This is a genomic window from Rhodococcus sp. 66b, assembly GCF_002076325.1.
Classification (GTDB): Bacteria; Actinomycetota; Actinomycetes; order Mycobacteriales; family Mycobacteriaceae; genus Rhodococcus_F; species Rhodococcus_F erythropolis.
Map to the genome: position 1 here is coordinate 1 of NZ_MUZB01000005.1, position 55,279 is coordinate 55,279.

General features: G+C 61.8%; 65 protein-coding genes (1 of these 65 cut by a window edge). 48 read left to right on the plus strand and 17 right to left on the minus strand.

Annotation, left to right across the window (positions count from 1 at the left end):
- Positions 1-1,121, plus strand: a 1,121-nt coding sequence (locus B0E55_RS10195) for a thioesterase domain-containing protein (protein ID WP_241896045.1), incomplete at its 5' end; no start/stop codon positions are given.
- A 172-nt stretch (positions 1,122-1,293) separates the two neighbouring features.
- Here B0E55_RS10195 and B0E55_RS10200 read toward each other — a convergent pair.
- The 5 genes from B0E55_RS10200 to B0E55_RS10220 all read right to left on the minus strand — a co-directional run bounded on the left by B0E55_RS10200 (position 1,294) and on the right by B0E55_RS10220 (position 6,128).
- Positions 1,294-2,196, minus strand: a complete 903-nt coding sequence (locus B0E55_RS10200; RefSeq protein WP_029254907.1) for an esterase/lipase family protein — start codon at positions 2,194-2,196, stop codon at positions 1,294-1,296.
- An 87-nt stretch (positions 2,197-2,283) separates the two neighbouring features.
- Entirely contained in the window at positions 2,284-3,321 is a 1,038-nt protein-coding gene (locus B0E55_RS10205) for an alpha/beta hydrolase (protein ID WP_020906886.1), read from the minus strand.
- 118 nt (positions 3,322-3,439) lie between these two features.
- Entirely contained in the window at positions 3,440-4,300 is an 861-nt protein-coding gene (locus B0E55_RS10210; protein WP_029254908.1) for an ABC transporter permease, read from the minus strand.
- Entirely contained in the window at positions 4,297-5,160 is an 864-nt protein-coding gene (locus tag B0E55_RS10215; protein ID WP_020906888.1) for an ABC transporter permease, read from the minus strand. Before B0E55_RS10215 ends, B0E55_RS10210 begins: the two co-directional genes overlap by 4 nt.
- Positions 5,157-6,128, minus strand: a complete 972-nt coding sequence (locus B0E55_RS10220; RefSeq protein WP_029254910.1) for an ATP-binding cassette domain-containing protein — start codon at positions 6,126-6,128, stop codon at positions 5,157-5,159. Before B0E55_RS10220 ends, B0E55_RS10215 begins: the two co-directional genes overlap by 4 nt.
- Positions 6,129-6,532: 404 nt before the next feature.
- On the opposite strand from B0E55_RS10220, the gene B0E55_RS10225 reads away from it, so the two are divergent.
- Positions 6,533-7,390 (plus strand): glycosyltransferase, encoded by an 858-nt coding sequence (locus B0E55_RS10225; protein ID WP_020906890.1) that lies wholly within the window; start codon positions 6,533-6,535, stop codon positions 7,388-7,390.
- 121 nt (positions 7,391-7,511) lie between these two features.
- Here B0E55_RS10225 and B0E55_RS10230 read toward each other — a convergent pair whose 3' ends face one another.
- From B0E55_RS10230 to B0E55_RS10250, 5 genes are all read right to left on the minus strand, one after another.
- Complete coding sequence (locus B0E55_RS10230; RefSeq protein WP_080909663.1) at positions 7,512-8,489, minus strand: diiron oxygenase; 978 nt, start codon at positions 8,487-8,489, stop codon at positions 7,512-7,514.
- Positions 8,490-8,495: 6 nt separating this feature from the next.
- Entirely contained in the window at positions 8,496-9,374 is an 879-nt protein-coding gene (locus tag B0E55_RS10235; RefSeq protein WP_080909664.1) for a prephenate dehydrogenase dimerization domain-containing protein, read from the minus strand.
- An 8-nt stretch (positions 9,375-9,382) separates the two neighbouring features.
- Positions 9,383-11,467, minus strand: a complete 2,085-nt coding sequence (pabB, locus tag B0E55_RS10240) for an aminodeoxychorismate synthase component I (RefSeq protein WP_080909665.1) — start codon at positions 11,465-11,467, stop codon at positions 9,383-9,385.
- The gene (locus B0E55_RS10245) at positions 11,464-11,988 is read right to left on the minus strand and encodes a chorismate mutase family protein (RefSeq protein WP_019747551.1); all 525 of its coding nucleotides are present in this window, start codon (positions 11,986-11,988) and stop codon (positions 11,464-11,466) included. The genes pabB and B0E55_RS10245 overlap by 4 nt, the downstream gene beginning before the upstream one ends.
- Before the next feature lie 85 nt (positions 11,989-12,073).
- Complete coding sequence (locus B0E55_RS10250; RefSeq protein ID WP_003940943.1) at positions 12,074-12,550, minus strand: hotdog fold domain-containing protein; 477 nt, start codon at positions 12,548-12,550, stop codon at positions 12,074-12,076.
- 575 nt (positions 12,551-13,125) lie between these two features.
- Between B0E55_RS10250 and rpsJ the strand changes: the two genes are divergently transcribed.
- The 32 genes from rpsJ (at position 13,126) to truA (ending at position 31,303) form a co-directional block, all read left to right on the plus strand.
- Entirely contained in the window at positions 13,126-13,431 is a 306-nt protein-coding gene (gene rpsJ / locus B0E55_RS10255; protein ID WP_003938093.1) for a 30S ribosomal protein S10, read from the plus strand.
- 17 nt (positions 13,432-13,448) lie between these two features.
- Positions 13,449-14,105, plus strand: a complete 657-nt coding sequence (gene rplC / locus B0E55_RS10260; RefSeq protein WP_003940826.1) for a 50S ribosomal protein L3 — start codon at positions 13,449-13,451, stop codon at positions 14,103-14,105.
- Positions 14,102-14,776 carry a 50S ribosomal protein L4 gene (gene rplD, locus B0E55_RS10265; RefSeq protein ID WP_003940723.1) on the plus strand — a complete coding sequence of 225 codons (675 nt, stop codon included), beginning with the start codon at positions 14,102-14,104 and terminating at the stop codon, positions 14,774-14,776. The genes rplC and rplD overlap by 4 nt, the downstream gene beginning before the upstream one ends.
- Positions 14,773-15,078 carry a 50S ribosomal protein L23 gene (gene rplW / locus B0E55_RS10270; protein ID WP_003940990.1) on the plus strand — a complete coding sequence of 102 codons (306 nt, stop codon included), beginning with the start codon at positions 14,773-14,775 and terminating at the stop codon, positions 15,076-15,078. Before rplD ends, rplW begins: the two co-directional genes overlap by 4 nt.
- 39 nt (positions 15,079-15,117) lie before the next feature.
- Positions 15,118-15,954, plus strand: coding sequence for a 50S ribosomal protein L2 (rplB, locus tag B0E55_RS10275; protein ID WP_003940895.1), 837 nt, complete (start codon positions 15,118-15,120; stop codon positions 15,952-15,954).
- Between the two features lie 13 nt (positions 15,955-15,967).
- Positions 15,968-16,249, plus strand: a complete 282-nt coding sequence (gene rpsS, locus B0E55_RS10280; RefSeq protein WP_003940820.1) for a 30S ribosomal protein S19 — start codon at positions 15,968-15,970, stop codon at positions 16,247-16,249.
- Positions 16,246-16,650, plus strand: a complete 405-nt coding sequence (gene rplV / locus B0E55_RS10285) for a 50S ribosomal protein L22 (RefSeq protein WP_003940717.1) — start codon at positions 16,246-16,248, stop codon at positions 16,648-16,650. Before rpsS ends, rplV begins: the two co-directional genes overlap by 4 nt.
- On the plus strand, positions 16,650-17,456 hold the full coding sequence (rpsC, locus tag B0E55_RS10290) for a 30S ribosomal protein S3 (protein WP_003941003.1): 807 nt from the start codon (positions 16,650-16,652) through the stop codon (positions 17,454-17,456). Before rplV ends, rpsC begins: the two co-directional genes overlap by 1 nt.
- A 3-nt stretch (positions 17,457-17,459) precedes the next feature.
- Positions 17,460-17,876: a 50S ribosomal protein L16 gene (rplP, locus tag B0E55_RS10295; RefSeq protein ID WP_003940899.1), complete on the plus strand. Its 417-nt coding sequence runs from the start codon at positions 17,460-17,462 to the stop codon at positions 17,874-17,876.
- On the plus strand, positions 17,876-18,112 hold the full coding sequence (gene rpmC, locus B0E55_RS10300; RefSeq protein WP_003940734.1) for a 50S ribosomal protein L29: 237 nt from the start codon (positions 17,876-17,878) through the stop codon (positions 18,110-18,112). The genes rplP and rpmC overlap by 1 nt, the downstream gene beginning before the upstream one ends.
- The gene (gene rpsQ / locus B0E55_RS10305) at positions 18,109-18,390 is read left to right on the plus strand and encodes a 30S ribosomal protein S17 (protein ID WP_003941020.1); all 282 of its coding nucleotides are present in this window, start codon (positions 18,109-18,111) and stop codon (positions 18,388-18,390) included. The genes rpmC and rpsQ overlap by 4 nt, the downstream gene beginning before the upstream one ends.
- 346 nt (positions 18,391-18,736) lie before the next feature.
- A complete protein-coding gene (gene rplN, locus B0E55_RS10310; protein WP_003940951.1) occupies positions 18,737-19,105 on the plus strand; it encodes a 50S ribosomal protein L14 in 369 nt (122 codons plus the stop codon).
- Positions 19,105-19,422: a 50S ribosomal protein L24 gene (gene rplX, locus B0E55_RS10315; protein ID WP_003941019.1), complete on the plus strand. Its 318-nt coding sequence runs from the start codon at positions 19,105-19,107 to the stop codon at positions 19,420-19,422. Before rplN ends, rplX begins: the two co-directional genes overlap by 1 nt.
- Position 19,423: 1 nt before the next feature.
- Complete coding sequence (gene rplE, locus B0E55_RS10320; protein ID WP_003940924.1) at positions 19,424-19,990, plus strand: 50S ribosomal protein L5; 567 nt, start codon at positions 19,424-19,426, stop codon at positions 19,988-19,990.
- Between the two features lie 4 nt (positions 19,991-19,994).
- Positions 19,995-20,180, plus strand: coding sequence for a type Z 30S ribosomal protein S14 (locus tag B0E55_RS10325; protein WP_003940698.1), 186 nt, complete (start codon positions 19,995-19,997; stop codon positions 20,178-20,180).
- 452 nt (positions 20,181-20,632) lie between these two features.
- On the plus strand, positions 20,633-21,031 hold the full coding sequence (rpsH, locus tag B0E55_RS10335) for a 30S ribosomal protein S8 (protein ID WP_003940873.1): 399 nt from the start codon (positions 20,633-20,635) through the stop codon (positions 21,029-21,031).
- 14 nt (positions 21,032-21,045) lie between these two features.
- The gene (gene rplF / locus B0E55_RS10340; protein ID WP_003940970.1) at positions 21,046-21,585 is read left to right on the plus strand and encodes a 50S ribosomal protein L6; all 540 of its coding nucleotides are present in this window, start codon (positions 21,046-21,048) and stop codon (positions 21,583-21,585) included.
- 1 nt (position 21,586) lies between these two features.
- Positions 21,587-21,994 (plus strand): 50S ribosomal protein L18, encoded by a 408-nt coding sequence (rplR, locus tag B0E55_RS10345; protein ID WP_003940996.1) that lies wholly within the window; start codon positions 21,587-21,589, stop codon positions 21,992-21,994.
- 31 nt (positions 21,995-22,025) lie between these two features.
- A complete protein-coding gene (gene rpsE / locus B0E55_RS10350; protein WP_003940718.1) occupies positions 22,026-22,697 on the plus strand; it encodes a 30S ribosomal protein S5 in 672 nt (223 codons plus the stop codon).
- Entirely contained in the window at positions 22,697-22,876 is a 180-nt protein-coding gene (gene rpmD / locus B0E55_RS10355) for a 50S ribosomal protein L30 (RefSeq protein ID WP_003940751.1), read from the plus strand. Before rpsE ends, rpmD begins: the two co-directional genes overlap by 1 nt.
- Before the next feature lie 2 nt (positions 22,877-22,878).
- Positions 22,879-23,322: a 50S ribosomal protein L15 gene (gene rplO, locus B0E55_RS10360; protein ID WP_019747555.1), complete on the plus strand. Its 444-nt coding sequence runs from the start codon at positions 22,879-22,881 to the stop codon at positions 23,320-23,322.
- Positions 23,323-23,579: 257 nt separating this feature from the next.
- On the plus strand, positions 23,580-24,899 hold the full coding sequence (secY, locus tag B0E55_RS10365) for a preprotein translocase subunit SecY (RefSeq protein ID WP_020906895.1): 1,320 nt from the start codon (positions 23,580-23,582) through the stop codon (positions 24,897-24,899).
- Positions 24,896-25,441, plus strand: coding sequence for an adenylate kinase (locus tag B0E55_RS10370; RefSeq protein ID WP_003940868.1), 546 nt, complete (start codon positions 24,896-24,898; stop codon positions 25,439-25,441). The genes secY and B0E55_RS10370 overlap by 4 nt, the downstream gene beginning before the upstream one ends.
- Complete coding sequence (map, locus tag B0E55_RS10375) at positions 25,441-26,238, plus strand: type I methionyl aminopeptidase (protein ID WP_003940806.1); 798 nt, start codon at positions 25,441-25,443, stop codon at positions 26,236-26,238. The genes B0E55_RS10370 and map overlap by 1 nt, the downstream gene beginning before the upstream one ends.
- A gap of 313 nt (positions 26,239-26,551) precedes the next feature.
- On the plus strand, positions 26,552-26,773 hold the full coding sequence (gene infA / locus B0E55_RS10380; protein WP_003418601.1) for a translation initiation factor IF-1: 222 nt from the start codon (positions 26,552-26,554) through the stop codon (positions 26,771-26,773).
- A 90-nt stretch (positions 26,774-26,863) separates the two neighbouring features.
- Positions 26,864-26,977: a 50S ribosomal protein L36 gene (gene rpmJ / locus B0E55_RS10385; protein WP_003938068.1), complete on the plus strand. Its 114-nt coding sequence runs from the start codon at positions 26,864-26,866 to the stop codon at positions 26,975-26,977.
- A gap of 250 nt (positions 26,978-27,227) precedes the next feature.
- Entirely contained in the window at positions 27,228-27,602 is a 375-nt protein-coding gene (rpsM, locus tag B0E55_RS10390) for a 30S ribosomal protein S13 (protein WP_003940834.1), read from the plus strand.
- Positions 27,602-28,015: a 30S ribosomal protein S11 gene (gene rpsK / locus B0E55_RS10395; protein ID WP_003940683.1), complete on the plus strand. Its 414-nt coding sequence runs from the start codon at positions 27,602-27,604 to the stop codon at positions 28,013-28,015. The genes rpsM and rpsK overlap by 1 nt, the downstream gene beginning before the upstream one ends.
- A 22-nt stretch (positions 28,016-28,037) precedes the next feature.
- Positions 28,038-28,643 (plus strand): 30S ribosomal protein S4, encoded by a 606-nt coding sequence (rpsD, locus tag B0E55_RS10400; protein WP_003940769.1) that lies wholly within the window; start codon positions 28,038-28,040, stop codon positions 28,641-28,643.
- A 120-nt stretch (positions 28,644-28,763) separates the two neighbouring features.
- Entirely contained in the window at positions 28,764-29,825 is a 1,062-nt protein-coding gene (locus B0E55_RS10405) for a DNA-directed RNA polymerase subunit alpha (RefSeq protein WP_003941016.1), read from the plus strand.
- A 29-nt stretch (positions 29,826-29,854) separates the two neighbouring features.
- The gene (rplQ, locus tag B0E55_RS10410; RefSeq protein ID WP_020906897.1) at positions 29,855-30,412 is read left to right on the plus strand and encodes a 50S ribosomal protein L17; all 558 of its coding nucleotides are present in this window, start codon (positions 29,855-29,857) and stop codon (positions 30,410-30,412) included.
- A gap of 6 nt (positions 30,413-30,418) precedes the next feature.
- The gene (gene truA / locus B0E55_RS10415; RefSeq protein ID WP_060938795.1) at positions 30,419-31,303 is read left to right on the plus strand and encodes a tRNA pseudouridine(38-40) synthase TruA; all 885 of its coding nucleotides are present in this window, start codon (positions 30,419-30,421) and stop codon (positions 31,301-31,303) included.
- Between the two features lie 57 nt (positions 31,304-31,360).
- On the opposite strand, the gene B0E55_RS10420 is transcribed toward truA, so the two are convergent.
- A complete protein-coding gene (locus B0E55_RS10420; protein ID WP_020906899.1) occupies positions 31,361-32,503 on the minus strand; it encodes an acyl-CoA dehydrogenase family protein in 1,143 nt (380 codons plus the stop codon).
- Positions 32,504-32,560: 57 nt separating this feature from the next.
- Between B0E55_RS10420 and B0E55_RS10425 the strand changes: the two genes are divergently transcribed.
- Together B0E55_RS10425 and B0E55_RS10430 are read left to right on the plus strand one after the other, a co-directional pair.
- Positions 32,561-33,139, plus strand: a complete 579-nt coding sequence (locus B0E55_RS10425; RefSeq protein WP_020969046.1) for a TetR/AcrR family transcriptional regulator — start codon at positions 32,561-32,563, stop codon at positions 33,137-33,139.
- A 22-nt stretch (positions 33,140-33,161) separates the two neighbouring features.
- A complete protein-coding gene (locus tag B0E55_RS10430; RefSeq protein WP_020906901.1) occupies positions 33,162-33,719 on the plus strand; it encodes an NADPH-dependent FMN reductase in 558 nt (185 codons plus the stop codon).
- A 16-nt stretch (positions 33,720-33,735) separates the two neighbouring features.
- Here B0E55_RS10430 and eccE read toward each other — a convergent pair whose 3' ends face one another.
- Positions 33,736-35,376, minus strand: a complete 1,641-nt coding sequence (gene eccE, locus B0E55_RS10435; RefSeq protein ID WP_060938796.1) for a type VII secretion protein EccE — start codon at positions 35,374-35,376, stop codon at positions 33,736-33,738.
- A 97-nt stretch (positions 35,377-35,473) separates the two neighbouring features.
- On the opposite strand from eccE, the gene eccB reads away from it, so the two are divergent.
- Positions 35,474-36,940, plus strand: coding sequence for a type VII secretion protein EccB (gene eccB, locus B0E55_RS10440; protein WP_080909666.1), 1,467 nt, complete (start codon positions 35,474-35,476; stop codon positions 36,938-36,940).
- 14 nt (positions 36,941-36,954) lie between these two features.
- Here eccB and mycP read toward each other — a convergent pair whose 3' ends face one another.
- The gene (mycP, locus tag B0E55_RS10445; protein WP_080909667.1) at positions 36,955-38,367 is read right to left on the minus strand and encodes a type VII secretion-associated serine protease mycosin; all 1,413 of its coding nucleotides are present in this window, start codon (positions 38,365-38,367) and stop codon (positions 36,955-36,957) included.
- Between the two features lie 14 nt (positions 38,368-38,381).
- Positions 38,382-39,848 carry a type VII secretion integral membrane protein EccD gene (gene eccD / locus B0E55_RS10450; protein WP_080909668.1) on the minus strand — a complete coding sequence of 489 codons (1,467 nt, stop codon included), beginning with the start codon at positions 39,846-39,848 and terminating at the stop codon, positions 38,382-38,384.
- A gap of 224 nt (positions 39,849-40,072) precedes the next feature.
- Between eccD and eccCa the strand changes: the two genes are divergently transcribed.
- The 9 genes from eccCa to B0E55_RS10495 all read left to right on the plus strand — a co-directional run bounded on the left by eccCa (position 40,073) and on the right by B0E55_RS10495 (position 50,752).
- Positions 40,073-44,092 (plus strand): type VII secretion protein EccCa, encoded by a 4,020-nt coding sequence (gene eccCa, locus B0E55_RS10455; RefSeq protein ID WP_241896054.1) that lies wholly within the window; start codon positions 40,073-40,075, stop codon positions 44,090-44,092.
- A complete protein-coding gene (locus B0E55_RS10460; RefSeq protein ID WP_080909776.1) occupies positions 44,089-45,591 on the plus strand; it encodes a type VII secretion-associated protein in 1,503 nt (500 codons plus the stop codon). Before eccCa ends, B0E55_RS10460 begins: the two co-directional genes overlap by 4 nt.
- 70 nt (positions 45,592-45,661) lie before the next feature.
- Positions 45,662-46,075, plus strand: a complete 414-nt coding sequence (locus B0E55_RS10465) for a WXG100 family type VII secretion target (protein ID WP_223257856.1) — start codon at positions 45,662-45,664, stop codon at positions 46,073-46,075.
- 87 nt (positions 46,076-46,162) lie between these two features.
- The gene (locus B0E55_RS10470; RefSeq protein WP_003940975.1) at positions 46,163-46,456 is read left to right on the plus strand and encodes a WXG100 family type VII secretion target; all 294 of its coding nucleotides are present in this window, start codon (positions 46,163-46,165) and stop codon (positions 46,454-46,456) included.
- Between the two features lie 289 nt (positions 46,457-46,745).
- Positions 46,746-47,189, plus strand: a complete 444-nt coding sequence (rplM, locus tag B0E55_RS10475; protein ID WP_019747566.1) for a 50S ribosomal protein L13 — start codon at positions 46,746-46,748, stop codon at positions 47,187-47,189.
- Positions 47,186-47,698: a 30S ribosomal protein S9 gene (gene rpsI, locus B0E55_RS10480; RefSeq protein ID WP_019747567.1), complete on the plus strand. Its 513-nt coding sequence runs from the start codon at positions 47,186-47,188 to the stop codon at positions 47,696-47,698. Before rplM ends, rpsI begins: the two co-directional genes overlap by 4 nt.
- 154 nt (positions 47,699-47,852) lie before the next feature.
- Entirely contained in the window at positions 47,853-49,190 is a 1,338-nt protein-coding gene (gene glmM / locus B0E55_RS10485) for a phosphoglucosamine mutase (RefSeq protein ID WP_080909670.1), read from the plus strand.
- Positions 49,191-49,301: 111 nt separating this feature from the next.
- Complete coding sequence (locus B0E55_RS10490) at positions 49,302-49,607, plus strand: hypothetical protein (RefSeq protein WP_080909671.1); 306 nt, start codon at positions 49,302-49,304, stop codon at positions 49,605-49,607.
- Between the two features lie 176 nt (positions 49,608-49,783).
- The gene (locus B0E55_RS10495; protein WP_241896046.1) at positions 49,784-50,752 is read left to right on the plus strand and encodes a hypothetical protein; all 969 of its coding nucleotides are present in this window, start codon (positions 49,784-49,786) and stop codon (positions 50,750-50,752) included.
- Between the two features lie 46 nt (positions 50,753-50,798).
- On the opposite strand, the gene B0E55_RS31670 is transcribed toward B0E55_RS10495, so the two are convergent.
- Both B0E55_RS31670 and B0E55_RS10505 read right to left on the minus strand, forming a co-directional pair.
- Positions 50,799-51,014, minus strand: coding sequence for a hypothetical protein (locus B0E55_RS31670; RefSeq protein ID WP_060938801.1), 216 nt, complete (start codon positions 51,012-51,014; stop codon positions 50,799-50,801).
- Between the two features lie 6 nt (positions 51,015-51,020).
- Positions 51,021-51,860, minus strand: a complete 840-nt coding sequence (locus B0E55_RS10505; protein WP_080909674.1) for a poly(ethylene terephthalate) hydrolase family protein — start codon at positions 51,858-51,860, stop codon at positions 51,021-51,023.
- 122 nt (positions 51,861-51,982) lie between these two features.
- Here B0E55_RS10505 and glmS point away from each other — a divergent pair, with 122 nt between their 5' ends.
- Positions 51,983-53,845, plus strand: a complete 1,863-nt coding sequence (gene glmS / locus B0E55_RS10510) for a glutamine--fructose-6-phosphate transaminase (isomerizing) (RefSeq protein ID WP_080909675.1) — start codon at positions 51,983-51,985, stop codon at positions 53,843-53,845.
- 54 nt (positions 53,846-53,899) lie between these two features.
- Here glmS and B0E55_RS10515 read toward each other — a convergent pair whose 3' ends face one another.
- On the minus strand, positions 53,900-54,271 hold the full coding sequence (locus tag B0E55_RS10515) for a cupredoxin domain-containing protein (protein ID WP_019747573.1): 372 nt from the start codon (positions 54,269-54,271) through the stop codon (positions 53,900-53,902).
- A 38-nt stretch (positions 54,272-54,309) separates the two neighbouring features.
- On the opposite strand from B0E55_RS10515, the gene B0E55_RS10520 reads away from it, so the two are divergent.
- A protein-coding gene (locus tag B0E55_RS10520; protein WP_080909676.1) for an NAD(P)H-hydrate dehydratase crosses the window boundary here: on the plus strand, positions 54,310-55,279 show its 5' portion. Its footprint extends 464 nt past the window's final position; the window shows 970 of its 1,434 coding nt (coding positions 1-970); it begins with the start codon at positions 54,310-54,312; the stop codon falls past the right edge of the window.

Here is a 55,279-nt window from a genome sequence, read left to right on the forward strand (position 1 = left end):
ATGCGTTGCCGTTGAATGCTTCGGGGAAGTTGGATCGGAAGTTGTTGCCGGAGCCGGTGTTCGAGGCCGCGGTGTTCAGGGCTCCCTCTACCGAAGCTGAACTACTTGTCGCAAGCGTCTTTTCGGAGATTCTCGGTGTCGAGGAAATCGGGGCGGACGATAGCTTCTTCGAGTTGGGTGGCAACTCATTGGTCGCAGCGAGGGTTGCAGCTCGGCTGAGCGCAGCAGTTTCCGTGGAGGTCCCACTGCGACTCATCTTCGCGACTTCGACGGTCAGCGAACTTGCAGAACGGATTGCGCTCGGAATTCGGGTGGGCTTCGATGCGAAAACCGATGATGCACTACGAACGCTTCTGCCGCTGAGAACGACAGGGAGCGATGTGCCGTTGTTCTGTGTTCATCCACTCGTTGGACTGGCGTGGCCTTTTGCACCGTTGGCGGCAGTTGTGGACCGTTCGATTCCGCTCTATGGGTTGCAGAGCCCAGTTCTGACTGATGAGGCATTCCAGGGACGATCCCTTGACGATTACGCAGATCGCTACGTGGACGAGATCACCCGGGTTCAGCAGTCAGGCCCGTACCGAATTCTCGGTTGGTCGCTCGGCGCGATCATCGCTCAAGCGGTTGCGGCGAAGATGGAGGAGCGAGGCGAGATCGTTGAGGCGTTGATCTTGCTGGACGGTTCGCCGGAGACACGCGACGAATCAGAGCATGCTGTCCAGGTGCGCGCTGAGTTGGCTGCAATAGGGATTGTCTTCGGCGAGAACGAAAGTCTCGATGAATTGTCGGTCGAGAGGTCAGCAGAGATCTTGGCGGCTGTCGACGGAGAGAGAATCGGACTCGATGCGTCTGCGATCAAACGGTTGCTCACAAGCATTGCGATTTCGGCGAAGCTGATCAACGCCCATCGGCCGCAGTCGTTCGGGGGGCCGATCACTTTCGTGAGTTCGTTGGATCGTTCGGGCGCAAAGCAAGCCGACAAGGTTTGGGGTCCGTACGCGCACGGAGGACTGACGGATGAATTGGTCGACGTTCACCACCTGGAAATGATGTCTCCTGAAGGCGTTCGCGCTATCGGGCTGATTATTGAGCGTGTGTTGCGCGGTGGCGCCGCTGATTGATCAGTCGGCGCATACGAGCCTGGTCGGGCGATGGCCAGGCTCGTATGTTTCGCTCTTCCCGACTGGCCGTGTAGGAGGTCATGTTCGCCCGTGACAGCACACGCTTGTCGATCGGAGGTTGTCGAGTGTGCGATTTCAACTTCTGCGGCGACCGTCGCGACGTCTGAGTCAGCTATGCGCAGGGGATCGGCGTGAATTCCGGATCGAGCGCGGATTTTACGAGGTCCAACGAATGCGCATCACGGACCAGACCCGCATGCGAGGCAGTGTTGCCTGGGCAGCCATCCTGGACCCAGATGTTGTTGACAACAGAATTGGGGCCTGCGGTAAGGAACGAAGCTTCCGGAGGGGTTGAAATCTGGTCGTGAGCGGTCGCGATCACGGTATACGTAACTCCCGGTTGGGTTTCCGAGCCCGCATTGAGCTCAGCCAACAGTGGTGTCCCTTGAAGTTGTTGAACACCGGCTGGTCCCCAGATCGCCTGAACCAAGAGGTCTCCGGGAAGTCCCATATCTGACAGTTGTTTAGCGTTCGCTTGCAAGCCGCCGAAGGTCGTGCCGTGGTTGGTAGCGCCGAGGGTGACCAGAGAATGGACGGCGTTTTTCGACGGATCTTCCGGAGTCGAACCACCGTCGAACTTCAGGTACTGGCGAGCGACGACTCCCCCTTGGGAGTGGCCTACGAGATCCACCTGGCTTGCACCCGTAGAACGGCGAACTGAATCAACGAAGGTTGCAAGCTCTTTCGCTGAAGTCGCAATGTCCCTGATACCCCATTGGAGAGCATTGGGATTGAAGATTTCCCGTGCGCCTCCATAATTGAGTGCAAATACGCAATAGCCGAGATCAGCAAGTTGCGGGGAAAGTTCAGCCCATGTATCAACCATGTTCGCGGTTGTTCCGTGGATGAGAACTACCGGACGAGGATGCTCGGCGCTCGGAATGCAATTCCAGTTGTTCGAACCGGCCGGCGATGGACCCATAGTGGCGAAACCGGGGCTGGGCTCATGATCATCCGCTAGGGCGCTGACGGAGGTGCCTGACAGCAGGAAGCAAGTTCCGAGTACGACCAGCATGATCCGAATGAACCGCACCGCTACATTCCTCCCATGATGCTAAACGGTGCCTCGCGCTGGAGTTGAAGCCAGCACGAGGCACTTGAATCAGACGCCCAGAGACTGTGCGATGAATGGCCAGGACTTGTGTAGATCGTCCTGCCAGTAGCCCCATGAATGGGTACCTGTTGGACGGAAATCCACTACTGCCGGAATATTCAGTTCGAAGAGCCGCTTCGCCATGTTGGAGGTACACAGATTGGTTGCAAGCTCGATCGGGCTGCCGACAACGATCTGGTCGAACATCGCAGCGCGACCGTCCTGGATGCGCGGATTTGCAGGGGTGTCATTGGGGAAACCGGGGAGCCCGCTGCCGGTGCTCATGTAAATCTGTGTGCCACGCAGCTTCTCAGCGTTCACAAGCGGGTCGTGCTCCCGCCAACCGGGGCCGTCGAACGGACCCCACATGTTCTGTACGTCGTCAACGCCGCCGATCCACTCCGTGGTGGTCTTGACGAACTGCTGGCCAAGCGGATCGCTGGTCTGGGCACATCCGCTGAATGCGGCAACGGAGTTGTAAAAGCCTGGGTACTCGATCGCCAGGTTGAGCACAGAAGTGCCCGACATCGAGATTGCGGCAATGGACTGTTCGCCATTGCTGCCAAGTTGCTTGTTCAGCAACGGAGGGAGCTCCTTACCCAGAAAAGTGCTCCACATGTTCTTACCAAGTTTCGGGTCTTCCTTCTCCCAGTCGGTGTAGTACGACAGGCGGCCACCAACTGGCGTCGCGACGTTGACGTTCTTGTCCTGGAAGAAGTCGACGACGTCGGTCTGGTACTCCCAAGTAGCCGAATCTTGTCCACCACCGGCGCCGTTGAGCAGGTACAGGATGGGACGGGGTGCGGAGTCATCGGCAGGAGTGATGACCTGAATTGGAACAACGCGGTCCATCGACGCGGCGTATACATTCACGATCTTTTGGCGATCGTTCACTTGCTCGACTGAGACGACGTAAGAACCACTCGTGACGGACTCCACCGAATCTCCGCCGCCCTGGTGAGCGACAGGTGACGCAGTTGCGATACCGGCCGGAACCAGAGCGCACACCATCGTCACCGCGGCGACACCGGTAGCGCGCCTCCACATGGACTGCCTTGTACGCGTCAAGTTAGATACCTCTCGTTGCGTGGCACGGGTACATCGATGCTCATCCCTGGTGCCACTTGTTTCTCGAATTGTGAAGTCGGTTTGCGGTCTGTATTCGTTACGACATCGCCGCGGCGCGTCGGTATCCCCGAATCGCTGGGTAGACGAAGACGAGAATCATGCCGAAGGACCAGAGCAGCGTCTTGACGAGGGGTTCCGCCACAGGACCCCCTAGCGACAGCCCTCTCATCGTGTCGATCGCGACGGACATCGGTTGCTCTGCCACCACCGGTTGAAGCCACTTCGGGTAGGCCATCACAGGGACGAAGCCGGAATTGAAGAACATCAACAGTGTGCACGAGATGGATACGATTTCGACGAGCGGCAAGTTGTCGGAAACCGTGGCCAGGGCCGTCACCATCATGGCAAAACCGACGCCGAAAATGACGGGCAACGCCAAGATCGCAAAGGCCGCGAGCGGGCCCTGATTGAATCGGAACCCCAACAGGTAGCCGACGCCGAGAATCACGATTGACGTGAGGAGAACTCGGACTGCTTCTGCGATCATGCGTCCGACGAGGCCAGAGGCGCGGTGCGCAGGCAACGTCCAGAATCGACTCAGTAGTCCGGACGCGCGTTCACCTTTGAGACCGACCGCACTTGCAATCGACCCGAACATTGCGCCGACGAGGATGATCAGTGGAACGGTCCCGAAAATACTCGACTGGCCGGTTGCTGCCGTAATCGAATTGCCCAATACGACCCGGAACATCAGCAGCATGAATGCTGGGTAAATGAGGGCCTGAATAGCGGTCGATGGATCGCGCAGCCAGGTGAGCAACAGGCGTTTGGCCTGAATTCCACTGTGAACGACCAGCGCCTTGAACGAGTTCTCGGGGAGCGCATTGTCTGGGTAAGGGAAGTTGAACCCCTCGACCGGGCGGACTACAGCCATGAATCGATCTGTCGGCTCGCTCATGACCGCCTCATACTTGCCCAGAACGCGAGTGGCGCGAACACGACGATCAAGCCGATAGTCCAGGCAACGACGGGAAAGAGGACGCTCCAGGTGACCCCGCCTTGCGCAAGATCACGCATGGCGAATGAAAACTGCGATACCGGTTGATTGCGTACAAACGGCCGAATCCATTCGGGAAAGCCAGTCTCGGGCGCAAAACCGCAGGACAACATCCCCAGAATCAACTGTGGCAATGTCAGCGCTTGACTGGTGGCCTGCGGGCTCTTCGACAGTGAGCCGATCGCATCACCGGCGAAGGACAAGCAGGTGCTGAACGCCAAGGCGACCGCGCAAAACAGGATGGCCTGTCCGATTCCTGCTGAGAATCGAAAACCGATCAAGTGGCCGAACGCCAATGCGGCAGCAAGCGAGACTGTTGATCTGACGAACCCACTGGATTGACGGGACAGCAGCGGAATCGGGCCGACGACGGGCATGGTTTTCATCCGGTTGCTGAATCCGGTGATTGATTCGGTTGACGACATCTGAGCAGCCGAGATCGATGTGAATGCCATGGCTTGCAGCACGATGATCGGCATCAGGAACTGCGCGTAGTTGATCCCTTGAAGTTGCATGACGAACTTCAGAGGAAGGTAGAACCCGATCGTGAAAATCAGCGGTGCGATGACTGCAACGAGCAGTTCATAGCGCTTCACCATCGATTTGACGGTGCGTGCCGTCAACACCCACCACTGATTGATCGCTGACGGATGTGGTCGGCGGTGCTTGCCAACGCTCAAGGCGTCAGGGACTGCAATCTTGCTGCGCGTGTCTCCACGGACAGCCACCTGATCGACCCCGAATTTGGTTGTTGTCGTCACTTTGTCCCACTTACATGCTGCTCGCCAGTGAGTGCGAGGAAGACATCATCGAGTGACGGGCGGCGAAGTGCGATGTCGGCAAGCGGTATCCGAGCATGATCGAGACGGCGCAGTGCTTCAGAGAGCGTTCCGGCGCCGACGGGCGCGGGGATAGCGATTCGGCCGCTCTCTTGTGCCAGGTCGAAGCGGAAGTCTCGGGGCACCAGATTTCCTAGAGCGTGGACCGCGTGGGCCAACTGCTTGAGGTCTGAAGGCACGATCTCGCAAAAGCTCGCGCCAGTCCGAGCCTTCAGTTGATCAGCAGTCCCCTCAGCGATAACCGCGCCTTTGTCGATGACGATGATGTTGTCGCTCAGGAGATCCGCTTCCTCGAGATACTGGGTGGTCAGGAGCACCGTGATGCCCTGCTCCTTCAAAGATTGAACCAGTGACCAGACACTCTGACGGCTTCGCGGATCGAGGCCGGTCGTCGGTTCATCGAGGAAAACCACCTCGGGGCGAACGACGAGCCCACAGGCGATGTCGATCCGTCGACGCATACCTCCCGAATAGTTCCGGACAACGCGAGATCCTGCCTCGACGAGGTCGAACTGCGAGAGTAAATCGGCGGCGCGTACCTTGGCCGACATCCTGTCGAGTCCCATCAAGCGGCCGAACAGTTCGATGTTCTCGCGGCCGGTGAGAGAATCGTCCAGGGCGGCGAACTGCCCGGTCATCATGATGGAGCGTCGAACCTCTGGAGCGTTGCGCACGACGTCGTAGCCGGCCACCATCGCGCGTCCACTGGTGGGACGAATGAGCGTGGAGAGGACCTTCACCGTCGTTGTCTTGCCTGCGCCGTTGGGACCTAAGATGCCGAGCACTGTCCCACGTGGGGCGGTGAAGTTGATCCCTCGCAGCGCGTGCACGTTCTTGAAGGACTTGTGTACGTCCTCCACTAGTACCGCTGCGTCCGTGGAAAAGGGCATCAACACTCCGCTGTCTGCATTGTCGGAACGGGCACGCGCTCCCGACGGGCGCACAGATGCCTTCTGTCTTCTATCCGTGATCTCCGCTCAGATGTTACCGGAGGGTCAAACCGACACTCGGGCAATCGGACGCGTGAGAGGGGGTATTTGGCTCCTGCCAGCAACTCTCACCTTCGATTTCACCTTGTGGCAAGAATCACAAATATTCTTTGTAACGTAAAGATCTCCTCTAATTGAACGAATGACCAAATGGATTTTCAACGCATCTGCGCAGGTGGGTATTCGGTTGCGCGGACCGGAGGTCTTTGATTTGACCGGTGACGAAAGTCCCCCGATTCCTTCCGGTTGGTCCTCTGGGCCCGCTGCTCAATGTCTTGTGGGGAGATTCGCGATACCGTTGGGAAATGGCGAACGCGACGTTGTCGGTGGTTGTTCCGGCTTTTAATGAATCTGAATACATCGAAACGTGCATCGAAGCGCTCATTGCTCAAGGTGAATATGTCGACGAAATCATCGTCGTTGACAATAATTCCTCGGACAACACTTCCGAGTTGATCAAGAAGTATCAAAGTAGTTGTCCCAAGGTTCGGCTTCTCAAAGAATCCCGACCCGGGGTGGTGCATGCGAGAAACAAAGGGTTTGACGCGGCTAGTGGAGAAATTATCGGACGTATCGACGCGGATACGATCGTGGGGGAAAACTGGGCCGTTGCGGTTCACGAATTCTTCGAGCGTCGCGACGATTTCTCGGGCGTAACTGGCCTGACTTACCTTTATGAATCTCCGATCGCCGGCCTTCAGCGCCGATGGACGAATTGGCGACTCGGTCGCGGGGCCCAGGGGGCAGTTCGGCCCGTTGTTGCAGTTCCAGGCAGTAACATGGCGATGCGTCGGTCGGCTTGGTTGGCCGTTAGGGATGCGGTCAGCGATCGAACCGACATTCACGAGGATATCGACCTATCCCTCTGCATGGCGCATGTTCGTTGCGCAGTGGGACAGATCTCGAGCATGGCCGCAAAGGTTTCGGGTAGGCGTGGAGTTAGTTCGCCGCGCGTGTATGCACGATATAATCGAGCATCGAAGAAAACCCTCGAGCATCATGGTGTATCGAATTGGAAGTTAACATTCTTGATCGCAGCGGACAGTATTCTGCATGCAATCTTGTGGCCTCTTTATCGAATGTATGACAAGAATTCCGGACAACTCTCTTCTCGGGTCTTGGGTCGGAGGCAGCGGGCGCGGGATCTTCCCGTCTTTTCTTGATAAATCCGTCCGGTATTTATTCGAGAATGCTCGTGTTTAGCTGAATAATCGGGAGTGCCCGATAATTGCGGACAATTACTGGTTCGGGTTCGTTGCGAACTATTTCTTTTATTGCACGGGATTAACTGGCGGAATATTTTTCCGCTGCGATTGTTACTTCCGGTGCAACTTGTAGCTTTTGGACCAGGGACGTTATTCCACTGTAGTCCTGCACGAACAGTTCGTTGCGCGGTTCCAATGCGACATCATCGAGCATCTTCCGTCCTCCAGGTATGGCTTCAATTTCCATGATTGCTCGCCACGCGCCGAAGTCGGTCCCGCTGAACGCACGCATCGCGTCCTCGAAACCTTCCAATAAATAGCTGCGATCTCCACGATCCAGGGAATCCCAGACCAACACGGCTAGTTCCCCGGCAATCGAGGCATGGCAGTACTCGTCGCGAGCGTGCAACCGGATCGTCGCGCGGTTGATCGACTGCACGCCCGGGTCATCCGAGATCAGGTCGAGGTATGCGGTGATCGACACCTCGGCGACGGTCATGAACGCCAACTGTGTCAGGGCGATCTTGCGAGGCCCCTCGGCTGCGTCGAGGGCTTGCGCCCGCGTGCGGACCGTCAGGACGTCTGGCAGTGCCTTCGACGGAAGCGCCCAGCCCCTGCCTCGACGGGTCGCTGAACTGGCATTGAAGTGCATGAGCGTGTGATATTGCTCGTCGACCATCGCCTGATTGACGGCCACTGCAGCCCAATCTCCGAGTCCGACGCCGAGTCGGTCTTCGGCGAGAACGTCGAAGCCGGGATTGACGACGTACTTCTCGATGTCCATGACGTTCTTGTTGAACGCGATCCATGCCCAGGCTTGCAGGCGTTGCTTCTGCTCGGGACTCAATGCCAGGTAGGTCGGATGCTCCGCGCACGGGAGAAGTGTTTCGGGGTAGTCGGACAACGACGAATCGAAGAGATCGTCCAGTTCCGGCTCCGCCTTCTTCACGGTTGCCCGGCGCGCCCAATTGCTCGCAAGCCGACTGACGATTGCACTCTCGACCGGATCCGAGGCGTCGTACTCCGGGAGGCTGGGCGGACTCACTCCAGGTCTCATCGTTCCCTACTCTCTGTGCCCTTCGGCAATGCGATCGAACAAGCTCTGGCACTCCGCGTTCAATTCGCCGGAGTGATCGTCGAGCGCTGCCTCGGCGGATTTCATCAGCGTCATGAAGTCGCCGAGCGTCTCGGCCGCCGTGTCCACCTGTGAGGTGGCATCGAACAGTGCTTTTCGTGTCGCACCTGCATACGGATTGCCCGCTTGTACGTCCCAGTACACCTCCGGTTCGCCGCCGGCTATCCGCGCCAGGAGCGCGAGCAAGGTCCGATGCGGGGGAGGGGCGACCGAGAGGAGTTCGTCCGCAGAAACTCCGAGTTCGGCCAGGGCAACGCCGAAAGCCAGCACCGACGCGTGTGTCAGAACCTGGGTAGCCGCGGCCAACCGGTCGTGACGATCGGCGTCCATCACCGCGACCGACGCTCCCCACGAGCGCACGACGTCGAGGAATCTGGCGGACTGCGGACCGTCGACGTACGGCACTGCGATGACGGCCCGACCGCGTGGGCCGAGCGACGGACGGAACATGGGGTTGAGTCCGAGGAACTCCCCTACTCGGCCGGCGTCGGCGATTGCTGCGTCCATCCGCGATTTGACCGACAGCGTGTCCACAACGAGAGCGCCGGATGTTCGAAGGCTCGGTAGTGCGGCTAGAGCGACCTGTTCGGGAACGGCGAGCACGATGACGCTCGAGGACTCCACGTGTGCGAGGACCCGGTCACTGGGTTTCGTTATGTCTCCGACGACTACATCTCCGTCAGGATCGCTGCCTGCTGGGTCGACGACGGTGACCGTCGACCCCCCGCCGCGAAGCAGTTCGACGAACATGGATCCGACGGCACCCAGCCCGCCGACAACCGTCGCTGTGCCTGATGCCGCCGTCATGGCTGGATCTACCCGCCGTACTCGAGGACCCGCGAGGACACCGCATCGAGTGCACGGAGCAGAGTGGACGCCTTGACCGTGGTCTCGTCGAATTCTTCTTCCGGGTCGGACAACGCTGTAATGGCACCACCGATTCCGAAGGTCACGCCGCTCTCGGTGCAGACCAGCGACCGGATCACGATCGAGAGGTCTGCGGCGCCACCGAGGGCGAAGTACCCGATCGATCCCGAGTAGACCCCACGTGGGCCGGATTCGAGGCGGTCGATGATCTCCATCGTTCGTACCTTCGGAGCACCTGTCATCGATCCGCCGGGGAACGCGGCGCGGACACAGTCCACCGCCGACGACCCCGGGCTCAGATGTCCACGCACCGTCGACACCATTTGGTGAACGGACGAGTACGACTCGATCGCGAACAGCCTCGGAACGTGGACACTTCCCGGAACGCAGACCTTGGTGAGGTCGTTGCGAGTGAGGTCCACGATCATCAGGTTCTCGGCGCGGTCCTTCTCGCTGTCGAGCAGGTCCTGCCGTAGCGCAGCATCACGCGCTCGGGTGACGCCGCGCGGACGGGTCCCTTTGATCGGCTTGGACTCGACGTTGCCGTCCGAGTCGACACGAAGGAACCGCTCAGGCGAGGCCGAGACCACCGAGATGCCGGTGAAGTCGAGAAGTGCGCTGTACGGCGTCGGATTGATCGAGCGCAGATACTCGAACGCCTGCTGTGCATCGATCGTCTCGTCGACGCTCGCCATGTTGGTCAGACACACCTCGTAGGACTCACCTGCCCGGATCTCCGAGAGGGCCGTTCCGATCAACGACAGGTACTGATCGCGATCATGCCGAAGGCGAGCCTGCGTCCAGACGGTGTCGCTGATCAGCGGAACCGGGGTGCGTTCCGGAAGGTCCGCGCCGATCCGCGCCAAGGTGTCGACGGTCGATTCGAGCCAATCGTCATAGCCGGCGTCCCGGACTTTCTCGCGCAACCTCAAAACGTGAGTGCGGCCGACGGTGTGATCGATGACGACGGCGCGATCGGCAAACACCAGAGCGGCATCAGGAGTGGGTGCCGGATGGACTGCCCTTCCTCCGGTCTGTGCTTTCAGTTCGTAGCCGAGGTAGCCCACGTAGCCGAGGTTGAAGTCGAGTTCCGGATGCGAGGGCACGAAGCGCGTCGCGAGTTGTGCGTCCAAGTAATCGAAGAACGGAACTCGAATGTGCTCGTCGGACAAGCCTTTTCGGCTGACAGTCAGTGCCTCGGCTTGCACGTCGTACGTGACGAACTCGGCCAGCGGCCCCGACGAATCGCCGAGAATCGAAAAGCGCGCACTCGGCTCTGCGGTTGCCGCGCGGTCCAGCCAGAACGCGTTCGGACCGTCGGCGAACAGTGCTGCATAGGCCGCAGACGGGTCCACTGCAAAATCGAGAATCACGTCGTCGACGTCGTAGTTGATCGCCGGCCGCAGGTCGGGTGTTTGCGAAGTCGGTTCGGGTCGGATCACCGAATCCAGAGTGCGTCCGACGGACAGATCGCGGAAGTTCGCGAGCAAATCTATGCCGAACTCGGTACTGATGGACTCCGGATGGAACTGAACGCCCCACATCGGCTTGGTCCGGTGCCGGACACCCATGAGCAGTCCGTCGGACGTCCACGCGGTACGAACGAAGGCGTTCGGCAGATTCTCGACGGTCAACGAGTGGTAGCGAACAGCTCGGAACGGCGACGGAAGTCCGGCAAAGATGCCCGAGCCGTCGTGATCGATCAGCGAAATTCGGCCGTGCATCGGTACGGGCGCAACGACCACGTCCGCGCCGAACAACTCGCACAGGCCCTGGTGGCCGAGACAGACACCGAGAAGTGGGAGAGGCGCTTCTTCGATGAAACGGCGGCTGATTCCGAAATCACGGTCGCGATCCGGCCGGCCGGGACCTGGGGAGATGACCACGTTGTCGTATGACGCGAGATCGATGGAATCCCAATCCGCGTCGTTGCGGACCACGGTCGGCACAACCCCGTTGACCTCGGTCAACAGGGTGAACAGGTTGTAGGTGAACGAGTCGTAATTGTCCACCAGAAGGGTGCGGGAACTCATGTCGATGATCCTGATCTCGGTCCGACGGATTCCCGAACAGTGTCCTCCTCCTCAACAGGTGCGTTGATCACCAGGTCTTCGAGTCGACAGGTCTCGGCAATCATCAGCTCGTACAGGGCGTTGAAGAAGTCGGGGGAGAGGTCGTGTCTACGGGCGAATTCACGCGCCCGCTCCTGCACGAGGCGGACGCGGCCGGGTTGCATCATCGGAACCTCGCGGGAGCGCTTCCACTCGCCGATGCGTAGGCAGAGTTCCAGCCGCTGCCGCACCGTCTCGAGAAGTAGAGCGTCGATGGCGTCGAGGTCGCGCCGGAAGCTGTCCAATCCCTCGGCCTCGTCCGGATACGACGAGGTCTGCGTGCCTGCTTCGGAACTCGTTGTGGTCAAGAACTCTTCCACGAGGCCTCCCGGTGCTCGGCGTGACGCGAGGTCGACAATGTGGTGCCCGGAACGCAACCCACCTCCGGACACCGGCACCCCGACCGACCATCGCCGTTCGGGGAGGTGTTCCACGATCGTCATTCGCCGAAACCTGCGGTGGTGCCTAATTCTGCGAAACCTGCTTGGCGGGCGAATCAGGTTGCGATGCAGGCGGGTTCGTGAGTGCCTACTTGGGGGAGACCCAGGTGGTGATTTCGGCGTGGACTACTTCCTTGCCGCCCCGGTCGAAGATCGAGATGGGAACGAGAAGTTCCGTGCCACTCTCGATCGCCGCGAAGTCCGGCAAAGTCTCGAGTCGGGCGACCGCCCGCAGGCCGGTCTCGGCCTTGGCGAGGTAGTCGACCTTCATGGACTTGGGGATCCAGCGGTGCGAGTTCGGAACCGTCGCTTCGCTCAGCATGCCCATTGCGACCTCCGCGAGATTGCATGCTGCGATCGCGTGAAAGGTGCCGAGATGGTTGTGGACGCCCCACCATTTGGGGGAGCGGACCTCGCACAGGCCCGGTTCCAACTTGGTCACCCGGGGGAGAACGGAGGCGAAGTAGGGCACGCGAATGGACATCGCCGCCGAGAAAACTGCATGTCCGAGGGCGTTGTCCGGCAATTTCTGCCATCCGCGATAGGTGGGGCTGGAAGTAGTCATCGGACTATCTTACTTCTGAGTAAGGTTGTTGTCGCGCAGCTCACTCGGAAAGGCTGGTTCGGGGGAGTTGAGGAATCGGGCCAGGTACGGCATACTGGTCGGGTTGCCTTGTCCGGGACGCGGTCGTTTGCGGCCGTGATCGGGTAAGGGTAAGACGTCACAGACGATCGATCGCAGATCCCGTCAGGGTAATCGGGTCAACGACTGTGACCATGCAAGACATGCAAGACGAGAAGTAATGCAGGACGGAAGCAGTACCTACTTTGTGTTCGACATCGAACACGTCCGGTACGCATCACGCGCCAGATGATCGAAAGATTGTCCGGCGCAGGATGAGTGAGAAGGCGACACGCCCGACCGCGTGTACCGGAGAACAATGACAAACGAACAGCGGCAGCAGATCCTGATCTGATCCGATGCTCGGTTTACCGCTAACACGGTCTTCCGAACTTTCGGACTTGGTCCCGATCGCTTCAGTGTTCGTCGTGTCATCGTCCAGGCAAGGACTGTGCAGACGAGGTAGCTCGAGCCTGACCAGGCGGGCTACGAAACGCGGCAAGAAAAGGACACTAAGCGTGGCGGGACAAAAGATCCGCATCAGGCTCAAGGCCTACGACCACGAGGCGATCGACGCGTCAGCGCGCAAGATCGTCGAGACGGTAACCCGTACGGGTGCCCGCGTCGTTGGACCTGTGCCGTTGCCGACCGAGAAGAACGTATATTGCGTCATCCGCTCGCCGCACAAGTACAAGGACTCGCGCGAGCACTTCGAGATGCGTACTCACAAGCGGCTGATCGACATTCTCGACCCGACGCCGAAGACGGTTGACGCGCTCATGCGCATCGACCTTCCGGCCAGTGTCGACGTGAACATTCAGTGACGGCGGAGACAAAAACAATGACTGATACCAAGATCAAGGGAATCCTGGGCACCAAGCTCGGCATGACCCAGGTCTTCGACGAGAACAACCGGGTTGTCCCGGTCACCGTCGTGAAGGCTGGGCCGAACGTCGTAACCCAGATCCGTACCGAAGAGCGTGACGGCTACAGCGCCGTTCAGCTCGCGTTCGGCGCCATCGACCCGCGCAAGGTGAACAAGCCGACTTCCGGCCAGTTCACCAAGGCTGGTGTGACCCCGCGTCGCCACGTAGTGGAGCTCCGCGTTGCGGACACCTCCGACTACGAGGTCGGCCAGGAGCTCACCGCCGAGGTCTTCGAGGACGGCGCATACGTCGACGTCACCGGAACCAGCAAGGGCAAGGGCTTCGCCGGAACCATGAAGCGTCACGGCTTCAAGGGACAGGGCGCGTCGCACGGTACCCAGGCTGTTCACCGCCGCCCGGGCTCCATCGGTGGCTGTGCAACTCCCGGCCGCGTGTTCAAGGGCATGCGCATGTCCGGACGCATGGGTAGCGACCGCATCACGACGCAGAACCTCTCGGTCCACAAGGTGGATGCCGAGAACGGCCTGCTGCTGATCAAGGGTGCGATCCCCGGCCGCAAGGGCGGCCTCGTGATCGTCAAGAGTGCAGTGAAGGGTGGTGCACGGGCATGACCAGCACCGAGACCAAGTTGACCCTGGACGTCAAGGTCGCCGGCGGCAAGACCAACGGCACCGTCGATCTCCCCGCTGAGATCTTCGACGCTCCGGCCAACATCGCGCTTCTCCATCAGGTTGTCGTCGCGCAGCTCGCAGCTGCTCGTCAGGGAACCCACTCCACCAAGACCCGCGGCGACGTCCGCGGCGGTGGCAAGAAGCCGTACCGCCAGAAGGGCACCGGCCGCGCACGCCAGGGCTCGACTCGCGCACCGCAGTTCGTCGGCGGCGGAACCGTTCACGGCCCGCAGCCGCGTGACTACAGCCAGCGCACCCCCAAGAAGATGAAGGCAGCCGCTCTTCGCGGAGCCCTCTCTGACCGCGCACGCAACGAGCGCATCCACGTCATCACCGAACTGGTTGCAGGGCAGACGCCTTCGACCAAGGGCGCAATCGCGTTCCTCGGCGAGATTTCGGATCGCAAGAAGCTGCTGCTCGTCGTGGGTCGCCAGGATGTAGCCGCTTGGAAGAGCGTGCAGAACCTGGAAGGCGTGCATCCCATTGCACCCGACCAGCTCAACACCTACGACGTGCTCAATGCAGACGATGTCGTGTTCAGCGTCGAGGCACTCAACGCGTTCATCCACGGGCCCGCAGAGAGCGCTCAGAACAAGGAGGACGCCAAGTGAGCACCATCGCTGACCCCCGCGACATCCTGCTCGCTCCGGTCATCTCCGAGAAGTCCTACGGACTGATCGAGGAAGGCACCTACACCTTCCTGGTGCACCCGGACTCGAACAAGACGCAGATCAAGATTGCCGTCGAGAAGGTCTTCGGCGTCAAGGTGACCAGCGTCAACACCGCCAACCGTCAGGGCAAGCGTAAGCGGACCCGATTCGGTTACGGCAAGCGCAAGGACACCAAGCGCGCGCTCGTGACCCTGTCCGCTGACAGCAAGCCCATCGAGATCTTCGGAGGACCGGTCGCGTAAGCGCCGGGACTTGACGAGACATAGAGGACGAGAAGACTCATGGCAATCCGTAAGTACAAGCCGACAACACCGGGCCGTCGTGGCTCGAGCGTCTCGGACTTCGCCGAGATCACTCGGTCAACCCCCGAGAAGTCGCTGGTTCGCCCGCTGCACGGTCGCGGTGGACGTAACGCACACGGTCGTATCACCACCCGTCACAAGGGTGGCGGACACAAGCGTGCATACCGACTGATCGATTTCCGTCGCAACGACAAGGACGGCATCCCGGCAAAGGTCGCTCACATCGAGTACGACCCCAACCGCACAGCAAACATCGCACTCCTGCATTACGCAGACGGTGAGAAGCGCTACATCATCGCCCCCAAGGGCCTGGTGCAGGGTTCACCGGTCGAGTCCGGTGCAGGCGCCGACATCAAGCCGGGCAACAACCTGCCGCTGCGCAACATCCCGACTGGTACCACCATCCACGGTGTGGAACTGCGTCCCGGCGGCGGAGCCAAGATGGCTCGTTCCGCAGGCGCCAGCATCCAGCTCCTCGGTAAGGAAGGCAGCTACGCCACGCTGCGTATGCCTTCCGGTGAAATCCGTCGCGTCGACGTGCGCTGCCGCGCATCCGTCGGCGAGGTCGGCAACGCCGAGCAGTCGAACATCAACTGGGGCAAGGCCGGCCGTATGCGTTGGAAGGGCAAGCGCCCGACCGTTCGTGGTGTCGTGATGAACCCGGTCGACCACCCGCACGGTGGCGGCGAGGGCAAGACCTCAGGTGGACGCCACCCGGTCAGCCCGTGGGGTAAGCCTGAAGGCCGTACCCGCAAGAACAAGGCAAGCGACAAGATGATCGTCCGTCGCCGCCGCACCGGCAAGAACAAGCGCTAGGAGGGAGTGAAGGATGCCACGCAGCCTTAAGAAGGGCCCGTTCGTCGATGACCACCTCCTCGCGAAGGTGGATGTACAGAACGAAAAGGGAACCAAGCAGGTCATCAAGACCTGGTCCCGTCGTTCGACAATCATCCCGGACTTCATCGGCCACACGTTTGCAGTTCACGACGGCCGCAAGCACGTCCCCGTGTTCGTTTCCGACTCCATGGTCGGACACAAGCTCGGAGAGTTTGCACCGACCCGCACGTTCAAGGGTCACATCAAGGATGATCGGAAGGCGAAGAGGCGATGAGCAACACCGAAACCGCCAACCCGACTGCCAAGGCTGTAGCGAAGCACGTTCGCGTTACGCCGATGAAGGCACGTCGAGTTGTGGACCTGGTCCGCGGGCGCTCGGTTGAAGACGCCCTGAACATCCTGAAGTTCGCGCCGCAGGCAGCGAGCGAGCCGGTCGCCAAGGTGATCGCCTCCGCAGCAGCCAACGCCGAGAACAACCTCGACCTCGACCCCAGCACGCTTGTCGTTGCTACGGCGTTCGTGGACGAGGGCGCGACCCTCAAGCGGTTCCAGCCGCGTGCACAGGGACGTGCGTTCCGTATTCGCAAGCGCACCAGTCACATCACCGTGATCGTGGAGAGCCTGCCGAAGACCGGAACATCGACCCGTAATCGCCGGAAGGGAAGTGCTCAGTAGTGGGCCAGAAAATCAACCCGCACGGCTTCCGTCTCGGCATCACCACCGACTGGAAGTCTCGCTGGTACGCAGACAAGCAGTACGCGGAGTACGTCAAGGAAGACGTCGCGATCCGTAAGCTCCTCGCCACCGGCATGGAGCGCGCAGGAATCGCGAAGGTCGAAATCGAGCGCACCCGTGACCGTGTTCGCGTGGACATCCACACTGCACGTCCGGGCATCGTCATCGGCCGCCGCGGCGCCGAAGCCGATCGCATCCGCTCCGAGCTCGAGAAGCTGACCGGCAAGCAGGTTCAGCTGAACATCCTCGAGGTCAAGAACGCAGAAGCTGAAGCACAGCTCGTCGCACAGGGTGTGGCCGAGCAGCTCTCGAACCGCGTTGCCTTCCGTCGTGCAATGCGCAAGGCCATCCAGTCGGCCATGCGTCAGCCCAACGTCAAGGGAATCCGCGTTCAGTGCTCCGGTCGTCTCGGCGGCGCCGAGATGTCCCGGTCGGAGTTCTACCGCGAAGGCCGTGTGCCGCTGCACACGCTTCGTGCGGACATCGACTACGGCCTCTACGAGGCCAAGACCACCTTCGGTCGCATCGGCGTCAAGGTCTGGATCTACAAGGGCGACATCGTCGGTGGCAAGCGTGAGCTCGCCGCCAACACGGCCGCACCGGCCGGGGATCGCCCGCGTCGTGAGCGTCCGAGCCGTCCGCGTCGTTCCGGTGCCACCGGTACCACTGCGACCAGCACCGAGGCCGGCCGCGCAGCGACCGCAACCGCCGATGCTCCCGCAACTGAACAGAATCAGGAGGGCTGACGCATGTTGATCCCACGGCGGGTCAAGCACCGCAAGCAGCACCACCCGAGCCGTTCGGGTGCCGCCAAGGGCGGTACCCAGGTGACCTTCGGTGACTACGGCATCCAGGCTCTCGAGCCTGCCTACATCACCAACCGGCAGATCGAGTCCGCTCGTATCGCCATGACTCGGCACATCAAGCGTGGCGGCAAGATCTGGATCAACATCTTCCCGGATCGCCCCCTCACGAAGAAGCCGGCCGAAACCCGAATGGGTTCCGGTAAGGGTTCGCCCGAGTGGTGGATTGCCAACGTCAAGCCCGGACGCGTTCTGTTCGAGATGACATACCCCAACGAGGAGATTGCTCGTGAGGCCCTGCGCCGCGCGATGCACAAGCTCCCGTGCAAGTGCCGGATCGTGACCAGAGAGGAGCAGTTCTGATGGCTACTGGAACCCCAGCAGCAGAGCTCCGCGAGCTCAGTGAAGACGAGCTGGTCACCCGGCTCCGTGAGTCGAAGGAAGAGCTTTTCAACCTTCGTTTCCAGATGGCTACCGGCCAGATGGACAACAACCGACGACTGCGCACCGTTCGTCACGAGATCGCGCGCATCTACACCGTCCTGCGTGAGCGTGAGCTCGGACTCGCTGTGGGTCCGGATGCAGGTGACGCGGCATGAGTGAGGAAAAAGCAGTGAGCACAGAAGAGCGCGCGAGCCGTAAGGTCCGTGTCGGATACGTCGTGTCCGACAAGATGGAAAAGACGATCGTGGTCGAGCTCGAAGACCGCGTCAAGCACAAGCTCTACGGCAAGATCATCCGCCGTACGACCAAGGTGAAGGCGCACGACGAGAACGGCGTTGCCGGCGTCGGCGACCGCGTTCAGCTGATGGAAACCCGTCCGCTGTCCGCGACGAAGCACTGGCGTCTGGTCGAGGTCCTCGAAAAGGCCAAGTAAGCCTGATCGAATCCTCGAGCTGATCGAGTATCACCGAATGGCCCGCTTCCCCTTGGGGGAGTGGGCCATTCGGCTTTCCGGGGGCTTTCGGGGCTTTCCGGGCGAAGGGTTCGAGTTGCGTCGAGTACGGCTGATTTGGTATTCGGTGAACCCTTCCCTACAATAGAACGGTTGCCTGTGGCAGAGGTGTGTCTTCACGTGCGCAGCTCGAACGGTGCTTGCAGTGATCGTCTCCCGACGTCAGTCGGTGGGACTGCAGCTCAGACACGACGCAGGTGGCAACAATGACCGCGCGCACCGGGTCGGTAATCCGTTGCGCACGAAATTCCAGGTCTAGGGAGATCAAGTGATTCAGCAGGAGTCGCGAGTTCGCGTCGCTGATAACACGGGTGCCAAGGAAATCCTTTGCATCCGCGTTCTCGGCGGTTCGTCACGTCGCTACGCCGGGATCGGTGACGTCATCGTCGCCACCGTCAAGGACGCAATCCCCGGTGGAAACATCAAGAAGGGTGAGGTCGTCAAGGCCGTCATCGTTCGCACGACCAAGGAGCGCCGTCGTCCGGACGGTTCCTACATCAAGTTCGACGAGAACGCTGCAGTGCTCATCAAGGCTGACAGTGATCCCCGTGGAACCCGCATCTTCGGACCCGTCGGCCGTGAGCTGCGCGAGAAGAAGTTCATGAAGATCGTTTCGCTTGCCCCGGAGGTGCTGTGATGAAGGTGCACAAGGGTGACACCGTTCTGGTCATCGCCGGCAAGGACAAGGGCGCGAAGGGCAAGGTCATTCAGGCCTACCCCGCGACCGACAAGGTCCTCGTCGAAGGCGTGAACCGAATCAAGAAGCACACCGCGGTTTCCGCGAACGAGCGCGGAGCATCCTCCGGCGGCATCGTCACGCAGGAAGCCCCGATCCACGTTTCCAACGTTGCAGTCGTCGACTCGGACGGAAACCCCACCCGCGTGGGCTACCGCACCGACGAAGAGTCCGGCAAGCGCGTTCGGATTTCCCGGAAGAACGGGAAGGACATCTGACATGACCTCCACCGAAAACAAGGTCCAGCCGCGCCTCAAGGCACGCTACCGCGCTGAGATCAAGGACGCGCTCAACAGCGAGTTCGACTACTCGAACGTCATGCAGATCCCCGGCGTCGTCAAGGTTGTCGTCAACATGGGCGTCGGCGACGCTGCCCGTGACGCCAAGCTGATCAACGGCGCTGTCCATGACCTGTCGCTGATCACGGGCCAGAAGCCCGAGATCCGCAAGGCACGTAAGTCCATCGCGCAGTTCAAGCTCCGCGAAGGTATGCCCATCGGCGCACGCGTCACCCTCCGTGGTGACCGCATGTGGGAGTTCCTGGACCGCCTCGTGTCTGTCGCTCTGCCCCGTATCCGCGACTTCCGCGGTCTCTCGGGCAACCAGTTCGACGGCAACGGCAACTACACGTTCGGCCTCAACGAGCAGTCGATGTTCCACGAGATCGACGTGGACAAGATCGATCGCCCCCGCGGTATGGACATCACCGTCGTGACCACCGCAACCAACAACGAAGAAGGCCGTGCACTGCTCAAGCACCTCGGCTTCCCGTTCAAGGAGAACTGAGCGCATGGCTAAGAAGGCATTGGTCAACAAGGCCAACAAGAAGCCCAAGTTCGCGGTTCGCGCCTACACCCGCTGCCAGCGGTGCGGTCGCCCGCACTCGGTGTTCCGCAAGTTCGGCTTGTGCCGTATCTGCGTTCGCGAGATGGCTCACGCCGGCGAGCTTCCCGGAGTTCGCAAGAGCTCTTGGTGATCTGAGGCCCTCGGGCTTCGTCACACCACGCATGTGAATGGACGTGGGTTCCTTTGGAACCCACGTCCATTCGTGGTTTCCATCGAGTTGTGTATCGCGCCGATCCTGAAAAGAACTGTCCCGCTGCGACTCTGGTTGAAAGCGATCATCGTTCGTCGATGTCGTTCTTCGGTGCCGAACGAGCAGTTCAGATTTCGGGGTGCGTCGATACCTTCCCGATCAGCGACCTTCGGGTGGCGGTGGGGGAGCCGACGTGGCATCCCGGTGGACACTTGCGGCAAAGTTCCCTACACTAGAGCGGTTGCCGTGGCTGACGCATGCGTTCAGCTCGGTGCGGTAACTTACGCCGTCTGACACAAGTCGGACGGCCCAGCCGAATTGCTGGAGGCCCACGATCGGATTCGTCCGGTGTTGCATGGGAACCACAGCGAGAAAGGTGTCGAGGTCGACCTATGACCATGACTGACCCCATCGCAGACTTCTTGACGCGTCTGCGCAACGCCAACACGGCGTACCACGATGAGGTGAAGCTTCCCCACTCGAAGATCAAGGCGAACATCGCCGAGATCCTCAAGCGCGAGGGCTACATCTCCGATTTCCGTACCGAAGACGCAGAGGTCGGCAAGACCCTCATCGTCGATCTGAAGTACGGTCCCAGCCGCGAGCGTAGCCTCGCCGGCGTGCGTCGCGTTTCCAAGCCCGGTCTCCGGGTTTACGCGAAGTCCACCAACCTGCCCAAGGTCCTCGGAGGCCTCGGCGTGGCCATCATCTCCACGTCGTCCGGTCTGCTCACCGATCGCCAGGCGGCCAATCAAGGAGTAGGCGGGGAAGTCCTCGCCTACGTCTGGTAAGGGAGGCCACCACAATGTCGCGTATTGGAAAGATTCCGGTCACCGTCCCCGCGGGCGTTGACGTCACGATCAGCGGCCAGGATGTCACCGTCAAGGGTCCCAAGGGCACCCTCGCGCTGACCATCTCCGAGCCCATCGCAATCGAAAAGGCAGAGGACGGCTCGCTGAGCGTCACGCGCCCCGACGACGAGCGTCGTAGCCGCGCGCTGCACGGTCTGTCGCGGACCCTGGTTGCGAACATCATCACCGGTGTCACCGAGGGTTACACGAAGAAGATGGAGATCCACGGTGTTGGTTACCGTGTGGCACTGAAGGGCAAGGACCTCGAGTTCGCGCTCGGCTTCAGCCACCCGGTGCCGATCGAGGCTCCTGAAGGCATCACCTTCGTCGTCGAGTCGCCCACCCGGTTCTCGGTGTCCGGCATCGACAAGCAGAAGGTCGGGCAGATCTCGGCCAACATCCGTCGTCTCCGTCGTCCGGACCCGTACAAGGGTAAGGGCGTGCGTTACGAGGGTGAGCAGATCCGCCGCAAGGTCGGAAAGACGGGTAAGTGATATGAGCCAGACTGCAAACCAGAAAGCCAAGCGGATTCCGCTGGGCAAGGATGCGTCCACCAAGCGTCGTCTCTCGAAGACGCGTCGTCACTTCCGTCTCCGCAAGAAGGTCTCCGGCACGCCCGAGCGTCCCCGCTTGGTCGTCAACCGGTCCTCGCGCCACATCCACGTCCAGCTCGTGGACGACCTGGCCGGCCACACCCTGGCCTCCGCGTCGACCATCGAAGCAGACGTGCGCGTGGCAGAAGGCGACAAGAAGGCTGCGAGCGCGAAGGTCGGTCAGCTGATCGCCGAGCGCGCCAAGGCTGCCGGCGTGGAAGCAGTTGTCTTCGACCACGGCGGACACGGCTACCACGGTCGCATCGCGGCCCTGGCAGACGCGGCTCGCGAAGGCGGGTTGAAGTTCTGATGACCAACATTTTCAACGGAAGGACAGCCTGATGCCGGGACGTCAAAGGCGTGACGGCGGAAGCGGACCCGCCGGACAGAATGGCCCCAACAGCGGTGACAACAGCAACGCTCGTGGGGACAACCGTGGTGGCGGCCGTGACCGTCGCGACGGTGGCCGTGGCGGAAACGCTGCGGAGAAGTCACAGTTCATCGAGCGCGTTGTCACGATCAACCGCGTTTCCAAGGTCGTCAAGGGTGGTCGTCGCTTCAGCTTCACCGCTCTGGTGATCGTCGGAGACGGCAACGGACTGGTCGGCGTCGGCTACGGAAAGGCCAAGGAAGTTCCCGCGGCCATCCAGAAGGGTGTCGAGGAGGCTCGCAAGAGCTTCTTCCGCGTCCCGATGATCGCCAACACCATCACTCACCCCGTTCAGGGTGAGGCTGCTGCTGGCATCGTCATGCTTCGCCCGGCAAGCCCCGGTACCGGTGTTATCGCCGGTGGCGCTGTGCGCGCCGTGCTGGAGTGCGCTGGTATCGCGGACATCCTGTCGAAGTCGCTCGGTAGCGACAACGCCATCAACGTCGTGCATGCGACCGTTGCTGCGCTCAAGGGTCTGCAGCGTCCCGAGGAAGTTGCGGCTCGCCGCGGCCTCACCCTCGAAGAGGTTGCACCCGCCGGCATGCTTCGCGCTCGCGCACAGGCTGCTGGGAGTGTGAAGTAATGGCAGATCTCAAGGTCACTCAGATCAAGAGCATCATCGGGACCAAGCAGAACCAGAAGGATTCTCTGCGCACGCTCGGTCTCAAGGGCATCCGTCAGACCGTTGTTCGTGAGGACAACGCACAGAACCGCGGTCTGATCAACGTGGTGCGCCACCTCGTAACAGTTGAGGAGGTCTAACCATGACCATCAAACTGCACCACCTGCGCCCCGCTCCGGGATCCAAGTCCAACAAGATTCGTGTTGGACGCGGTGAGGGCGGCAAGCGTGGTAAGACCGCAGGTCGCGGTACCAAGGGCACCAAGGCACGTAACACCGTGCGCGTGGGCTTCGAGGGTGGACAGATGCCGCTTCACATGCGTCTGCCCAAGCTCAAGGGCTTCACGAACCCGTTCCGCACCGAGTACCAGGTCGTCAATGTCGGCGACATCGCCCGTCTGTTCCCCGAAGGTGGAGCAATCACGGTCGAGGATCTCGTTGCCAAGGGCGCAGTCCGCAAGAACCAGCTCGTCAAGGTTCTGGGCGACGGCGAACTGACAGTTGCCGTTCAGGTGACCGTCGACAAGTTCACCGGTTCCGCCAAGGAAAAGATTGCTGCTGCCGGTGGTTCCGCCACCGAGCTGTGAGTAATCACGCGTAGCTAGTCCGATGGCCGCAGCGCAGCGTTTGCTGCGCTGCGGCCATCGGCGTCTACCAGGTCTTGTCACAGATTGGTCGTGCATGCCTCGGATGGGCCAGTATTCTGGTCACCGAGTGGCAAATGTATCTTCGGCTTACCCGGTTTTCGTGGTCTGCCCGCTTAGTTCCCAAATGCTCACTGTTAGAGTTCAAAAGTTCGACAGGTCAAACGATCTGTCTCCCTACCGTCGTGCCAGGAGGATCTTTGCTTTCCGCCTTCGTCTCGGCCCTCAGGACCCCAGACCTGAGGCGGAAGATCCTCTTCACCCTCGGCTTGGTGGCTCTGTATCGGGTCGGCGCTCTCATTCCGTCCCCAGGTGTCGACTACGGCCGCGTGCGTCAGTGCATCGATATCGCCAACTCCGGTGACTCAGCAGGTATCTACTCGCTGATCAACCTGTTCTCCGGTGGCGCTCTGCTGCAGATGTCGATCTTTGCGATCGGCATCATGCCGTACATCACGGCAAGCATCATCGTGCAGCTGCTGACCGTGGTGATCCCGAAGTTCGAGGAACTTCGAAAAGAAGGCCAGTCCGGTCAGGCCAAGATGACGCAGTACACGCGTTACCTGTCCATCGCTCTGGCAATCCTGCAGTCGACCGGCATCGTCGCTCTTGCGGCACGCGGACAGTTGCTCCAGGGCTGTGACGACATCATCGCCGACAAGTCGATCTTCGGTCTTGCCATCATCGTGCTGGTCATGACTGCCGGTGCTGCCATGGTGATGTGGTTCGGCGAGGTCATCACCGAACGCGGCGTCGGCAACGGTATGTCGCTCCTCATCTTCGCCGGTATCGCATCGCGTATCCCGAGCGAGGGCAAGTCGATTCTCGACAGTCGCGGTCCGCTGGTCTTCGCCTTCGTCTGCCTCGCAGCGCTGTTGATCATCGCCGGTGTCGTCTTCGTCGAGCAGGGTCAGCGCCGGATCCCGGTTCAGTACGCAAAGCGGATGGTCGGACGCAAGATGTACGGCGGATCCTCGACGTACCTGCCTCTGAAGGTGAACCAGGCCGGCGTCATCCCGGTGATCTTCGCGTCTTCACTGCTGTACCTCCCGAACTTGATCGCACAGCTGACTTCGGCCAGTACAGCGGTCGACCCCAGTTGGTGGCAGCGCCTCATCAACACCTACCTGGTGAACCCGGCCAACCCGGTGTACATCGCGATCTACTTCGGCCTGATCGTCTTCTTCACGTACTTCTACGTCGCCATCACCTTCAATCCCGAAGAGCGCGCCGACGAGATGAAGAAGTTCGGCGGCTTCATCCCCGGTATCCGACCAGGTCAGCCGACCGCGGACTACCTCAACTACGTGCTGAGTCGCATCACCCTTCCGGGTGCGATTTACCTCGGCACCATTGCTGTTCTGCCCAACCTGTTCCTCGACATCGGGAATGGCGGCGGCGCGCAGAACCTGCCGTTCGGTGGCACCGCGGTGCTGATCATGGTCAGCGTCGGCCTGGACACCGTGAAGCAGATCGAGAGTCAGCTAATGCAGCGTAACTATGAAGGGTTCCTCAAGTGAGACTTGTCCTCCTTGGTCCTCCCGGTGCCGGCAAGGGCACCCAGGCCGCTATCTTGTCCGAGAAGTTCGGCGTTCCCCATATCTCCACGGGTGATCTCTTCCGCGCGAACATCGGTCAGGCCACCGCTCTCGGTGTGGAAGCAAAGAAGTACATCGACGCCGGCGAACTCGTACCGAGTTCGATCACCAACGACATGGTGAAGGCTCGCGTCGCAGAACCGGACGCAGCAAACGGTTTCCTTCTCGACGGATTTCCGCGCTCGGTCGAACAGGCTCAGGCACTCGAGGGAATCTTGAAGGATCTCGACACCAAGCTCGACGGTGTCCTCTCTTTTGTCGTCGACGAGGACATCGTGGTCGAGCGCATGCTCGCCCGCGGTCGCGCAGACGACACCGAGGACGTCATTCGCAACCGACTCCGGGTCTACCGCGACGAGACGTCACCGCTGTTCGATTACTACAAGGACAGCATCGTCTCCGTCGACGCGATCGGCGAGGTCGAAGAGGTCAACGCACGCGCACTGGCAGCGTTGGGTAAGTAATGGTCTTCGGGCGTAAACGCAAGGTTGTTCCGTTCCGCTCCGCGGGCGAACTCGACGCGATGGCTGCCGCCGGTGCGATCGTGGGTTCGGCGCTGGTGGCGGTGCGTGCTGCGGCAAAGCCCGGTGTCAGCACTTTGGAATTGAACGCGGTCGCAGAATCGGTCATTCGTGACGCCGGCGCCGTGCCCTCGTTCCTCGGGTACCACGGCTTCACCGGTTCGATCTGCTCTTCGGTCAACGATCGCGTCGTTCACGGGATCCCTTCAGCTCAGGACATCCTGGCTGAAGGCGACCTCGTTTCCATCGACTGTGGCGCGATCCTCGACGGTTGGCACGGTGACTCTGCCTGGACGTTCGGTGTCGGTGAGATCAGCGTCGCCGATCAGGAACTCAGCGAAGCCACTCGGCTTTCGATGGAAGCCGGGATCGCGGCGATGATCGCCGGTAACCGTCTGACGGATGTTTCGCACGCGATCGAGGTCGGTACTCATGCCGCCGAGAAGTTGCACGGTCGTTCCTACGGCATCGTCGACGGATACGGTGGACACGGAATCGGTCGGGAAATGCACATGGATCCGTTCCTCGCCAATGAAGGTGCCCCGGGTAAGGGTCCTGAACTGGTTGTCGGATCGTGCCTCGCGATCGAGCCGATGCTCACGCTCGGCACCACCGACACGGTGATTCTCGACGACGACTGGACTGTTGTGACGACCGACGGGTCCCGTGCGGCGCACTGGGAACACACTGTCGCTGTGACCGAGGACGGTCCGCGGATTCTGACACTCCGGCCGGAGTAGTTGACGCCGTTGCTGACAAGTGTTGGCAGCGAGCATGATTCACGTTCGAGAAGTCCCAGCCTCATGTCGAGGCTGGGACTTTTTCGATGGGGGAGCGGTGTGCGTCGTCACCCTGACCGGAGGCGCATTTGGCCTGGTCGTTTACATCGCGTAACATGGCTAGGCGGTGCGCTATGCGCGTCGATAGTTCGTGTGCCTACGCCCGGATCGCTCCGGGATCGGGCCCCCGAAGTGCCGACGATCTTTCCATTGCGTGCCAATGTAACGGAAGCCGATGCACGAAGCATGCCAAACCAAACGGATCGCGGAGGATATGGCTAAGAAAGACGGGGCCATCGAGGTCGAAGGACGAGTAGTCGAGCCGCTGCCCAATGCGATGTTCCGCATTGAGCTCGAGAATGGCCACAAGGTCCTCGCCCACATCAGCGGAAAGATGCGTCAGCACTACATTCGCATCCTCCCGGAAGATCGCGTTGTCGTGGAGCTCTCGCCCTACGATTTGTCGCGCGGACGCATCGTTTACCGCTACAAGTAACGAACTTCCCGGACCTGACCTGGGTCAGGGAGAAGTATGTCTGCCGCGGTTCATCGCGGCGGGCTGCGACAAAACAGGAGATCAGAAGACGTGAAGGTTCAGCCGAGCGTCAAGAAGATCTGCGAGAAGTGCAAAGTGATTCGCCGTAACGGTCGAGTCATGGTGATCTGCGAGAACCTGCGTCACAAGCAGCGTCAGGGCTAGATCTAGCTTTTCGAAGATCTGCTTGGCAACAAGCAAAGAAGACCTCCCAGTACCAGCCATTGTTGACGAGACCCCACGCGATCGTTCACCGATCGCCAAGGTCGGACAATGGTTCACCCCCGGCACGGAGGCCGGGGCCCCACTGAGTTAGTTGATGAGATCATCTGCGCCTTCGGGCGTCGGTACTCGGCAAGAGGCACAGGGGAAGGGCTGGGAGCAGACCTCCGCACACCGATAAGGAAATGCCACCATGGCACGTCTCTCTGGTGTTGATCTTCCTCGCGAAAAGCGTATGGAGATCGCACTGACATACATCTACGGCATCGGCCGTACCCGCTCCAAGGAAATCCTTGACGCCACCGGCGTCAGCCCGGATCTCCGGAGCAAGGACCTCTCGGACGAGGACCTGGCAAAGCTCCGCGAGTACATCGAGGAGTCGCTCAAGGTCGAGGGTGACCTTCGCCGCGAGGTTCAGGCCGACATCCGTCGCAAGATCGAGATCGGCTGCTACCAGGGCCTGCGCCACCGTCGTGGTCTGCCCGTGCGTGGTCAGCGCACCAAGACCAACGCCCGTACCCGTAAGGGTCCGAAGCGCACCATTGCCGGCAAGAAGAAGGCGAAGTAATGCCCCCGAAGTCACGTAGCACCGGTCCGAAGAAGACCCAGAAGACGCGTCGCAGGGATAAGAAGAACATCCCGCACGGCGCCGCTCACATCAAGAGCACCTTCAACAACACCATCGTGTCCATCACGGACCCCGCCGGAAATGTCATTTCCTGGGCGTCTTCGGGACACGTCGGCTTCAAGGGTTCGCGTAAGTCGACTCCCTTCGCCGCTCAGCTTGCTGCTGAGAGCGCTGCCCGTAAGGCGCAGGAGCACGGTGTCAAGAAGGTTGACGTCTTCGTCAAGGGACCGGGATCCGGTCGCGAGACCGCAATCCGTTCCCTCCAGGCTGCTGGCCTCGAGGTCGGCACCATTTCCGATGTAACCCCCCAGCCGCACAACGGCTGCCGTCCGCCCAAGCGGCGTCGGGTATAGCGGGAAGGATAGGTAGAAGAAAATGGCACGTTATACCGGACCCATCACCCGCAAGTCGCGTCGTCTGCGCGTCGACCTCGTTGGAGGCGACCAGGCATTCGAGCGCCGCCCGTACCCGCCCGGACAGCACGGCCGCGCGCGTATCAAGGAGAGCGAGTACCTGCTCCAGCTGCAGGAGAAGCAGAAGGCTCGCTTCACCTACGGCGTCATGGAGAAGCAGTTCCGCCTGTACTACAAGGAGGCGAACAACCGCCCCGGCAAGACCGGCGAGAACCTGCTTCGCATCCTCGAGTCGCGTCTCGACAACGTCGTGTACCGCGCAGGCCTCGCTCGCACGCGCCGTCAGGCACGTCAGCTGGTCACGCACGGTCACCTTCTCGTGAACAACAAGAAGGTCGACATCCCGAGCTACCGCGTCTCGCAGTACGACATCATCGATGTCAAGGAGAAGTCGCTCTCCACGCTTCCGTTCCAGGTTGCGCGTGAGACCGTCGGCGATCGCCCGGTTCCCGGGTGGCTGCAGGTTGTCGGCTCGCGTCTGCGGATCCTGGTTCACCAGCTTCCCGAGCGCGCGCAGATCGACATCGCTCTGCAGGAACAGCTCATCGTCGAGTACTACTCGAAGTAAGGCGCTTCGCACCCCGTGAGTGGTTGAGGAGTCTCCGGACTCCTCAACCACTCACAGGGCCGCAGGCCCTTTCCCATCGTGGGCGTCAAATAGTGGACGTCCGTACAGGAGGAAATACCAATGCTCATTTCTCAGCGACCCACGCTGACCGAAGAGGTCATCGCTGATAACCGCTCGAAGTTCGTCATCGAGCCCCTGGAGCCAGGTTTCGGGTACACGCTCGGCAATTCGCTGCGCCGCACGCTGCTCTCGTCGATCCCCGGCGCTGCTGTCACCAGCATCCGTATCGACGGCGTTCTCCACGAGTTCACCACCGTCCCGGGAGTGAAGGAAGATGTCACCGACATCATCCTGAACCTCAAGGGCCTCGTCGTGAACTCCGAAGAGGACGAGCCGGTCACCATGTACGTCCGCAAGCAGGGCCCCGGCGCTGTTACTGCAGGCGACATCGTGCCCCCGGCAGGCGTCACCGTGAACAACCCTGATCTGCACATCGCCACCCTGAACGACAAGGGAAAGCTGGAGATCGAGCTCGTTGTCGAGCGCGGTCGTGGCTACGTCCCCGCCGTCCAGAACAAGGCGTCCGGCGCAGAGATCGGCCGTATCCCGGTCGACTCGATCTACTCGCCGGTGCTCAAGGTCACCTACAAGGTGGAGGCCACTCGCGTCGAACAGCGCACCGACTTCGATCGGCTCGTTCTCGACGTGGAAACGAAGAACTCCATCACCGCACGGGACGCGCTCGCTTCGGCGGGCAAGACCCTGGTTGAGCTCTTCGGCCTGGCCCGTGAGCTGAACGTCGAAGCAGAAGGAATCGAGATCGGACCCTCGCCCGCCGAGGCCGATCACATCGCTTCCTTCGGACTCCCCATCGAGGATCTGGACCTCACGGTCCGCTCCTACAACTGCCTCAAGCGCGAAGGTGTTCACACCGTCGGTGAGCTTGTCGGCCGTACCGAGTCCGATCTGCTCGACATCCGCAACTTCGGACAGAAGTCCATCGACGAGGTCAAGGTCAAGCTGCATTCGCTCGGCCTGTCCCTCAAGGACAGCCCCGCATCCTTCGATCCCACCACCGTTGCCGGCTACGACGCCGCCACCGGAACGTGGAGTGACACTGATGCCGGTTCCTTCGGCGATGCCGAAGGTACCGAGGACTACGCCGAGACCGAACAGCTGTAGCAGCTCAGGTCCTTTACTAGGAGATCATCATGCCCAAGCCCAAGAAGGGTGCCCGCTTCGGCGGGTCGGCTTCCCACCAGAAGGCGATTTTCGCCAATCTGGCTACCGCGCTCTTCGAGCACGGTCGCATCACCACCACCGAGTCCAAGGCCAAGGCACTGCGCCCCTACGCCGAGAAGCTCGTCACGCACGCGAAGGCCGGCACGCTGGCTCACCGTCGTGAGGTGCTGAAGGTCATCCGCAACAAGGATGTCGTTCACACCCTGTTCGCCGAGATCGGCCCGTTCTACGCGGACCGTAACGGTGGATACACCCGCATCATCAAGACGATCCCCCGCAAGGGCGACAACGCTCCGATGGCAATCATCGAGCTCGTCAAGGAAAAGACCGTCACCTCCGAGGCTGACCGCGCTCGTCGCGTCAAGTCCTCGCAGGAAGCTCCCGCCGCAGAGAACGTCGTCGAGGCCGTAGAGGCCGACGCGACCGAGGCTGAGGTCGAGAACGCTGACGCAGTCGTCGAGGCCATCGAGGACGAGACCGCAACTGCGGCCGACGCTCCCGAGGCCGAAGAGGCCAAGAAGGACTAGTCTCCCTTGGTTTCGGCACATGCTGAATCGAACGAGCCCGCCGCCCCCATCGGGGACGGCGGGCTCGTTCGATTGCGGCTGGACATCTCCTACGACGGCACCGACTTCTCGGGCTGGGCCCGTCAAACCGATCTGCGCACCGTGTGCGGTGAGATCGAAGGCAAGTTGGGAACGGTACTACGGCAACCGGTTCAGCTGACTGTTGCCGGTCGCACGGACGCCGGCGTTCACGCCACGGGGCAGGTAGCGCACGTCGACGTCCCGAGCGAGTTGCTCCCCGACGATCCGTCGCGACTCGTGCGCAGACTTGCACGCTTCCTGCCCAAGGACGTTCGGGTCAAACAGATCTCGGTGGTTCCGGGTGACTTCGACGCACGCTTTTCGGCGATGCGACGCTACTACGAGTACCGGGTGACCAACGCGGCATTCGGAGTGGAACCCCTACGCGCACGCGATACGGTGTCGTACCCCAAACCACTCGATCTCGCAGCGATGCAAGAAGCGTCGAATCGGCTTCTGGGCCTGCACAACTTCGCGGCATTCTGCAAGCGTCGAGAAGGCGCTACGACGGTGCGGGAGCTGCAACGCTTCGACTGGGCGCAGGAGGGCACGGTGTTCACGGCGTACGTGAATGCCGATGCGTTCTGCTGGTCGATGGTCCGGAGTCTTGTCGGGGCAGTCCTCTCGGTCGGTGAGGGACGCCGCACCGCCGACTGGGTGGCAGGTTTGCTCGACGAAACGTCGCGGTCGAGTTCGATCCTCGTTGCGCCGGCGCACGGACTTTCGTTGGTTCGCGTGGACTACCCCGACTACTCGGAACTGGCTGCCCGCAACGCGATTACCCGTGAAACCCGCGAGATTCCGTCTTCGGGCGGGTGCTGCGGCGACTGACCGCCTCGATACAAAATGCCCTCCCACTCTGCGTGGGAGGGCATTTCATGTAGACGACTATCCCGCCAATTGGCGCGCGATGACCAGACGCTGAATCTGATTGGTGCCCTCGAAGATCTGCGTGATCTTGGCCTCGCGCATGTAGCGCTCGACGGGGAAGTCCTGGGTGTAGCCGTACCCGCCGAACACTTGAACGGCGTCGGTGGTGACCTTCATTGCTGCGTCGGTGGCAACGAGTTTGGCGACGCTGGCGTTGCGCGAGTACGGAACTCCGGCGTCGCGGCGGCGGGCTGCATCGAGGTAAGTGGCGCGAGCGGAGTCAACTGCGGCCGCCATGTCCGCGAGCACGAATCCGAGTCCCTGGTGATCGATGATCCGCTTGCCGAATGCCTTGCGCTCCTTCGCGTAGGCGACCGCGTCGTCGAGTGCGCCCTGAGCGATTCCGACGGCAACAGCAGCGATTCCGAGTCGGCCGGAGTCGAGCGCGCTGAAGGCGATCGGCAATCCCTGGCCGCGCTGACCGATCAACCGCTCGTCAGGGACGAAGGCGTCGTCGTAATTCGCGGATGCAGTGGGGACCGCGCGCAGTCCCATCTTCTCCTCGGGCTTGCCGAAGCTGAGGCCTTCGGTGTCCTTGTCCACCAGGAGGCAGGAGATGCCGCGAGAGCCGTCGTCACTGGTGCGGGCGAAGAGGTTGTAGAAGTCTGCCTTGCCGCCGTTGGTGATCCAGGCCTTCGAGCCGTTGATGCGGTAGCCACCGTCGGTGGCCGTCGCCTTGCACGACAATGCGGCGGCGTCGGATCCGGCCTGCGCTTCGGAAAGGCTGTATGCGCCGATGGTGTTGCCGCCCAGCATGTCCGGCAGCCAGCGGGCCTTCTGTTCGTCGGTGCCGAAGGTGAACAGTGGGAAGCACGAGAGGCTGTGCACGCTCACCGCCACTGCAACCGCTGCCCAGCGCGAGGCGATCTCTTCGAGGACTTGGAGGTACACCTCGTACGGCTGATCGCCGCCACCGAATTCCTCGGGATACGGAAGGCTCAGCAGGCCTGCCTGTCCGAGTGCGGGGAACACGCCTTCGGGATACTTCTCGGCCTTCTCGTATTCGTTGACCTTGGGCGCGAGTACCTTGTCCGCGACATCACGCGTCAGTTCGATGAGATCGCGAGCTTCTTGGCTGGGCATCAGGCGTTCGACGGGCACGGTCGGCTCCTAGCTAGGTAGTAGTACTGGGAACGATACTGCAGTACTGTCTTGCGTATGGCAAGGCTGGTTCACAAGACGACTGCGCGCAGGGCAGAGTTGTTCGATCAATTGGTCGAACTGTTCTTGAGCGAGGGTTTCGCCCACCTCACGCTCGACGAGATCTCAGCTCGTCTGCACTGCTCCAAGAGCACCTTGTACACCGTGGCGGCCGGCAAAGAGGATCTGGTGCGGGCTGTGACGGTGCACTTCTTCCGTGCGGCGACCGATGCGGTGGAGAGTGCCGTCGCTGCCGAGTCGACACCCACTCGTCGAGTTGCGGTGTATCTCGAAGCAGTCGGTGATCAACTGACCGCGGCGTCCCGTCAATTCATGGAAGACCTGGCTGAATCGGTGTCGGCGAGTCAGGTTTACGAGAAGAACACGTCGATCGCCGCGGATCGTGTGCGAGCGCTCATCGTCGAGGGAGTGGATTCGGGCGCATTCCGGCGGGTACACGCGTCATTTGTCGCTGATGCGGCCGCAGCGACAATGGTTCGGATCCAGCAACGCGCGGTCTACCGGGCTACCGGGTTGGACGATGCCAGCGCGTATCGGGAACTGGCCGCACTCATCACGGACGGGATCACTGCGTGACGAGTCGCTAGCATCGACGTTCATGGCACCTTTGAAGGTCGAAGTCATCGTAGGTTCGGTCCGCGAGGGGCGAATAGGACGAGCAGTGGCGGATTGGTTTGTCGAGCGCGCAACCGCGAACCCGTCGTGGAACGTATCGGTGATCGACCTCAGAGAGCTGTCGTTGCCCCAGGATTTCTCGGATTCACCTGCCACGGAAGTTTTCCGCCAGCGAATCGGACGAGCCGATGCTGTTGTTGCTGTGACCTCCGAATACAACCACGGGTACCCGGCTGCCCTCAAGACCGCATTCGATTCCGTGAAACACGAGTGGCGTGCCAAGCCGATCGGATTCGTGTCCTACGGCGGGATTTCAGGTGGTGTTCGGGCCGTCGAACAACTGAGGCAAGTAGTGGCGGAGCTGCACATGGTCTCGGTGCGTCAAAGCGTGACCATTCACCGGGTACGCAAGCAATTCGGACACGAGCCGTACGGCGTCGATTCGATTGCGATCGATGCCAGCGAGAAGATGATTCGTGAATTGCATTGGTGGGGGAGTGGATTGCGGATGCAGCGTGCGAGTGATCCCTATCCTGGCTGATCTTGGACATCCGCGATCACGCCATCTGGTGAGCGTCGCCGGCTCGAGGACGGCCGATGAACGAGGTCTCGGAAGCAATGGTTACCAGAGTCAGTTCGACGCGCGTGCGGCCGGTTTCGACTGTGATCTTGTCACCGAGTGCGAATGGCTGGACTATCGATATTTCAGGGTCGATCCGAGGCCATTGGCGTGGATGTCCGTACACGTAGATCGCGGTCACGCCGGCACGCGGCGGTAACCCCTCGACTCCGTCGAACACGACCGTGTTGAAAGCGCCCTCGAGCCCACCACCCTGCCCGGACACGCGGAGTCGGTCAGGCACTCCCATGGAGTCGGTGAGCGCGGTCCATGCTTCCGGTCGATCGGTGTGGATGAGTACCAGTGCGCCGGTCGCGATGGCTCGAAAGATCAATTGCTGAGCCAGATAGAGTTCGCCGGCGACAAGAACGGTGTTGACGCCCGACCCCGAAATTCTGGCCGCGACACCGTGCCCGTTTCGGTCCGAGCCGATGAGCTGGCCGCACCCGGCAAGAGGTAGAGCGAGTGAGTCGAGTGTGCCCCCGTCCATGCGAATGTGCGGCGTGATGCGGTCCAGCGCGGCCAATGCGGTTGGCAGGTTGGTCAGCAATCCGTCGCGCTGGCGCCCACGTAGCGAGACCAAACCGGCCAGCGGTGCGTTCTCAGGTGGATTGCGCGTGGTGAAGCGACATGTCGCACTGACCCTCGCCTCTCCGCGTTCGCCCGTGGGGCGCAACCGAATTGTCACGGACGTCCCGACCGTTGCCACTGCCCATACTCGGGTCAGGGTCGAGTTGGTGATGAAACGGGGTTCGATTCCGTATCCGACGTTGGACACACCAGGCAAGGGGGTACTTCGCCACGTTTCGGTGACCTCGTGGCTGGCGACTCCTCTTGTGACCTGGGCAGTGGACGACGCGATCTCCGGTGCGGTGAGGATCCGCGCCTTGCATCCCGCTGAATCGAGCACCCGGATGACACGATTGGCGGCAACAGCGATCGCGCGGCCCGCGCCCTGTTCGCCCCCGCCTCGGCGTTCGACTGCTGCACGACCCTCCAAAGCGTCGAAACGTAGTGCAAGCCAAACACTTCTGGTGGCGGTGGCTGGTAGTGGCCCGATGAGACGTTCGTAGACTTCGGTGGCCGGCGTTCCTGATGCGGCGCGGTATCCATGACTGACAATGTCGATGCCGGTGAGTGAGATGTCGTGCTGATACAGACAATTGACCAGGGCTGCCGTGGGCAGAAGGTGGGAAGCGTCGAATGAATGGCGCCCGATCCTGGTCAGGTAGTCGCGTGGGGGAGCGATCTCGACGACAGCGACGAGTGAAGATCCGTCCACTCGGAGCCCGATCGACTGTTCGGAGGGAGTGTGAAAACTGACGATCGTGCTGCCGTCGGCGTCCTTGCGGCGCAAATAGCGAAAGTACTTGACAATCCAGGACATTACCGACCAACCGCCCACATGGAGGAGCATTGATCCGGCAACCACACAACCGATTGCCAGCGCCCAGAGCCAATCCAGCCCACTGGCCATCGCGATTCCGCCTGCACTGATTCCGAGAATCTGTGCCGACACGAATTCGTGCGTCGAAATCCTGTGTGACGACGGCCAATGCTTCAACCGCGATCGGTCCACGGTTCCTCCCCGATACCTGACCTGCGAACTACCCGAAAATTTCCGCCCCAGCCAAACTGTACTGTGTCTTCGCAAGGGGATGTAAGGCACGGGGGGAATGATGGCTGCAACACCTACCACGCGCTGGCAGGTCAATGGGTACCGATTCTTGGTCAGGCGGATGGAACATGCGCTGGTCAGACGAGACGTGCGGATGCTTCACGATCCGATGCGGTCACAGTCCCGCGCCTTCACCGTCGGAATAGTCCTCGCTGCAATGGGATTGGCGGGTTGCGCGGTACTTGCTCTGTTTCGGCCACAGGACAAGATCGGCGATGCAGAAATCGTTGTTGCAAAGGAATCTGGCGCAATGTTCGTCGCCATGGAGGGTACTTTTCGCCCTGTGCTGAACTTGGCCTCCGCCCGACTGATTCTGGGTTCGCCAGTAAAACCGGCAATAGTCAAGGCGTCTGAGGTCGAGGCGAAACCGAGGGGCGCGCTCGTCGGCATTCCCGGCGCACCGTCCGCGCTGCCGGAATCAGCCGACCCGAGCAACGCCTTGTGGACGGTATGCGATTCCGTCGGATCCGACGGGAGAAAATCGTTGACGACTTCGGTCCTGGTCGGCTCGTCCAATGTCGGTGAAAACACGACATATCTGACGAGGGACCGTGCATTCCTGGTGAAGTCGGGTTCCGATCACTTTCTCGTATACGACGGGAAGCGAGCGGAAATCGATGTGGACAATCCGGCGATCATGCGGGCTTTGGGGCTGGAGGGAGCACAGGCGCGACCGATCAGTGCCGGATTTCTCAATTCGATCCCCGAAGTTCCGCGCATCGAGGCTCCGCGAATCCGCGAACTGGGATCAGCGCCCCGGTTCCCGCTACAGAACAAGACTGTCGGCTCCGTCGTTCAGGTTTCGGTGGGCGCGGACCTGCAGTACTACGTGGTGCTCGAGAACGGTATCCAGAAGGTCGGTGCGGCGCTCGCCCAACTGATCTACTTCTCGGATTCGCAGGGCGCCACCGGGATCGCGAGCGTCACCCCTGATGCCATCAGTCGTATTCCTTCGGTGAGGGAACTGGCCGTCGACTCGTTGCCGCAGGTGGTTCCGGAGATCGTCGATGATCATGGCGCACCTGTCGGCTGTCTGGAATGGGCTCCCTCACCTGCAGTCGAGGGCGGCGAAAGTAGTTCTGCAACATTGAAACTCGTCGCTGGATTGCAGGTTCCGATCCCGGAGGGTGGCAAGTTGGTGTCGTTGGCGCAGGCGGACGGATCGGGCGACAATCTCGACAGCGTCCACGTCGAACAGGGCTTCGGTGGGTTTGTTCAAGCGACCGGAATCGAGACGAACAGCACCAGGCACGACGGAGTGTTCTACGTAGCGGATACCGGTGTGAAATACGGAGTGCCGGACGAAACCTCTGCTCGCGCGCTCGGATTGACGCGAACGCCTGATCGTGCGCCTTGGCAGATGCTCGATCTACTTGCATCAGGTCCGGCGCTCGAGAAGAGCAATGCACTGATAGCTCACGACGGAGTCGCCCCCGATTCAACGCCGGCCGCTCCGGTGAACTGAACACCGTTGACGATTCAGAGATCGACGTCCCGTCGTTCGGGAAGTCTCCGACGAATTGCTCGACGAATGGGCATCGACGCCAATAGCGTCAGTAGGGCTAGGGTGCCGACCGTTCCGGCTCCGACGAGTGCCGCGTCGCGAGATCGGTTGTCGGGGGTCGGCGGCGTGGGTAGGGGATCGATCGTTACCGACTGATGATTGACCTTGACGCGTTCCCCCGGTGCCAATTCGCCCGTTACCGCGGCGAGTGGATCGATGACGCCGTGACCGACGTAGGGATTCCAACCCTGCGCCGGAGCGTGGGCGGTGGCTTCGATACGTTGCATGACCTGAAGTGCAGTCAGTTCCGGGTGAACCGACCGGACCAGCGCGGCGGTTGCCGCGACATAGGGCGCAGCGAAACTGGTCCCGTTGAACGACTGTACGGCGCCGTCGGAGCCGTAGACTCCGTTGGTCAGACCAGGCGACGTCGGGTGAAGTGAGATGATTCCGGTGCCGGGCGCCGCAACGTCGACCCATGGACCGCCGAGGCTGAAGGAGCTGGCGGTGCCATTGGGGTCGACCGACCCGACGGTGAGGACATAGTCGTCGTACCAGGCAGGACTGGCAATCGTCGTAACCGAGTTCCATGGATCGGCTTGTGGATCGAGGGGATCCGGCGGTGGATTCTGGTTCTTGCAACCTCCGGATCCGACGTTCCCTGCAGCAGCGACGACTACGGCGTTCTTCGCGATCGTGGCGTATTCGATTGCAGCGCCCAGTCGTTGGTCGTTGATCCCGTCCCCGGCAGGCTTGCAAGCGACCTCGGAGATGTTGATAACGCTTGCACCCAAGTCAGCAGCGTGACGTACGGCCAGTGCCATGGTGTCGACGTTTCCGTAGCCAGACGAATTCTCGGCTACGGCAGGGTCTTCGCGTTGGCCGGCCACCGAGAAAGCTGCACTGGACTGCCTGATCGAGATGATCTGTGCGTCCGGCGCAGCTCCGGAAAATCCGGAACCGTCGACCTGCTCGGCGGCGATGAGACCGGCGACGACTGTTCCGTGTGAGTCACAATCGTCGGTGCCGTCGGAGGTCCCGACATAGTCACCGCCGCCTTCGAGGGCCGGTAGCCGGGGATGTCTGCTGACGCCGGTGTCGATGACAGCAATTCGCTGCCCTGCCCCTCGGGTGATCGACCACACCGAATCGAATCCCAGATCCTGTTGAGAACGTGGAATATCCGCGCCGTCACCACCCGCTACGGCGGGGACGCACAGGGTTCGTTGTTCGGTGGGTTGGGGAGGCGCGGGTGGACCGTCCTCCGGCAGCATTGCAGGATCGATGGGGGAAGGAACCGCACTCGATGCGCCACCCGCCCCGGCGAGGACTGTTAAGACAACGATCACGAGTGCGGCACAGATGTTCGTCGCGCGTCGAATCACCATCGAGATCCGATCGCTCAGAGACCGCGCATGAGCGCGAAGAGCCCACTGACCCAGCAGATCAGCGGAACGATTGCTGCAATCGCAGCGAGGTCCAACAGTTCGGCCGCGCGTCGCATCACGGGGCTGAATGTGTTCTGGGGGGCGAGGATTCCCAGAATCAGTGACAGGAGGAGAACAGTCATCGTGATGGCGAAGACGACCAATGCATGGTCGCGATGGGTCCATGCCATGCCGCCCAGGAGAACGAGAATCACCGAGATGCCTGCCGCGATGAGTGGGACCGCCTGATGTGCGCCCGCGTAGGTGCGCCCGCGAAACATCAGCACGACGGCCGTCGCGAATGCGAGAGCAAGGTTCGGCCAGACGATTCGCTGACCGGGCCAGGACCACGCGAGCGCGACTGCGGCAGTGAGCGCGACCACTGACGTGGCCACGATCAGTCCGGTCAGGTAGCTACGAGCCCGCCCTGCCCTTTCAGTCAACTCGGTCAGCCCGGGCAGTTCGGGCTCGGGCAGTCCGTCGCGATCGTCGTCGAGGGGATTACTCGGCGTCGGAACCGGGGGAAGCGGTAATCGCGCGAACAGCATCGACAGTCGAGCGGTGAACGTGAGAACGATCAATGCTGCGGCAATCACCGCGCTGCTGACGGTTGCGGTGCGCGCCTCGGGAAGCGTCGTCGCGACGGCGAAGGTGCCCACCGCAGCAAGGAGGACGACGAGAAGTGCGGTGAAGACGGCTAATCCGGCACCGCACAAACGGAGGCAGATCAGACTCACCGCGGCTGCGAATGCCGAACCGAGAAGGAGATGAGCAGAAAGAACAGTGCCGGGTACGCAGAGTGCGCCGGAGACGAACGCCAGTGGCACCGCTGTGCATCCGAGCGTGATGGAGCTTGCAGTGTCTCCGTACACCCGCGCTGCCACGACGGCGGCGACGGTGAGCACCAAAGACGTCACTCCACCGCAGACAGCGCCGATCAGACCTGTATCGCCGAGGACCAGGGCGAGGGCCGCGACGAGCGCAGCGACGAGGGCGGCGGACGAGCCGACAATGCGCGCGGTGATCGGAGTCCAGCGTCGGTAGATGTCTGCATCCGTCGCCGCGACGGTGTACATGATGTCGTCGAAGAGTGGGGGCGGGGCAGCGGTGTCCGCGGCCGCGAGTACGAGCAATTCCCCATCGCGGATTCCATGCTCGTGCAGCGACAGCGTCGGTGCCAGCGGTGCCCTGCCGACTTTCGACAGAGTCCAGTCGACGGGCTCGAATTGTTCGGCGCTGTGGTCGAACTCGTTGAAATTGCTGTGGTTGACAATTGTGTCCACAATGCCCGGAATGACCACCGCGAGTGGAACACGAAGCGGCACCGCAAGATCCACCTGCGAATGGGCTGAAAGTACCGTCAACCTGCACAGTTCGGCAGAATGGGTCGCGCGTCGTCCGTTTGCGGTGTGCGCAGCGCTGGTTTCAGTGGTGCTGGTCAAGATCTGTCCCCTCCCATGACGCGATTCCCCTGTCACGTCACCCCAGTTCACCCGAACAATACGACATGAACTGTGCGCCTGTGTCGGCGACAGCGCAGACAACAGGTGGCACCGACCCGAGTGTCGGTGTTGTGATCTACTCTCTTGCAATTGCGTGACTACGCCTTGGGGGGCGGGCCGGCGGTAGTCGGACGAGGCGCGTGGCGGCAACAGCTGCAGCACCGATGGGGGTGGGTGAATTGAGCACTGTCAGATTTGCGCGTCGAGCGCGCCGTGAATCGCCGCGTACACCGGGCGGCGAGGTGACGCTTCAGGCCCCACCGGAGATTCCTCGCGTCACGCCGGGAAACCTACTGACCAAACTACTTCCGGTGATCATGGTGGTTGCCATGATCGGCATGGTGGCGCTGATGTTCTCTTCCGGCATGGCGCGCAATCCGATGTCTCTGCTGTTTCCGGTCATGATGATGGTGTCGATGCTCGGGATGCTCGCCGGGGGCGGTCGTAGCGGTGGGGCACGAGCATCCGAAGCGAACGAGGACCGCAAGGACTACCTGCGGTACCTGGATCAGATGCGCAGCGATGTTGCTGCGACGTCTGGTGCGCAGCGTGCTGCTCTCGAGTGGAGCAATCCCGAGCCGTCGCAGCTTTGGACACTGGCCGGGACTGTGCGAATGTGGGAACGTCAGATCACCGACTCGGACTACTGCCACGTTCGGGTCGGTCTGGGTACACAGCGATTGGCCACCAGGCTTGTATCTCCGGAGACGGGGCCGGTCGAGGATCTCGAACCCGTCGCTGCTGTCTCACTTCGGCGATTCGTCCGTGCGCATTCGGTTGTAAAAGACCTGCCGACCGCCGTCTCGCTTCGCGGATTTGCTGCGATGTCCATTGAGGGGCAGAGGGATTCCGCTCGAGCGCTCGTCCGCTCGATGTTGATGCAGCTGTGCACTTTTCACGGTCCGGACACCGTCCAAGTTGCAGTGGTGTGCGGTCCCGATACCGAAGCCGAGTGGGAGTGGGTCAAGTGGCTCCCACACGTACAACACCCGGAGTCTCAGGACGGCGCCGGCACTTCACGCATGGTGTTCGGTTCGTATCTCGAGTTCGAAAGTTCCCTCGGGGAAACGCTTTCGATGCGTGCTCGATTTGCTCGCAACACTCCAGCGAGTGCGGGCGTTCCGCATCTCGTGTTGGTCGTGGACGGTGGCTTGCTCGAAGGTGACACCGGCCTGTTGTCCGAATCCGGGCTCGACTCGGTGACCGTCCTCGACCTGTGCGGGTTCTGCCCGCGGCTGGCGGCGGCACGCGGTTTGCGACTGGTCGTCGGTAGCGATCAGATCGGCGCGGTGAGCAGCGCAGGAGTCGAGAATTTTGCGACGCCTGACGCCGCGACGACGAGCCTGGCGCAGTCGTTCGGACGTCGCATCGCACCGTTCCGTGCGGCATCGCAGAACGCCGTGGACGCGACTGACGACGACCGATCCCTTCGGACCTGGAGCCAGATGTTGGGGATAGGAAATGCTGCGAGGTTCAATCCTGAGCATGGCTGGCTGCCACGTCAGGGGCGCGACCGACTCCGCGTGCCGATCGGTGTCGGACAAGATGGAAACCCTGTCGAACTGGATCTGAAGGAGTCGGCCGAGAACGGTATGGGTCCGCACGGGCTGTGTATCGGAGCCACCGGTTCTGGTAAGTCGGAGTTCCTGCGAACCTTGGTGCTCGGCCTGATCGCGACGCACTCACCCAACGCACTGAATCTCGTCCTGATCGACTTCAAAGGTGGTGCAACCTTTCTCGGCCTGGAGGAGGCGCCGCACGTTGCTGCGATCATCACCAACCTTGCCGAGGAATTGGCGATGGTCGATCGTATGAAGGACGCACTCGCCGGCGAAATGAATCGTCGACAGGAACTGCTGCGTGCGGCAGGAAACTTCGCAAACGTGTCTGACTACGAGAAGGCGAGGCTGGCCGGCGCTGCACTCGATCCGTTGCCTGCACTCTTCGTGGTTGTCGACGAGTTCTCCGAACTGCTCAGTCAACAGCCGGAATTTGCCGAATTGTTCGTGGCCATCGGGCGATTGGGCAGGTCACTTCACATTCACCTGCTGCTGGCCAGTCAGCGGCTCGACGAAGGAAAGCTTCGGGGTCTCGACAGCCATCTTTCGTATCGCGTCGGTTTGAAAACGTTCTCGGCGAACGAGTCCCGTTCCGTTCTCGGCGTTCCCGATGCTTATCACCTGCCGGGCACACCCGGTGCCGGATACCTGAAGTCCGATTCTGCGGAGATCGTTCGCTTCCAAGGTGCATACGTGTCAGGCCCGTACGAGGGCGAGCGGATAGTGCCCACTCGATTCTCGGTAGATTCCCCCGTCGAACTCGCGCCGCTGCCGTTTACCGCGACGCCCGTGGTCGGGCCAGAGGCTGTTGTCGTTCCCGTCGAGCCCGATGTCATCGACATGGGCGAAATCGGTGACGATGCACGTACTCTCATGGGAGTCCTCGTCGACCGCATGCGCTCTCACGGTCCACGCGCGCACGAGGTGTGGTTACCGCCGCTCGAGGCATCCCCGACGCTTGACCAGTTGTTGCCGCGGTGGGCGGCCGGTGATCAACCTCGCGGAAATCTGAGCGCACCCTTCGGCGTAGTCGACAGGCCGTTCGATCAGCGCCGCGATCTTCTCGTCGCCGATCTGAACGGATCAACGGGCAACCTCGCGATCGTCGGCGGCCCGCAGTCGGGAAAGTCGACGGCCTTGCGCACGTTGATCTTGTCTCTGAGCATGACGCACACGCCGGAACAGATTCAGTTCTACTGCCTCGACTTCGGAGGTGGAACGCTCCTCGGATTGAAAGATCTGCCGCACGTCGGATCGGTGGCAAACCGCTTGGATTCCGACCGCGTCCGCCGCACGGTTGCCGAGGTACTCGGTGTGGTCGCGAAACGAGAGCGACTGTTTCGTGACCTCGGCATCGACTCCATGGCTGATTTCCGAGGATTGCGAACAGCTGATCCTGCCGGGGAAGGTGTGGCGGCGGGACTCCGAGATGACCCGTACGGTGACGTCTTCCTCGTCGTCGATGGTTGGCCCAGCGTTCGTTCGGATTTCGAATCACTCGAGCCTCAGATCAACATGCTCGCCGGTCAAGGTTTGTCCTTCGGTGTGCACGTGATCGTCACGACGTCGAGGTGGGCCGAGATCCGGCCGGCACTCAAGGATCAACTGGGTACTCGCATCGAACTTCGATTGGGTGATCCGGGAGATTCGGATGCGGGTCGCCAGAAAGCCAGCCTGGTGCCGGAAGGTCGACCGGGTCGTGGCATCACGCGCGACGGGCTTCACCTTCTCACCGGACTACCTCGAATCGGCGGTTCGCCCGGTAGTGAGAATTCCGGTGGGTCTGTGGCGTCGACGGTCGAACATATTGCAGCCATGTCGAATTCGCGCCCGGCGCCCACCGTGCGGATGCTTCCGGATTCGTACTCGCGGGCAGAACTTCTCGAAGCTGTCGGGACCCGGTGGCCCTCACCGAGTGCGGCCGACGGTCGGTGCCTCACCGTGCCGATCGGGCTCGGTGAGACCGACCTCGCCCCGGTGTACATGGACTTCCGGGAACACCCGCACCTCTTGATATTCGGCGACACCGCGTGTGGCAAGACATCTCTTTTGCGCGGAATAGCGGAAGGGATCATCGCGTCGAACACGCCGGCGCAGGCCAAGTTGATTATCGGTGACTATCGGCATTCCCTGCTGGGAGTGGTCGAAGGGAATCACCTCGGCGGTTACTCGGCGTCGTCGACGACCTTCGGTGAGTTGATGGTCGACTTGGCTCGGATCGTCGCCGCCAGAATGCCGAACGCCGAAACAACACAGCAGCAATTGCGGGAAAGGTCGTGGTGGAGTGGACCGGAGATTTATGTACTGATCGACGACTACGACCTTGTGGCCACACCGAGTGGTAATCCGGTGGCGCCGTTGCTCGAGTACATTCCGCATTCCAAGGACATCGGTTTGCACCTGGTGATTGCCCGCCGTTCCGGTGGCGCGGCCAGAGCACTCTACGAGCCGGTCATTGCGAGAATTCGCGACATGGCACCGGCCGGATTGATCATGAGCGGAAGTCGCGACGAGGGAAATCTCGTCGGCACCGTCCGCGCGTCGGCATTGCCGGAAGGTCGTGGGGTCTACGTTTCTCGGTCGCAAACCCAACTTGTCCAAGTTCCGTGGATGCCACCGCTGTGACCGTTCCGTCCTTGGTGTCGGTCTCGCTACATTGGGGTGCATCCAATATCTGGGTCGTCTCGGGTCAACGCGAATTCTGTTGCAGTGCAGACCTCAGACGCGAACCGGCGTCGGGTCCCGGTACGACCGGTGAAAATGCGATCGATTACGTCGACGACGATTATGTCGACGTAGATGGTCGGATTGTCCCCACCGTCTTGGAGCTGGCCAGGCTGATCTCCAGTGCGATGGACGGGTGCGGAATCGTCGATGCAGACATCCTCTATCTCAGCCATCCCTCGGATTGGGGTGCCCCACGTAGGCGGCGATTGCTCGATGCCGCACGGCGAGTGGCGCACGACGTCGTCCTCGTTCCGACGTCGGTCGCGGCGGCGAGGTCGGCTCGTACAGCCTGGCGATCACGGTGTGTCGTCCTCGAACTGCGTGGCGGAATGGTGGTCGCTTCTGTTGTCAGCGAGGTCGACGGTGAACTCCGACTCGACGGGGCACAAAGTTCGGCGATCGCAGACGCTGCGGGGTTGTTTTCCGGAATCGGGGACTTGTCGGTTCGGGACGCTGTGGTGTTGGTCGGGCCGCGCTCGCATGCCGTTGCGGCTTCGCTCGAACGTGGGTCGACGAATGTCCACGGCCACGCGAGCATTCGAATTCTGGACGAGAGTCGGGTGGCGTCGTCTCTGGTGGATCCTCGGACGCTCGTTCGCCAGACAACTGCGCGGGACAGTTCCGGTCGAATCGTCGACAATTCAGCTTTTGGCGCCGGGTGGGTAGGCGATCCGGATGGCGCGATGTCGATTCCTTCCGTGCACTCGACTGCCTCCTCGCCCCGTCGAGTCGGCGGGTGGCACGGAGGCCGTCGATGGTTCGCGGCGGCGCTTGCGGTGCTCGCCGTCGTCGCTGCGGTCGCGGCAACGGTCGTGGTGTCGACTCGCGATCGAGGCGATTCTCGGTTGGCGGACTCGGTTGCAGCTACGGCGGAAGGCAAAGCCGAGATCGTGGAGGCGTCGAAAGAGCAGGAAAAGCCTGCGCCGAAGACTTCGATTCCGTCGATCGAGTCCGGTGTCACGCCGGAACTCACGCGTGTGGAGGTGGGGAGCGTTGCAGCAGAGCTGCCTTCCGATTGGAAGCTTCTGTCACGAGGGACCTCGAGCGGGCGCACCGATTTGATACCCAGTTCCGGCGCTGATCGCAAGATCGTGGTCATCGAGAAAAGTCTTGCGGAAGGTGCTGGATTCGATTCCGTCGAAGCCGCTTTGCGTCAGCAGTTTTCGGCGTTCGAGGACCCATTGCGGTTCGGAGAGTTTTCTGTGATCGACGATGCCGCAGGAAAACAGGCAGTGGTGTACGTCGAGTTTCCGGACGATTTCTCCGAGGTGCGTTGGCACGTGTACGTCGACAACGGTCGGCAAGTGAGTATCGGCTGCCAGTATCTGGTCGGTGAGTGGAACAGTCTCGAAGCGGACTGCCTGCGGATGTGGCAGTCACTCGAATTCACGCCCTGACCGGATCGGTCGGTTCTGAAAACATTCTTCGATCGGGCCGGAACCGTTGGCACGGAGGTCGCGTCAAAGTATGTGTAGCGCACATCAGGGAGTTCCGCTCGACCCCGGTGCACATCCGACGGACAAGCCGTCGTGGTCGCCGATACCGAACGGTACTCACCGAATCCAGGGGGACGACATGGGCTTTACCGCAACTACCGCTGAATTGATCGATTCGGCGGGGACCATCGACGGACATCTCGGTGACATCAGGGGACTGGTCAACGCTGTTCGGTCGGAGGCCGACGCTTCGCACAATTCGTGGAACGGTGCGGCGCAGGTCGAATACGCAGGAATCATGGAGCGATACAACAGCGCGGCCCTGAAGCTGGACACTGCTCTGACCGACATCTGCGAGCAGATCAAACAGGCTGCGGGAACCTTCGACTCGACCGAAGACGACAACGTCAGCTCGCTTCGCGGCGCGACGGTGAACATGTCCTGACCGTCAGCTCTTCACCGTTCGATCAAGCAGTCCTCAGCCAGTAGTTCTCACAAAGTTCTCTCCAGTCACACCGAACCGGGAGCAGTTATGTCCGACAGGATCAAGTACGACTTCGGCGGCCTCGCAATGCTGTCCGATCAGATGAAACAGCAGGCCAAAGCGATCAACGACAAGCAGGGCGACATCAAGGTTGTCGTAGACAAGCTGCAAGCAGGCTGGGAAGGGGCAGGTTCCGAAGCCTGGAACGACGCACAGCGCCGCTGGGCCCAGGCGTCCGAAGAACTGAACATGGTTCTCGCGCAGATCGCCGGAGCGACGGCGAGCGGCTCGGAGAAGATGCAGGAAGCTGACCGGATCGCCGCAAACGGGTTCGGTCGCTGACAACATTCATGTCGTGACGACACCCCGACTGCCCCGGTACCGTCAGGTTGCCGGGGCAGTCGCATGTCGATCGCTTACCTGCTGGTTCCGGACGAGGGCATTGTCGGCGGAGATGGCTGCGCTTTGACCTGGCAGCGGGTAGACCGGTATCGTCTATCGGTGGCGTGCCGTAGGGCTCCGGCAGAAATGCGTGGAGACCGGCGGTTCTCGGGTCTCAACTGGCCGCCGAGGATCGTTTACGCGATACGCACATGGTCAGCAGTGGAATGAATTAAGACGAGGAAGATCTGTGTCTACGTACACCCCGAAGGCCGGAGATGTGACCCACTCGTGGCACGTCATCGACGCCACTGACGTGGTGCTCGGCCGTCTTGCCGTTCAGGCAGCGAACTTGCTGCGTGGCAAGCACAAGCCCACCTACGCGCCGCACATCGACGGTGGTGACTTCGTTGTCATCATCAACGCTGAGAAGGTTGCCATCAGCGGCAACAAGCTGCAGGGCAAGAACGTTTACCACCACTCCGGATTCCCGGGTGGCCTGAAGTCCCGCACTGTCGGTGAGGTCCTCGACAGGACTCCCGATCGTCTCGTCGAGAAGGCCATTGTCGGCATGCTCCCCAAGACGAAGCTCGGCCGCGCAATGAGCAGCAAGCTCAAGGTCTACGCGGGCCCGAATCACCCCCACACCGCGCAGCAGCCGGTGCCGTTCGAGATCAAGCAGGTCGCACAGTGACATCGCCGGAAGAGCAGAACGTGTCCGAAGAGAACATCGAAGCAGTGGAAGAGCTTGTCGCCGCTGACGCAGTCGAGGTCGTCGAAGAGGTTGCTGCAGCTACGCTCGCACCGATCGTCCTCGATCGCCCGGTCCAGACCGTCGGTCGCCGCAAGGAGGCTGTCGTTCGCGTCCGGATGACTCCCGGTACCGGTCAGTTCAAGCTCAACGGCCGTACGTTGGAGGATTACTTCCCCAACAAGGTTCACCAGCAGCTGATCAAGGCTCCGCTGGTGCTCGTCGAGCGTCCCGAGTCTTTCGACATCATTGCACTGCTGCACGGTGGCGGCCCGTCCGGTCAGGCAGGCGCACTGCGTCTGGCTATCGCGCGCGCACTCATCGAGGTAACCCCTGATGATCGTCCGGCCCTCAAGCGTGCAGGCTTCCTGACGCGTGACGCCCGCGCGGTCGAGCGTAAGAAGTACGGCCTGAAGAAGGCCCGTAAGGCATCGCAGTACTCCAAGCGCTGATGCTTTGCCGAGGTTGACCCGACGGGTCTGCTTCGGCACCTGTTCACCACAAGAGCGGGCGTCCATCGTTACCGGACGCTCGCTCTTGTGTTTCTCGGAGAAATTCCATTCTCGAGTTTCATTCTCGAGGTTCACAGGATTCAGGAGTCGTTCTATGGGTCGGTTGTTCGGTACTGACGGTGTTCGTGGGCTTGCCAATTCGGATCTGACTGCAGATCTTGCATTGAGATTGGCAGTTGCCGCGGCGAGCGTACTGACAGCCGGCACCTCGGATGCCCGTCCGACCGCCGTGATCGGCCGCGATCCTCGCGCCAGCGGTGAGATGCTTCAAGCCGCGGTGACGGCCGGGTTGAGTTCCGCAGGCGTCGACGTGCTCGACGTGGGTATCCTCCCGACTCCGGCAGTTGCATACTTGACGGCAAAGCTCGACGCCAGTCTCGGTGTCATGATTTCTGCATCGCATAATCCCATGCCGGACAACGGAATCAAGATTTTCGCGGCCGGTGGGCACAAGCTGGATGACGCTGTCGAGGTGGCGATCGAGGACGCACTCGACGGCACTGCACCGCCGGTCCTTCCGACAGGTGCCGGGATAGGCCGAGTCCGTGCGGTCGACGATGCCGCTCAGCTGTACCTTGCACATCTGGCGAGCGCGGCGAGCGAGCCGCTCGCTGGACTTACCGTTGTCGTCGACTGCGCCAACGGCGCTGCTTCCGCGCTCGCACCGGTTGCCTACGCAGCAGCGGGCGCTCGCGTCATCGCGATCAGCGCAGATCCCGACGGCCTCAACATCAACGACGGCTGCGGATCGACGCACCTGGAGAATCTTCAGAAAGCCGTAGTCGATCGCGGGGCGGACCTAGGCCTCGCGCACGACGGCGACGCCGACCGTTGCTTGGCCGTCGACGAGACCGGCGCGGTGGTCGACGGTGACGCGATCATGGCTGTTCTGGCGATCGCGATGAACGAGGCCGGGGAGTTGGTCGAGAACACTCTCGTCGCGACTGTCATGAGCAATCTCGGTTTGCACATCGCGATGCGCGAGGCAGGCATCAACATCGTGACTGCTGCCGTAGGCGACCGCTACGTCTTGGAGGAACTGCGCGCGGGCGGATACAGCCTCGGTGGCGAGCAGTCAGGCCATGTTGTGTTGCCGGCGTTCGGTACCACGGGCGACGGAATTCTCACCGGTCTCAGGCTGCTCGGGCGCATGGCTCGTACGCGTAAGTCGGCATCGGTACTGGCTGCAACGATGACCACCCTCCCGCAAGTGCTGATCAACGTGAAGGTCGGGGACAAGGCGGCAGTCGCAGCGTCGCCGTCGGTACTTGCAGCAGTCGCGGACGCCGAGCGCGTTCTCGGTGACGGTGGTCGAGTGCTCCTGCGCCCGTCCGGGACAGAGCAACTGGTCCGCGTCATGGTCGAGGCCACTGAACTTCCGCTCGCGCAGAAGCTGGCTGACGAGTTGGCCGAGATCGTCGGTTCGGTGTAGCCCCCTCATTACGCGTTCGCGTTTAGAGGGAACGTAATTGCGCCCCGCTGCGTCCAAGGAGTCAAAGGCCGCTCGACGTGCGAGTGGTTCCGTTGAAACTTGGGGGCGCTCGTGGATGTCGACCGCGCTGGAACAGATGAATTGGCACGTCATGCGGTGTCGGTGGCCCAGGGTCTGCGCGATTCTGCCGAGCCGATCAAGCATTTGCGATGGGGCGGTGCCGCTTCGGGCCGTGACTACGCCGAGCACGGAGCCGCGTTGGCGTCGGCATTGGCGGTCCTGAATTCTCGCTTGACTGGCCGTGCGGATCTTCTCGATACGTTGGCGCGCCGGCTTTCCTCTTCGGCTGAGGCAATCACTGAGGTGGATCGTGAGGGTGCGCGGCGGGTGCAGGACTCCGGCGGGTCGGCCTCGTGATACCGAACAGCCTTACAGCCCAGGCAGTACCGAACGGCCCGTGTTCTTTCGAAGATATTCTTGCACTGCGTGATTCACATGCTCATCCCGACGAAATTCTGGAAGCGGGCGCTAGCGGACTGCAGTTCTTCGGCCGATTTCACGACCTGGCCACTCGGTTGGGTTTCGAAGAACGGATGCTTACCTCCTATGAGGATGCATATCGCGCAGAGGCGGGCATCGATATCGCGGCACTGACGCGAGACATGTCGGACATGGCTGCGGCGGTGGACGGTTCGGTCGCGGAGATCGCGATGCTGACGGTCCTGGCCGAGAATCTTCCCGCAGTGTGGAATGTTTCCGGCGTGGATGCGGTCGTCGATCAGGTCTTCGCCGCGCGGCGCGAAGCTCGGTCCGATGCGGATTCGGCGCCACTGTTGATCACGCTAGCCGACGAACTTGCGCGGACTGTTCGAACGGCTTTGGCAGACAAAGCTTTCAAGGTGGCCAGCCTCGACCGGGCGACCATCGGCGGTCTGGGTGCGGGGGAGATCGATCAGCTGGCTCACGTCGCTTCCAGCGGTCGTGGCGCGGCGCCATGGCTGGACACCGTTTTTCGCTCGGCGTATCTGGATGCCCGCGACGAATTCGACAGGGCGTGCGCGCAGTGTGCGAGCGCGGTAGGCGATGCTTTTGATGCCGCGACTCAGTGGGTGACAGACGCCTTCCCGTCGACCTTGCCGGTCGCCGAGACGATCGAATCCGGTGCCGCGGCTGCGCCGATCTCTTTCTCGATCGGCGGCAACACATGGGGCTTCTCGATTGCGCCCGACGGTCGTGGGGTGAGTCTCGATGTCGCCGGTGCTGACGGGAACTCTGTGTCGGTCGCCGTGGAGTTGGACGAAAACGGTTGGCCGAGAATAGTTTTTGATGCCGATCAGGAGGCGGTCATGCAGGAGACATACCCGCAAGAAGCGTCCCAGCCCGCGACACTTCAACCCGAAATTCCCCAGCCCGATAATCCCCAGCCCGAGATACCGGTTGAAACCACCGCCGAAGTCTCGCCCGCGCCGGACCCGGAGCCGCCTGTCACAGTCCCGGACGAGTCGATCGCCGGCCCCGACGGAGAGACGGGCGCTGAGCTGGCCGGAGCTGGTCCGCTGTGAAGTCCGTTCACGCGCCCTTCGAAGAGATCCGTCGAACTCTCGATTCTCAACTCGAGGACTTCCGTGAGCGCAGAGCGCTCGAGGACTTCCGTGAGCGCAGAGCGGCAGCGGCGAGCGAGGAATCGCGCCAGGAGCCGCCGTCCGAAACGACATCTGCCGATAACGACACGGAAGGGTCGGTCAGATCCGGCCCGTATCTGCGATCCGCGTCAGAGCCGACGCCGACGCCCACGAAGCCGAGCCCGCCGGCGGAGGCGAGCATGAACCTCTACTTTCGCAACAGCTGGCTGGCCCGCGCGTCGGAGTGAGGTTCGGCCGGGAGCAACGGCGCCGTGTGCGGAATCTCGACGTCAGGATCAGCAAAGTCCTGGTACTTCTTGTCGCCGGTCAGATGGAACAACAGGAAGCCCGTGAGCAGGCACCGTGTGGCGGACTGTGTCTTGCGCTCGGATCCACCGAGGCCCAGGGCTCCGAGGAGTCGGCGGCCTTCGATCAGTCCGGCGTCTTGGCCGTCGTTCACGGTGCGTGCGACGACGGGACCGCCCCACTCCACGCTCAACGGGCGGGCATTGCTGGTCAAGGAATCGACGTCGTCTTCGCCGGCAAGTATCAATCCGGGCGCTGTGATCTTCGACGCGTAGTTCTCCGCCTTGGGTGCTGTCGGGGCCGGGAACAGCGCGGCTACCGCACCGACATCCCCGCGCTGCGCTGCGGCCAGTACCGCCGCGCCCGCGCCCATGCCGTGACCGGCAAAGGCGACTCGATCGGGGTGGACGCTGATCTGGCCGGGGCCGAGTCGTACGCCGACGCAGATGTCGAGCGTCGCTCGAAGATCTGCAGCCAAGCCGAGATGGGACGGGACCGGACCGCGTTCGCTGTCGGGCGCCGCTGCGACAATTCCCCAGGAAGCGAGGTGCTGGAGTGTCTGCTCGTACTTGTGGGACCCGACCATCCACCCGTGCGCGAAGGCAACGGCGGGGAGATTGAAACCGGTTTCCGGCGTGTACACGACACCCGGCTGTCCGGCCAGGGCGAGGTTGCCGCGGAGAACTCGGTGCGGGCCGCGCTTGGACAGCTCACGGGTCAGTGTCTTCAGTTTCGGTGCCACGGTTGAAGACGTTATCCGATGAGCCGTCTCGTGTATGCGGAGCCGACGCTGCAACCGGCTGGGGGATGTCTGGGGAACCGCAAAATGCGCCCACCGCCGATGTCCAAGTACCCTGAGTCACCATGTGCGGAATCGTGGGATACGTCGGCCACCGCCCAGCTCTGGGCGTTGTGGTGGAGGCTTTACGGCGAATGGAGTATCGCGGGTACGACTCGTCGGGAATCGCGATTCTCGACGGAACCGGTGGGGTCGAGATCGAGCGTAAGGCCGGTAAGTTGGCCAACCTCGAGGCGGAGCTCGGCGAGTACGGCGCGGATCACTTTGTCGGTACGTCGGGTATGGGTCATACCCGGTGGGCGACGCATGGGCGACCGACCGACCGTAATGCGCATCCGCATTGTGATGCGTCGGGCAAGCTGGCTGTCGTTCACAACGGAATCATCGAGAATTTCGCCCCGCTGCGTGCGGAGCTCGAGGCTGTAGGCGTCGAGCTTCAGAGCGACACGGATTCCGAGGTGGCAGTTCACCTGGTAGCCCGGGCGTACTCCCACGGACCGACGGCAGGTGATTTCATCGAGAGTGCGCTGTCGGTGGTTCGTCGGTTGGAAGGTGCGTTCACGCTCGTCTTCACGCACGCCGACCACGCGGACACGATTGTCGCCGCCCGCCGCTCGACGCCGCTCGTCGTCGGTGTCGGTGAGGGCGAGATGTTCCTCGGCTCCGACGTCGCTGCGTTCATCGAGCACACACGCGATGCGGTTGAACTCGGACAGGATCAGGCAGTGGTGATCACTGCCGACAGCTATCGGATCTCCGACTTCGCGGGCAACGAGGCAGAGGGGCGCCCGTTCCGCATCGACTGGGATCTCGCGGCCGCCGAAAAGGGTGGTCACGACTACTTCATGCTCAAGGAGATCGAAGAGCAGCCGACCGCTGTCGCCGACACGCTCCTCGGCCACTTCGAGAACGGGAAGATCGTCCTCGACGAGCAGCGGTTGTCCGATCAGGAACTGCGCGACGTCGACAAGGTGTTTGTCGTCGCCTGCGGTAGTGCCTACCACTCCGGACTGTTGGCGAAGTACGCGATCGAGCATTGGACGCGTCTACCTGTCGAGGTCGAACTCGCCAGCGAATTCCGTTACCGCGACCCGGTTCTGGATCGCTCGACGCTTGTTGTCGCGATCTCGCAGTCGGGGGAGACGGCGGACACACTCGAAGCGGTCAAGCACGCCAAGGACCAGAAGGCACGCGTCCTGGCGATCTGCAACACCAACGGTGCACAGATCCCGCGCGAAGCCGACGCCGTTCTCTACACGCGGGCGGGACCGGAAATCGCGGTTGCGTCGACCAAGGCCTTCCTGGCGCAGGTGACCGCGAACTACCTCGTCGGTTTGGCTTTGGCGCAGGCTCGCGGCACCAAGTATCCGGACGAGGTTGCGCGCGAGTACGCCGACCTCGAAGCTATGCCCGCGTTGGTCAGCAAGGTGCTCGAGACGGCAGAACCGGTGCGCGCGTTGGCACGCCAGTTCGCGCACGCGTCGACCGTGCTGTTCCTGGGGCGCCACGTCGGCTACCCGGTGGCGCTCGAGGGTGCGCTCAAGCTCAAGGAGCTTGCATACATGCACGCCGAGGGCTTTGCCGCCGGTGAGCTCAAGCACGGCCCGATCGCGCTGATCGAGGAGGACCTTCCGGTCATCATCGTCATGCCGTCGCCGCAGGGTCGCGCTGTCCTGCACTCGAAGTTGGTGTCCAACATTCAGGAGATCAAGGCGCGCGGGGCAACGACTATCGTCATCGCGGAGGAAGGCGACACCGTCGCCGCGGCGCACGCGGATCACCTGATCGAGATTCCGGCGTCACCGACTCTGCTGCAGCCGTTGCTGTCCACGGTTCCGTTGCAGATCTTTGCGGCCGAGGTTGCCGCGGCGCGCGGATACGACGTCGACAAGCCGCGTAACCTGGCGAAATCGGTTACGGTCGAATAGGTTTCGTAGGGAATTTCGGGCCCCGCAGTCGAAAGACTATGGGGCCCGAGTGCGTTACGGCGTCTCGACGACGACGGTTCCGCGCATCTCGGGATGCGGTGTACAGGTGTAGTCGTAGGTTCCGGGTTCGGTGAACGTGTAGGTGTAAGTTCCCGATTTCTTGAGTGGGCTGCGGAGTTTGCCCTTGGCGTCTCCGAGGCCGTTGACGTCGTGGGCCATTCCGTTGTCGTCGAATACCCACGTGACGGTGTCGCCGACGTTCACGGTGATGGAAGCGGGGGAGTAGGCCATCCCGGAGATGGTCACCACGGGTCCGCTCGCCGTCGTTTCGGCCGCAGATGGTGTGGAGTCGGTGCCGGAACTGCACCCGACCAGACCGAGAGCGAGGACGAGTCCCGCGATTGCCGGGCGAAGACGTGATTTCATGGTTTCGAGGGTAGCGACGGCAACTGAAGGGTTCCGACATGCGTGGGTACTACACAGCCGATCAGGTGCGAGCAGCGGAGGCGCCGTTGCTCGACAAGCTGCCGGACGGGGTGCTGATGCGTCGAGCGGCGTACGGTCTCGCGCGAGTTGTCGCGGACGAATTACGTTCCCGTACAGGATCGGTCGCGCATCGGTCGGTGACGCTTCTGGTCGGTACCGGCGACAACGGCGGTGATGCCCTGTGGGCGGGTGCGTTGCTCCGCAAACGAGGTGTGAGTGTTCGGGCCGTGTTGCTCGATCCGGCGCGCGCTCATCGGTCGGGCCTCGACGCTCTCCTGAAGGCCGGTGGCCGAGTCGCTGCCGAAGTCGGGTCGCCGGATCTGGTGATCGACGGCATCGTCGGGATTTCCGGGCACGGCGGTCTGAGGCCTGACGCGGCCGAGCTCGTCGGCCAGGTGGAGGCACCGATCGTGGCGGTCGATCTTCCGAGCGGCGTCGACGCGAACACCGGCGCAGTGGACGGCCCGTCGGTGACCGCTGATGTGACGGTCACATTCGGTGCGCTCAAGCCGGTGCACGTACTCGCGGCTCCGCTGTGTGGTCGTGTCGAACTCGTGGATATCGGATTGAGCGTCGGCGAACCGGCGTTCGGTTCGCTCGATCCGGCCGAGGTCGGTGCGCTGTGGCCGGTGCCAGGCGCGGAGGATGACAAGTACTCGCAGGGTGTGGTGGGCATCGTTGCGGGAAGTGAGCAGTATCCCGGCGCGGGAGTGCTCTGCACCGGCGCCGCGGTGACCGCGACCTCCGGACTGGTTCGCTACGCCGGGCACGGCGCCGCCGAGGTGCTCGCCCGGTTCCCGGAGGTGATTGCGAGTGAGACGTTCCAAGCCGCCGGGCGGGTTCAGGCCTGGGTGGTCGGACCCGGTATGGGTACCGACGACGACGCCGCGCGGCTTCTGGCGTCGGTACTGGCTACCGATGTACCCGTTGTCGTCGATGCGGACGGAC

Bases quoted from the DNA above. Each gene is read 5' to 3' on its own strand.
- B0E55_RS10230 (WP_080909663.1), bottom strand. From the start codon at position 8,489: ATGAGACCTGGAGTGAGTCCGCCCAGCCTCCCGGAGTACGACGCCTCG.
- B0E55_RS10515 (WP_019747573.1), bottom strand. From the start codon at position 54,271: ATGAAATCACGTCTTCGCCCGGCAATCGCGGGACTCGTCCTCGCTCTC.
- B0E55_RS10200 (WP_029254907.1), bottom strand. From the start codon at position 2,196: ATGCTGGTCGTACTCGGAACTTGCTTCCTGCTGTCAGGCACCTCCGTC.
- B0E55_RS10470 (WP_003940975.1), top strand. From the start codon at position 46,163: ATGTCCGACAGGATCAAGTACGACTTCGGCGGCCTCGCAATGCTGTCC.
- rpsH (WP_003940873.1), top strand. From the start codon at position 20,633: ATGACCATGACTGACCCCATCGCAGACTTCTTGACGCGTCTGCGCAAC.
- rpmC (WP_003940734.1), top strand. From the start codon at position 17,876: ATGGCTACTGGAACCCCAGCAGCAGAGCTCCGCGAGCTCAGTGAAGAC.
- rplX (WP_003941019.1), top strand. From the start codon at position 19,105: ATGAAGGTGCACAAGGGTGACACCGTTCTGGTCATCGCCGGCAAGGAC.
- rpsE (WP_003940718.1), top strand. From the start codon at position 22,026: ATGCCGGGACGTCAAAGGCGTGACGGCGGAAGCGGACCCGCCGGACAG.
- rplR (WP_003940996.1), top strand. From the start codon at position 21,587: ATGAGCCAGACTGCAAACCAGAAAGCCAAGCGGATTCCGCTGGGCAAG.
- rpsK (WP_003940683.1), top strand. From the start codon at position 27,602: ATGCCCCCGAAGTCACGTAGCACCGGTCCGAAGAAGACCCAGAAGACG.
- B0E55_RS10430 (WP_020906901.1), top strand. From the start codon at position 33,162: ATGGCACCTTTGAAGGTCGAAGTCATCGTAGGTTCGGTCCGCGAGGGG.
- rplB (WP_003940895.1), top strand. From the start codon at position 15,118: ATGGCAATCCGTAAGTACAAGCCGACAACACCGGGCCGTCGTGGCTCG.
- rpsQ (WP_003941020.1), top strand. From the start codon at position 18,109: ATGAGTGAGGAAAAAGCAGTGAGCACAGAAGAGCGCGCGAGCCGTAAG.
- B0E55_RS31670 (WP_060938801.1), bottom strand. From the start codon at position 51,014: ATGCTCGCCTCCGCCGGCGGGCTCGGCTTCGTGGGCGTCGGCGTCGGC.
- B0E55_RS10465 (WP_223257856.1), top strand. From the start codon at position 45,662: ATGTGTAGCGCACATCAGGGAGTTCCGCTCGACCCCGGTGCACATCCG.
- rplF (WP_003940970.1), top strand. From the start codon at position 21,046: ATGTCGCGTATTGGAAAGATTCCGGTCACCGTCCCCGCGGGCGTTGAC.
- B0E55_RS10495 (WP_241896046.1), top strand. From the start codon at position 49,784: ATGCTTACCTCCTATGAGGATGCATATCGCGCAGAGGCGGGCATCGAT.
- mycP (WP_080909667.1), bottom strand. From the start codon at position 38,367: ATGGTGATTCGACGCGCGACGAACATCTGTGCCGCACTCGTGATCGTT.
- pabB (WP_080909665.1), bottom strand. From the start codon at position 11,467: ATGAGTTCCCGCACCCTTCTGGTGGACAATTACGACTCGTTCACCTAC.
- eccCa (WP_241896054.1), top strand. From the start codon at position 40,073: ATGGGGGTGGGTGAATTGAGCACTGTCAGATTTGCGCGTCGAGCGCGC.
- rplE (WP_003940924.1), top strand. From the start codon at position 19,424: ATGACCTCCACCGAAAACAAGGTCCAGCCGCGCCTCAAGGCACGCTAC.
- B0E55_RS10235 (WP_080909664.1), bottom strand. From the start codon at position 9,374: ATGACGGCGGCATCAGGCACAGCGACGGTTGTCGGCGGGCTGGGTGCC.
- rplQ (WP_020906897.1), top strand. From the start codon at position 29,855: ATGCCCAAGCCCAAGAAGGGTGCCCGCTTCGGCGGGTCGGCTTCCCAC.
- glmS (WP_080909675.1), top strand. From the start codon at position 51,983: ATGTGCGGAATCGTGGGATACGTCGGCCACCGCCCAGCTCTGGGCGTT.
- map (WP_003940806.1), top strand. From the start codon at position 25,441: ATGGTCTTCGGGCGTAAACGCAAGGTTGTTCCGTTCCGCTCCGCGGGC.
- glmM (WP_080909670.1), top strand. From the start codon at position 47,853: ATGGGTCGGTTGTTCGGTACTGACGGTGTTCGTGGGCTTGCCAATTCG.
- B0E55_RS10250 (WP_003940943.1), bottom strand. From the start codon at position 12,550: ATGACTACTTCCAGCCCCACCTATCGCGGATGGCAGAAATTGCCGGAC.
- rplV (WP_003940717.1), top strand. From the start codon at position 16,246: ATGAGCAACACCGAAACCGCCAACCCGACTGCCAAGGCTGTAGCGAAG.
- B0E55_RS10210 (WP_029254908.1), bottom strand. From the start codon at position 4,300: ATGAGCGAGCCGACAGATCGATTCATGGCTGTAGTCCGCCCGGTCGAG.
- infA (WP_003418601.1), top strand. From the start codon at position 26,552: ATGGCTAAGAAAGACGGGGCCATCGAGGTCGAAGGACGAGTAGTCGAG.
- B0E55_RS10325 (WP_003940698.1), top strand. From the start codon at position 19,995: ATGGCTAAGAAGGCATTGGTCAACAAGGCCAACAAGAAGCCCAAGTTC.
- rpsM (WP_003940834.1), top strand. From the start codon at position 27,228: ATGGCACGTCTCTCTGGTGTTGATCTTCCTCGCGAAAAGCGTATGGAG.
- B0E55_RS10425 (WP_020969046.1), top strand. From the start codon at position 32,561: ATGGCAAGGCTGGTTCACAAGACGACTGCGCGCAGGGCAGAGTTGTTC.
- B0E55_RS10225 (WP_020906890.1), top strand. From the start codon at position 6,533: ATGGCGAACGCGACGTTGTCGGTGGTTGTTCCGGCTTTTAATGAATCT.
- B0E55_RS10245 (WP_019747551.1), bottom strand. From the start codon at position 11,988: ATGACGATCGTGGAACACCTCCCCGAACGGCGATGGTCGGTCGGGGTG.
- rplO (WP_019747555.1), top strand. From the start codon at position 22,879: ATGACCATCAAACTGCACCACCTGCGCCCCGCTCCGGGATCCAAGTCC.
- B0E55_RS10205 (WP_020906886.1), bottom strand. From the start codon at position 3,321: ATGTGGAGGCGCGCTACCGGTGTCGCCGCGGTGACGATGGTGTGCGCT.
- eccB (WP_080909666.1), top strand. From the start codon at position 35,474: ATGATGGCTGCAACACCTACCACGCGCTGGCAGGTCAATGGGTACCGA.
- rplC (WP_003940826.1), top strand. From the start codon at position 13,449: ATGACTGATACCAAGATCAAGGGAATCCTGGGCACCAAGCTCGGCATG.
- rpsS (WP_003940820.1), top strand. From the start codon at position 15,968: ATGCCACGCAGCCTTAAGAAGGGCCCGTTCGTCGATGACCACCTCCTC.
- rplD (WP_003940723.1), top strand. From the start codon at position 14,102: ATGACCAGCACCGAGACCAAGTTGACCCTGGACGTCAAGGTCGCCGGC.
- B0E55_RS10220 (WP_029254910.1), bottom strand. From the start codon at position 6,128: ATGCCCTTTTCCACGGACGCAGCGGTACTAGTGGAGGACGTACACAAG.
- rplP (WP_003940899.1), top strand. From the start codon at position 17,460: ATGTTGATCCCACGGCGGGTCAAGCACCGCAAGCAGCACCACCCGAGC.
- rpmD (WP_003940751.1), top strand. From the start codon at position 22,697: ATGGCAGATCTCAAGGTCACTCAGATCAAGAGCATCATCGGGACCAAG.
- rpsD (WP_003940769.1), top strand. From the start codon at position 28,038: ATGGCACGTTATACCGGACCCATCACCCGCAAGTCGCGTCGTCTGCGC.
- B0E55_RS10405 (WP_003941016.1), top strand. From the start codon at position 28,764: ATGCTCATTTCTCAGCGACCCACGCTGACCGAAGAGGTCATCGCTGAT.